Below are 56,609 nucleotides of genomic sequence, written 5' to 3'. Positions count from 1 at the left end.
CGACGTGGTGCGGTGGGCGCTCATCTGTGCGGTCGTCTTCGTCTGCATCCTGGAGATCATGGCGGCGTTCGGCGTGCCCATCAGCGGCCTCGTCGGACCCGGCGCGGTGCTCGGCGCCGCACTCGGTTTCGGTGCGCAACGCGTGGTGCAGGACATCCTGGCCGGATTCTTCATCGTCACCGAGAAGCAGTACGGGTACGGCGATGTGGTGCGGCTGTCGCTGACCAGCGCCATCGTCGCCGAGGGCACCGTCGAGGACGTGACGCTGCGCATCACCAAGGTCCGCACCAGCGACGGTGAGGTCGAATCGGTGCCCAACGGCCAGATCATCAAGGCGACCAACCTGTCCAAGGACTGGGCGCGCGCCGTGGTGGATGTGCCGATCCCGGCCGAGGCCGACATCGGCAGGGTCAACGAGATCCTGTCCGACGTGGGTGAGGAGTTCTTCGCCGAACCCGAGTTCCACGACCGTCTCCTCGACCCGCCCAGCCCCCTCGGCGTGATCGACCTGGAGCTCGACGCGATCACCGTCCGGGTGGTCGCCCGGACACTGCCCGGCATGCAGTTCGAGATCAGTCGGGCCCTGCGCATCCGGATCGTGGGTCGGCTCGCCGCCGAAGGCATCACCGTCGCACCGGGCCACGACGTGCAGGTTGCGTCGGCGCCGCCGGCGACCCTCGAGGACGGGCACTCGGACCGCGCGGTGGAGCGGGGACGTGATGGCTGACGACGACACCGGCCGGACCGAACCGAACGCGACAGGCACCGACACGACCGACACCGACACGGCCGCCCAACCGACCACCGGACGCCATCATCAGCAAAGCGGGAAGCGCCACTGGGGCCACATCTACGGCACCCGGATACGGACCACCACCGCGGCGATGATCGTGGTGTTCCTCGCTCTGCTCGCGCTGTACGGCTGGACCTCGCAGCACTACGGTGTGGTCGCCCCGGTCCAGCCGACCCCGGCCCCGAAGACCACCACGCCGGTGTACACGTACTCCACACCGACGTCGACTCCTCCGAGCCGTTCGTCGACCGAGTCGACGACGCCCAAGGCGGGGGAATCCGGCTCGGTCAGCGGTGAGGTGCCCGCACCCGCCCCGCCCGTGGATAGCACCGAGATCACGATCCCGGGTCTGCCCGGCATCACCCTGCCCCGGCTGGGTGGCCAGACGACGACGCCGGCCACCACCACGCAGCCGTGATCGCACGGGCCGGGTGCCGGTAGGCCGGTCGTGGGTCGGGGGCCAGGGTGCTCTCAGCCGTCGTCGCTACACTGGCTTGTCGTGATCAAGCTGGAGAACGTCACGATGAAGTACAAGGCTTCCAGCCGACCGGCCCTGTCGGACCTGAGTCTCGAGGTGGACAAGGGGGAATTCGCGTTCCTCATCGGCCCTTCGGGTTCGGGTAAATCGACCTTCTTCCGGGTGTTGCTCAAGGAGGACAAGCCCACGTCGGGCGAGGTCTACGTGGGCGACTTCCACGTCAACACCCTCAAGGGCCGGTTGGTGCCGAAGCTGCGGCAGTCGATCGGCTGTGTGTTCCAGGACTTCCGTCTGCTGCAGCAGAAGTCGGTGGCCGACAACGTCGCGTTCGCGCTGGAGGTGATCGGGAAACCGCCGGCGGTGACCCGCAAGATCGTCCCGGAGGTGCTCGACTACGTGGGGCTGTCGGGTAAATCCGACCGCATGCCCTACGAACTCTCCGGTGGCGAGATGCAGCGCGTGGCGATCGCGCGCGCGATCGCCAACCGGCCGCTGGTGCTGCTCGCCGACGAACCCACCGGCAACCTCGACCCGGAGACAAGCGAGGAGATCGTCGACGTCCTCGACCGCGTCAACCGTCGCGGCACCACCGTGGTGATGGCCACCCACGACCGCCACATCGTCGACGCGATGCGCCGCCGCGTGCTCGAGTTCGACAACGGCCGCCTCGTCCGCAACGATCCGCAGGGCGTCTACGGCATCGGCTGAGACGGTCGAGCCCACACCCTTCGATTTCCCCGAATTCGGTTAGGACAGCACCCACTACATGCGAGCGAACTTCATCCTCAGTGAGGTCCTCAACGGTTTCCGTCGCAACGTGACCATGACCATCGCGATGATCCTCACCACGGCGATCACGCTGGGCATGTTCGGCGGTGGTCTGTTGGTGATCCAGATGGCCAACAAGAGTCAGAAGATCTTCCTCGACCGGGTCGAGATGCAGTTCTATATGAACGACGCCGTCGCCGACGCCGACCCCAACTGTCAGAAGGCGCCCTGCTCGGTGCTGCGCACCGAGATCGAGAACGAACCGGGCGTCTCGTCGGTCACCTTCATCACCCGCCAGGAGGCCTACGAGCAGGCCAAACAGATCTTCAAGGACAACCCGGACATCGCCGACAACATCCAGGAGAACACCATCCCGGCGTCGCTGAAGGTCCGGATGTCCGACCCCGACCGCTTCGGCGCGGTGCTCGACGAGTTCAAGGACCGTAAGGACATGGGCGTCGACGGCGCGCTGGATCAACGCGAGCTGGTCAAACGTATCTTCAGTGTCCTCGACGGCGCCCGCAACGCGGCATTCGCCATCTCGATCGTCCTGGCCATCGCCGCGATCCTGCTCATCGTGAACACGGTGCAGATCGCTGCGTACACACGGCGCACCGAGGTGTCGATCATGCGTCTGGTCGGCGCCACCCGCTGGTATACGCAGCTGCCGTTCCTGCTCGAGGCCGTCATCGCGGCGCTGATCGGTGCGTTCCTCGCGATCGGCGGTCTGTTCATGGCGAAGGTGTTCTTCTTCGACAACGCCCTGCGCGATCTGTACGGTGTGAACATCCTTGCCCGCATCAGCGTTTCCGATGTGTTGTTCGTGTCACCGTGGCTGATCATCGCGGGAATTCTGTTGTCGGGCATCACGTCGTATGTCACGCTGCGGGTGTACGTGCGCGAATAGTGGCCCGGCGGTAGCCGAGTGAGAATCGACGAGCGCAGCGAGGAGGCTCGGAGCGAGAGCTGGCCGACGGGCAGAAGGAGAGGTGTGAGATGGCGAAAGAGAAGGGCCGCACGGTGATTGCGACCAACCGCAAGGCGCGGCACAACTACACCATCCTCGACACCTACGAGGCCGGCATCGCGCTGATGGGCACCGAGGTGAAGAGCCTGCGTGGGGGCAAGGCGTCGCTCGCCGATGCGTTCGCGACCGTCGACGACGGGGAGATCTGGCTGCGGGCAGTGCACATCCCGGAGTACGGCAGTGGGTCGTGGACCAACCATGCGCCGCGACGCAACCGGAAACTGTTGATGCACAGACGCGAGATCGACAACCTGATCGGCAAGATCCGTGACGGCAACCTCACCCTCGTGCCGCTGTCGATGTACTTCAGCGACGGCCGCGTCAAGGTCGAACTCGCCCTCGCCCGTGGCAAGCAGGCGCACGACAAGCGGCAGGATCTGGCCAAGCGCACCGCACGACGCGAGGTCGAACGCGAGATCGGCCGGCGCGTCAAGGGCATGTGAGCGGGTGCGGCGCATCGTCGTGCTGCTGATCCTGGCCGGAATCCTGGCCGGTTGCACCCCGGCGAAGCCGGCACGGATCGGCGGCGACGGGCCGGCGATCGAGGGTTTGCCGTCGACGCCGCCGCTGGGCTGGAACAGCTGGAACACCTTCGGCTGCGGGATCACCGAACAGCAGATCCGGGCCCAGGCCGACGCGATGGTCTCCTCGGGATTGCGCGACGCCGGCTACCGCTATGTCGTCGTCGACGACTGCTGGGCCGCGCCCGCCCGCGACGACCGGGGGCGATTGCAGGCGGACCCGCGGCGATTTCCGTCGGGGATGGCGGCATTGGGGTCGTATCTGCATGAGCGGGGGCTGAGGTTCGGGATCTACTCGGGCGCGAGCGAGCGCACCTGCACCCAGTTCCTCAACACCTATCCCGGCGCCACCGGCAGTCGCGGCCACGAATCCGTCGATGCCAAGACGTTCGCCGGGTGGGGCGTGGACTACCTCAAATACGATTGGTGCTCAGCCGATTCCGACCACGAACATCAGGTCGCGGCATTCACCGCGATGCGCGATGCGCTTCGCACGACGAAGCGGCCCATCGTCTACAGCATCAACCCCAACAGCGGCGTCAGTGGATCGGTCCCCGGTCAGGAATACGACTGGGGTGGTGTCGCGACGATGACGCGGGTGACCAACGACGGCGTGGCCGCGTGGTCGACGGGTGCAGGGCCGTCGGGGTCGCAGGGGATCACCGAGATCATCGACGCCGTCGGACCGCTGGCCTCGCGGGTGGCACCCGGCAGTTTCAACGACCCCGACATGCTCGTCGTCGGAGTGACCGGCACCCCGCCTCTGACCGTCGCGCAGCAGCGGACACAGATGTCGATGTGGGCGATGATGGCCGCGCCGCTCATCGCGGGAAACGATCTCACGGCGATGTCGCCGGAGACACGGGAACTGCTGGGCAATCGCTCGGTCCTCGCCATCGACCAGGACGAGCGGGTCAGTGCCGGTGCGCCGGTCGACGGCGATGCCGAGATCTGGTCACGGCCGATCGGGGACAAGGGTCTGGCGGTGTCGTTGACGAACCGATCGGGTCATCCGCGCACGATGTCGGTGTCGCTGGCCGCCCTCGGGCTGGCTGGGGACACCGTCGCCGGTGTGGACGCGTGGACCGGTCGTCGATACCAGGCCGCCGATGGCGAGCTCACCGTGCAGGTTGCCACCGACGACACGGTGGTGTTGGAGATCGTCTGAACGTCTCGCCCGCACGCACCGCCGCGCCGGCGGCTCAGCGGGTCGCCCGCAGCAACACGACCGCCAGGCCGACGATCCAGACCGACGGCCCGTAGAAGCTGACCCGTTCGATCACGCCGATCCACGGCGTCACACCGCCCTCGCCGATCTTCGGGGCCTGGGTGCCGGCGATGGCGCCGGCCAGGAGGATGGCCGCGGCGATCACACCGGAGAACACCCGGAATCCCGGGCCGCCCGCGCCCGATCCGGCGACGATGAACGCGACGATCGTGACCACCTGCACGACCGCGAACACGATGTGCATCACGTCGGTCGAGGCCATCTCGCTGCCGCGTTGCTGCATCGGGAAGAACGACCACACGAATCCGTTGACCGCGAACACGATCAGCAACACAGCGGTGACCCGCAACGCGGTCCGGTGCCCGGCGGCCCTCCACACACCCACGGCGAACGCACAGATGAGTGCCTCGAAGATCCAGCCGGTGACCAGCAGCAGGTCCCGGGTCGGTGCGCCGATCGCGCTCAGTTCGCTGACCGTCTGGTCGCGATAGCTGTAACCCGAGTACCGGGTGGCCGCGACGACGTCGGACACGATCTGGACCGCGGCGGCGGCAACACCGCAGGCGAGCAACGCGGTTTCGGCCCGCGTGCGCACCGTCGGGGTGTCCGTCACGAGCCCGCCAGTCATCTCGTTGCCCTTCCCGCGATCGCCCATGATCATGATCGACCCGGAGACCGCCCACCGCCAGGGTCGTTCGACCTTCCGGACAGGGGACGGGGATGATTTTGTCGCCGACCGTTGTTAGGATGTAGTGCTTGCTGAAATCCAGCGGGCACCACCTCGGGGCTGATCGGATTCGACTACGTGCGTCGAGGTAGGGGAAGCGTGTCGGTGCAGGCTAGAGACCACCGTTAAGCGTCGCAGCAACCAATTAAGCGCCGATAAGAATCAGCGCGACTACGCCCTCGCTGCCTGATCAGCGACGGCTAGTCTGTCGGTCCGGATGTGCTCCCAATCCGGTCACCGGCATCATCTTCGGGAGCTCACCGTCTCCGCCGGTCGCGGGTGGGGACGGGACAACCAACAGCGACTGGGATCGTCATCTCGGCTTGTTCGCGTGACCGAGAGATCCGAGTAGAGGCATAGCGAACTGCACACGGAGAAGCCCTACTGACACGACGGAGGACCCGGGTTCAATTCCCGGCAGCTCCACGCGAGGCGCCCCACCTGTTAGCGCAGGTGGGGCGTTTTCATCGGTTGTTCTCGGTGCGTCAGTAGCTTGCCCGTCCGCCGCTGATGTCATAGACGGCGCCGGTGGAGAAACTGACCGCCTCCGAGCAGAGCCACGCGACCAGCTCGGCGACCTCGTCGGCCCGGCCCATCCGGCCCATGGGGGTCAGCTGCTGCGAGCGGGCGAGGATCGCCGGATCGGTGGTGGCGTTCATCGGGGTCGAGACCGCTGCCGGTGCAACGGCATTCGCCAGCACCCCGGTGGTCGCGAGTTCCTTGCCCAGCGACTTGGTCAGCGCGATCACCGCGGCCTTCGACGCCGAGTAGGCGCTCTGTGTCGGGTTGCCATCCTTGGCCGCGATCGACGCCATGTTCACGATGCGCCCCCACCCTCGGGAGACCATGCCGGGCACGAACTCGCGGCACGTCAGGAACGTGCCGTCGACATTGATCCGGAACGTCCGCTGCCAGTCGTCGAGCGACACCTCGGTCAGCGACGCGGACGGTCCGACGACGCCGGCGCTGTTGACCAGGATGTCGACGGAGCCGATCCGCTCCCGGAGTGCGACCACGGTCTCCGGGTCGGTGACGTCGACATACTCGTCGCCGCCCGCGAGGTCGGCGGTGATCACCGTCACGCCGGCCTTGTCGAGCACGGTCGCGCAGGCGGCACCGATGCCACTCGCGCCGCCGGTGATCAGTGCGGTGGCGTTACGTGGGTAGGTGGCCGGCATGACGGGACTCCTCGAGGTGTTGAGATCGATTCGCACAGTGATTAAGTGCGATTTCAGCGTAATTACTGATACTTTGTGTGTGTTCGTGACTGTATGTGGAATGGTGTCGATGCGCCAGACCCGGCCGAGAAGGTGACGCATGGAGATCCGGTGGTTGCAGGCCTTCGTCACCGTCGCCGAGGAGTTGCACTTCGGCCGGGCCGCGGACCGGCTCCACATGGCGCAGTCGCCGCTGAGTCAGACCATCCGCAAGCTCGAGAAGGATGTCGGTGTCCCGCTGTTTGAACGCAACACCCGCAGCGTCGCGCTGACCGCTGCCGGTCACGCCCTGTTGCCGCACGCCTACCGCGTGCTCGACGGTGTCGACACCGCCCGGCACGCGATCCGCGCGTCGGAGGGCGGCGTCTACGGTCACCTGCGGATCGGCTTCACCGGCGTGCTCAATCACCAGGCGCTGCCGCCGCTGACCCGGGCCCTCCGCCAGCGGTATCCGGACATCGAACTCACGCTCGTCGGCCGCACGATGACCCGCGAGGCGGTGCTGCAGATCGACAGCGGTGCCATGGACCTCGCGTTCGTCGGCCTGCCCGTCGACACGTCACTCGTGAACGCGCGGCTGATCCGCCGGGAGCCCTACGGTGCCGTCCTGCCCGGGGACCATCCGCTGGCCGGGCGTGCGCGCGTCGACCTGCGCGAGCTCGCCGACGACGACTTCATCTCGACGCCGTCGAATGCCGGCTCGTCATTGCAGGAGATCGCCTTCCAGGCCTGCGTCGACGCCGGTTTCCGGCCGCGGGTGGTCCAGGAGATCACCGACCCCTACATGATGCTGATGCTGGTCGCGGCCGGTGTCGGGGTCGCCCTGATGCCCGAGACGATGGCGGGCCTGACCCCGCCCGGCGCGGTGCTCGTGCAGCTCAGCGGCGAGCCGGTCTTCATGAATCACGCCATCGCGTGGCCGAAGGGGGAGCCGAGCGCGGCACTGGCGGTGGCCCTTGACGTTGCCGAGGACGTCCTGCCGACCCCGATCTAGATGCAAATGGTCTTTATCTAAGACGGATTACGTGTTGGACCTTTCATAGTTGTCCGTGTCACTCTGAATCTCGTCAGATCAGAGTGTGAAGCCGATCACTGGTCTTATCTCGGCCAGTCGGCATCACAGGACTCACCTCCTGGTGAGGCGAAAGGACCTTTCATGACCTCCAGCACCGCACCGACCGAGGTGGGCTCGACCGCGAACGCGCGTCGCGCCGCCATCTCGGGTTTCGTCGGCAGCACCCTCGAGTACTACGACTTCTTCATCTACGGGTCGGCGGCCGCGCTGATCTTCCCGAAGGTCTTCTTCTCCGGCAGCACCGCGACGCTGCTGTCCATCGCGACCCTCGGTGTCGCCTACGTCGCCCGCCCACTGGGCGCGGTGATGTGGGGCCACCTCGGCGACCGGTACGGACGCAAGAACACCCTCATCGCCTGCCTGATGACCATGGGCATCTCCACCGTGCTGGTCGGCTGCCTGCCCACCTACGCCATGATCGGTGCCGCCGCGCCGATCATCCTCGTCGGCCTGCGACTCGTGCAGGGAATCTCGGCGGGTGGTGAGTCCCCCGGGTCCTCGGCGCTGACGCTCGAGCACGCACCGGAACACCGTCGCGCATTCTTCACGTCGTTCACCATGAGCGGCATCATGTTCGGCATCGTGATCTCCAGCTGTGTCTTCGTTCCCGTTGCCGCACTGCCTGATTCGGCTCTCTACAGCTGGGGCTGGCGCATCCCGTTCCTGCTGTCCATCGTCGTGATGGGTGTCGGACTCTGGCTGCGGCGCAAGCTCGAAGAGCCCGAGGTGTTCGAGGAGATCATGGAGCACGACGAGACCGCCGGCGTTCCGTTGGTGGCGATGGTGCGCTCGCACTGGCGCACCGTGATCCGGGTCAGCCTGAGTGCGACCTTCGCCATGATCAACACCATCGTCAACGTGTTCGCCCTCGCGTACGCCGTCGAGGTGGCGGGTGTGCACAAGTCCACGATGCTGTGGGCCATCGCCGCCGCGAACTTCGTCGCCGTCATCACCCAGCCGCTCTACGGCATGCTCGCCGACCGGATCGGCCGCAAGCCGGTGTTCGTCTTCGGTGCGATCGGTGCCGGCGCGATGATCTTCGCGTTCTTCCACGCCATCGGCACCGGCAACGTCCCGCTGATCTTCTTCACCGGAATCGTGCTCATCGGCCTGTTCTACGCGATGCCCAACGGCGTCTACCCGGCCTACTTCCCGGAGCAGTTCCCGGCCAAGGTGCGCTACACCGGCATGGCCGTCAGCCTGATGCTCGGTCTGCTGGCCGCCGGCTTCACTCCCGCCATCGCGCAAGCCCTGACCGACGGTGACACCGCCAACTGGACCCCGGTCGCGGTGATGTGCCTGGTCTTTGCCCTGATCTCGGCGCTTGCCGCCCTGACCGGACCGGAGACCTACCGGACACCGACCGCCGACCTCGGTAAGAAGCACCTCGGCACCAAGCGCAGCCGCAAGAACGCCGAGACCAACTCGCAGGTGAGCGCGTTCATCGAGCGCGTGTCCTGAGCCGGCTGTCCGTCGAGCACCCCCAACCATCTCTTCGAGGAGTCATCGTGAGCACGTCACCGAAGCTGCGGATCGGCCTCATCGGCGCCGACATCGCCACCTCGATGTCGCCGGCACTGCACACCGCCGAGGCCGACGCACTCGGCATCGCCGACTACCGCTACGAGCTCATCGACCTGCCGGCCGACGCCGACCCACAGGCCGCGATGCGCACCGCGGTCGCCGACGGCTTCACCGGATTCAACGTGACCCACCCGTTCAAACAGGTGATCATGGGGGCGCTCGACGGACTCAGCGACTCCGCACGCATCCTCGGCGCGGTCAACACGATCGTCGTGTGTGACGGAAAGCTGTTCGGCCACAACACCGATCACACCGGGTTCGGTACCGCACTGGCCACCGGCCTGCCGGGCGCGGTTCTCGATCGCGTCCTGCTCGTCGGGGCGGGCGGCGCCGGATCGGCGGTCGCCTTCGCCCTGGCCCACGCCGGTGTCGGCCACCTGACCATCGGCGACGTCGATCCCGCCCGCGCCGCGGATCTTGCTGTGCGGGTGGCCGAATCGGTGCCGACGACGGTGGCCACGGGGCGCGGCGTGGACGACCTGTCCGGCGTCATCGCCGATGCCGACGGTGTCGTCAACGCGACGCCGATCGGCATGGTCGGTCACCCCGGGACACCGATCCCGACCACGGCACTGCGCCCCGAACTCTGGGTCGCCGACATCATCTACCGGCCGCTGCGCACCGAATTGATCTCGGCCGCAGAGCGATCCGGTTGCCGGGTGCTCGACGGCGGGCAGATGCTGGTCGCGCAGGCGGCCGCCTCGTTCGATCTGTTCACCGGCCGCCACGCCGATCTCGGGCGGATGCGCGCCCATCTCGCGGACCTGCTGGCGCATCGCGTCGCCGCCTGAACCCCGCCATCTCGCCACGCCATCGCTCCACACCCTTCTCGCCACGCCATCACTCCACACCCATCTCGCCACCCAGTCACGGTCCAGCCCGAAAGGACATCATGCTCACGCCTGCGTTCGCCCAACCGCTCATGCTGGGAAACGTGCAGTTGCGCAACCGATTCGTCTCGGCCCCCATGGAACGCAACTACTGCGACGCCGATGGGATCCTGACCGACCACTACGTCGACTATCTCGAACGCCGTGCCGCCGGCGGCGCCGCCCTCGTGTTCACCGAGGCCAGCTACGTCCGCGCCGACGGCAAGGGCCGCATCCGGCAGATGGGGATCGACGACGACGCGCAGATCCCACAGCTCACCACGCTCGCACGGGCGATCCACCGGCACGGGTCACTGCTCGGCGTCGAACTCAACCACGGTGGACGCACCGCGCAGGGTGCGGTGAGCGGATTCACGCCCGTCGCACCGAGTCCCATCCCGTGCGAGGTCGTCGGCGGTGAGATGCCCACCGAACTCGACGACGACGACATCGAACACATCATCTCCTGCTTCGGTGACGCCGCCACCCGATGCGCGGCAGCCGGCGTCGACGTCCTCTCGCTGCACGGCGGACACGGCTATCTCATCCACCAATTCCTCTCGCCCGCATACAACAAGCGCACCGACGAATGGGCCGACCCGGTCCGCTTCGTCAACGCGGTCATCGACGACATCCGCACCAAGGCGCCGGATCTCGCTCTGGGCCTGCGGTTCTCGGCCTTCGAAGGCGTCGACGGCGGACTCGACGCGGCCACGACGCGGCAACGCATCGACGCCATCGACACCGACCGGCTCGACTTCCTGGACGTCTCGGCCGGCAACTACGAAGCCGGACAATGGATCATCCAGCCAGGGGAGTGGGATCGCGGACTGCTCGCACCGTATGCCGAACCGTATCGCCGCGACCTGGACCTCCCGATCGGCGTCGCCGGACGCATCTCCACCCCGGAGATCGCCGACGAGATCATCGCCTCGGGCCGTGCGGATTTCGTGAGTCTGGCCCGGACCCTGCACGCCGACCCGGACTTCCCACGGCGAGCCATCGCCGGCGAACGCTACCGGCCGTGCATCGCCTGCAACTACTGCATCGACAGCCTCGCCGCCGGCGCCGTGCCGTGTTCGGTCAACCCGTGGGTGGGTCGGGAGGCCGAACAGCCGTCGACGCCGGCGGAGAACATGATTCGAGTCGCGGTGGTGGGCGCCGGGCCCGGCGGGCTCGCCGTCGCACGTGAACTCGCCGTCGGCGGCCACACCGTGGAGATCTTCGACCGGCGTGAGTACCCGGGTGGGGACTTCGCGCTCGCCGCCGAACTGCACGAATACCCGGAGTACCGGCGCATCCTCGACTGGTACATCGCCGAACTCGCAGATCTCGACGTCCCGCTCCACCTCGGCGCCGACGTCACCGCCGACACGCTGCGCGGGCGCGGACACGACGCGATCGTGCTCGCCACCGGTGGGCGCGGGCCGGCGGTCGAACTGTCCGGCGCCGACACCCGTACGGTGCGGGACATCCGGGACTTCCTGCGCGACAAGTCCACACCACCGGCGGGCATCACCATCTTCGGCGCCGACCGGGAGGCCGCCGCGGTGGCCGACGACCTGGTGGTCAAGGGCACCCGCGTGGTGATGATCGCGCCCCAGGCGCAGATCGCGCAGGACGTGGGCCGGCGTGCCAAGATCGTCATGCTGCCGCGACTTTCCGCCAGCGTGGCGCTCACCGCTCACCTGTCGGCGACCGTCACCCGGGTGGCCGCCGACCGGGTCGAGATCCGCGACGACGCCGGCACCCGCTGGATCGACGCACCCGGCGAACTGCTGATCTCGCACGGCATCGAACCCGACACGCGGCTGCTCGCCGACATGCGTTCCCTCGCACCACGACTCGGCGTACACACCGTCGGCGATGCCAGCGGAGACGGCGGTTCCATCCAGGCGGCCGCCCTCACCGCGACGCATGTCGCCGAGGAGATCACCCAAGCCGCCACCCGGTCTGCTGTCGCCGCCAGCGCCTGAAACCACTTCGAAGGAGACACCTTTCATGCTGCGCATCGGAATCGTCGGCTGCGGCAAGATCGCCCGCAATCACGTCCACGCCTTCGGCGCCCTCGACGACGTGGACGTCGTCGCCTGCTGTGACACCGATCCCGCCCGTGCCCGAGACTTCGCCGACGCCAACGGGATCGAGCACGCATGTGCGTCGACCACCGAGATGTTCGCGCTCGATCTCGATGCGGTCACCGTCTGCACCCCGCATCCCACCCACGAGGCGGTCGTCGTCGAAGCGGCCGCACAGGGTCTGCATGTGTTGTGCGAGAAGCCGATCGCCGTCGACCCCGATGCCGCGGACCGGATGATCGCGGCCACCGAGCAGGCCGGCGTCACCTTCGGCGTCATGTTCCAGCGACGTCTCTGGCCGGCCGCGCAGCGGATCAAGGACGCGATCGCCGACGGCACCCTCGGCCGGCCGGTGCTCGGCGAGGTGTCGGTGCTGCTGCACCGACCGTCGAGCTACTACTCGGCCGACGCCTGGCGGGGCAGCTGGCAGACCGACGGCGGCGGTGTACTGATGACCCAGGCCATCCACCAGATCGATCTGCTGCAGTGGTTCCTGGGGCAACCCGTCTCGGTGACCGGCCACATTCGCACCCACTTCCACGGTGAGCACATCGAGACCGAGGACTCCGCATCCGCGGTGATCGCATTCTCCTCGGGTGCCACCGCCACCGTCACCGCGACCACCGGCGCCAATCACAACCTCGGCAACCGGGTCACCGTCATCGACGAGACCGGCGCGATCGCGAGTGTCCTCGAATTCCCCGAGGGCGCAGAAGGAGTCAACGAACTCTGGACGGTGCCCGGCGAGGTGTCGCTGGGGACACCGTATTCGGTGGACGTCGATGCCCGGCCCGACATCGCCGACATCAACGCCGGACTCGTCGACTTCCACACGCAGCAGGTGCAGGATTTCGCCGACGCCATCCGCACCGGCCGCGAACCGGTCGTCACCGGCCGCGACGCCCGCACCTCGCTGGTCATCGTCGCCGCCATCTACGAATCATCCCGCACCGGACGCCCCGTGGACGTCAGCTCCCTGAGCCCGTCGACCGGCGCCGCGCTTGAAGGAGCATCCGCATGACCACCGACACCCTCACCTACGACGTCGTCGTCATCGGCTCCGGCGCCGGCGGACTGTCGGCCGCCGTGACCGCCGCCCGCGGCGGGGCGTCGGTCCTCGTCGTCGAGAAGGCCGACACCTGTGGTGGTGCCACCGCGTGGTCCGGCGGTTGGATGTGGGCGCCGCGCAACCTCTTCGCCCTCGCCGACGGCGTCGTCGAGGACCGCAGCGAACCGCGCCGCTATCTGGAGAACCGTCTCGGCGAGAACTTCGACGCCGCCAAGGTCGATGCGCTGATCGACGGCGCACCGGAGATGGTCGAGTTCTTCGAGAACCACACCGCACTGCAGTTCGTGCCCGGCGCGGCCATCGCCGACATCCACGGCGACACCCCGGGCGCCGGCACCGGACACCGGTCGGTTGCGCCGAAACCCGTGAGTCTGCGCACACTCGGTCCCGACGTCGCCCGCCTGCTGCGACGCCAACTCTACGAAACCTCGTTCCTGGGCATGGGTATCATGGCCGGCCCGGACCTGCAGGCCTTCCTGCACAGCACCCGATCGGCGAAGGCGTTTCGCCACTGCGCCGTTCGTGTGTCCAAGCACATGGTCGACCTCGCGACGAAGCGCCGCGGCCAGCAACTCGTCAACGGCACCGCGCTCGTCGGCCGTCTGCTGCGCTCCGCGCTCGACGAGGGCGTGAAGATCCAGACCGGCACGGCCGCAACCGCACTCGTCACCGACTCGGGCGGTCGGGTGACCGGCGTCCGGCTGCAGGGGCCGGACAACGCCTACACGGTGGGCGCCCGCGCCGGAGTCGTCCTGGCCACCGGTGGCTTCACCCACGACCTCGACCGGCGCCGCGAACTCTTCCCGCGCCACCCCGGTGAGACCGAACACTGGACGCTCACCCCGCCGACCACCACCGGCGACGGCATCACCCTCGGCGAGTCGGTCGGCGGACGACTCGACACCGGCGTGGCGTCGCCGGTCGCCTATTGCCCGGTGTCCCTGGTGCACTACCGCAACGGCAGGACCGGCGTGTTCCCGCACATCCTCGACCGCGGAAAGCCCGGGGTCATCGGGGTTTTGGCGGACGGCCGGCGATTCGTCAACGAGGCGTTGGGGTATCACGACTACACCCTCGCCATGGTCGACAAGGTGCCCGACGGGCACGAGGTGTGCTCCTGGCTGATCGCCGATGCGCGCTATCTCCGCTATCTGCCGCTGGGCATGAGCAAACCGTTCCCGATCCCCACCTGGCCCTATCTGAGATCCGGCTACCTGAGCCGGGGCGCCACCCTGCGCGAGTTGGCCGCGGCCATCGGCGTCGACCCCGACGGTCTGGAGAAGACGGTCGCCGCGTTCAACGAAGGTGCCCGCGACGGCACCGACCCCGAATACGGTCGTGGGACAACACCGTTCACCAAGGGCTCCGGCGATCCCGACAACCCGTGGCCCAATCCCTCACTGGCCCCGATCGAACACGGACCCTTCTACGCGGTCAAGGTGGTGCCCGGCAGCTTCGGCACCTTCGCCGGGCTCGTCACCGACGCCGAATCCCGGGTGCTCGACGCCGCGGACCGGCCCATCGCGGGCCTGACCGCCGTCGGCGTGGATCAGTCCAGCGTCATGGGCGGGCACTATCCGTCCGGCGGCATCAACCTCGGGCCCGCGATGACCTTCGGTCACCTCGCCGGCCGTCGACTCGCACAGGAGGCGAAAGAACTGTGACCGCAACACGATTGGGACTTGCCGCACTCACCGTCCTGGACACCGCGCCGATGGCGCAGGTCGCCCTGGCCGAACGGCACGGCTTCGACACCATCGGCATCCGGCTGCTGCCCGCCGCTCCCGGAACCACCGCCTACCCGGTGCATCGGGACCCGACGGCGCTGACCGAGCTGCGGCACCGCCTCGACGACTCGTCGGTGGACCTGTTCGACATCGAGATCATCCGGCTCGGAGCCGACTTCGAGGTCGCCGACTACGAAGCCGTCCTCGCGGCCGGAGCCGAACTCGGCGCGAAAGCGGTCCTCGTCGGCGGTGACGATCACGATCGGGTCCGGCTCGCCGACTCGTATGCGCAGCTCGCGCAGGCATGTGCCGCCTACGGACTCGTCGCCAGCCTCGAGTTCATGCCGTGGACGGCGGTGCCCGACGCCCGTGCCGCGGTTGAGATCGTCGCGGCGGCAGACGGTCCCGGACGCAGTGTGCTGATCGATGCGTTGCACGTGGACCGGTCCGCGACCACCCTCGACGACCTCGCCGCCATCCCGCGCGACTGGCTGCACTACGCGCAGCTCTGCGACGGGCGGATGCCGCGCCCGACCGACGACGCGGAGATGATCCGGCAGGCCCGGGAAGAGCGGCTGCCGGCCGGCGAGGGCGGCATCGATCTCGCCGGTATCTGGGCGACGCTGCCCGCCGGACTGCCGGTCAGCATCGAACTGCCCAACGAACCGCGCCGACGTGCCGTCGGCACCGAGGCCTGGCTCGACCATCTCGTCGCGACCGCCGCGGACCTGGTCGCGATGGAGGCGGTCAGCGGGACCTGACCCGACGAATCCCGCTGTCGGCCAGGGTGTTGCCGACGAAATCCAGCACCGACGACTGCCACAGGCCGATGTGATCGAGCATCGCGTGGTTGCCGTCCGGGACGGGAACGAACACGGCGTCGACGCCGCGACCCGCGAGTTCGACGATGCCCTTCGCGGTGCGCGGCGCCAGCGTTCGTTCGTCGGCGGTGCCGTGCATGGCCACGACCCGAACACCGGGATGGATGAACCGCCAGTCGGCGTACTGCCACCACGGTGCCAGGGCCAGCAGCCCGACGACCCGCGGATCGTCGGCGAGTTGTGCCCCGACACGACCACCCATCGAATGTCCGATCGCCACCACCGGCACCCCGGGATACTCCCGCGTGAGGTCGTCGAGCGCTTTGCGGGCATACGGCATCGGACTGGCCTGTCCGCCATTCCAGCCGTACACCCGGTAGCGGACCTGCCGTACCCGAACCCGGCGGCGGTAGCGGGCCCGGATCGACCAGGTGAACGGATACATCCGCAACGCCGCGGGCTGGGTCGGGCGGAAACGTGCATAACTGCGGTCGGTGCCGCCCGGCAGCACCAGGACGAGGAGCTCGGGCTCGGCCGGTTCACGTCTGCGCACAAGGCTCACGGTAACTGTTCGTTCGTAGTGCCCCATCGGATCGGGGTTGCGGTGGCAGAATTGCGCCCATGGCACATCCACGAGCTGGAACACCCGCGCTTCCCGAGGATCTGATCGATGTGGCCGCCGTCGAGCAGGCCTACTACGACAAGGTGCCCGACCCGGAGGACCCGATGCAGCAGGTGCTGTTCGGGACATCCGGCCATCGAGGTTCGAGCCTGGACACCGCCTTCAACGAGGCCCACATCCTGGCGACGACCCAGGCCATCGCCGAATACCGGATGAGCGTCGGCATCACCGGGCCGTTGTTCATCGGCTTCGACACCCACCTGCTGTCCATCCCCGCGTGGCGCAGCGCGCTCGAGGTGCTCGTCGCCAACGAGGTCACCACCTACATCGCCGAGAACGAAAAGTTCACTCCCACACCGGCAGTCAGTCACGCCATCCTGAAGTTCAACCGGGAGAATTCGGGCGTCCTCGCCGACGGCATCGTCGTGACGCCGTCGCACAACCCGCCACGCGACGGCGGCTTCAAATACAACCCGCCCAACGGCGGTCCCGCCGACACGTCGATCACCGGGTCGATCCAGCGGCGGGCGAACGAACTACTCGCCAACAAACTCGACGGTGTCAAACGCATCCCGTTCGAGCAGGCCCGCCGCAGCGAGTACATCCACGACTACCCGTACACCGCCATCTACGTCGACCACCTGAAGGACGTCATCGACATGACCGCCATCAGGGAGGCCGGGGTGCACATCGGCGCCGACCCGCTCGGCGGCGCGTCGGTGGGGTACTGGGCGGAGATCGGCGACCGGTACAACCTGCCGAACCTGACCGTGGTCAACCCGACCGTCGACCCGACCTTCCGATTCATGACGCTCGACACCGACGGCAAGGTTCGCATGGACTGCTCGTCACCCAACGCGATGGCGTCGCTCATCTCCGCGCGCGACAAGTACGACATCGCCACTGGCAATGACGCCGACTCCGATCGCCACGGCATCGTCACGCCGGACGGCGGACTGATGAACCCGAACCACTATCTGGCCGTGGCCATCGAGTACCTGTTCACCCACCGCTCCGGGTGGAGCCCGGAGGCCGCCGTCGGCAAGACGCTGGTGTCGTCGTCGCTGATCGACCGGGTGGTCGCCGGTATGGGACGGCGCCTCTACGAGGTGCCGGTCGGATTCAAGTGGTTCGTCGACGGACTGCTCGACGGCAGCATCGCGTTCGGCGGTGAGGAGAGCGCCGGCGCGTCGTTCCTGACCTTCGACGCCAAGCCGTGGACCACCGACAAGGACGGCATCATCCTGGCCCTGCTGGCCTCGGAGATCCTGGCCAAGACCGGCGAGTCGCCGTCGCAGCGGTATCGGACGCTGGCCGACAAGTACGGCGAGAGCGCGTATGCGCGTGTCGACGCGCCGGCCACCCGGGCGCAGAAGGCGCTGCTCGGCAAGCTGTCGGCCGATCAGGTCAGGGCCACCGAACTCGCCGGTGAACCGATCACCGCGATCCTCACCGAGGCGCCCGGGAACGGGGCGCCGATCGGCGGTCTGAAGGTGACCACCGAGAACGCATGGTTCGCGGCACGGCCGTCGGGGACCGAGGACGTCTACAAGATCTACGGCGAGTCGTTCAAGGGAGCCGACCACCTCCGCGAGGTGCAGTCGGAGGCGCAGGAGTTGGTGGACTCGGTCCTGGTCTAGTGCGCTCGCTAGTCTGTTTCTCGTGCCGAGCAACACGTCGAAGTATCAGCCACGAGCCACCTCGAGCCGCGCCACCTACATCCTCGCAGGTGCGGCCGTTCTGATCATCGCCGCGCTGGTGATCGGCGGGGTGGTGTGGAACAGCCAGCGCGACAAGGGAACCGTGGACGAGGCGGTGCTCAACGACAACGCGGCACTGATCATCGGCGCGGCGTCGGCACCGCAGACCATCGATGTCTTCGAGGACTTCATGTGCCCCTACTGCCGTGAGTTCGAGCAGCAGTCGGGGGCGGCGATGAGCAAGGCCGTCGACGACGGCAAGCTGCGGGTGCGCTATCACATGCTGACGTTCCTGAACAAGATGTCCGCATCGGGCGACTATTCGTCGCGGGCGGCCGGTGCCGCGCAGTGCGTCGGCGAAGCGGAGAGCAAGGACATATTCCTCAAGTTCCACGCGGCGCTCTTCGAGAACCAGCCCAAGGAGAACGGCGACAGCGATCTGAGCAACGCCGAGATGGCCACGATCGCCGCCCAGCAGGGTGCCTCTGCGGCGACACAGAAATGCATCACCGACGGGTCGATGGTCGAACAGGCCAACGTCGCGGCGGCGCAATCGCAGAATCAGCTGTCCAAGGCGCTCGGCGGCCAGGCGTCGACGCCGACCGTGCTGTCCGCGGGCGAGCCGGTGCCCGACATCATGAACGGCACCGCCTGGCTCGACAAGCTGTTGTCGGACAAGAACTGACGGCAGCGTGCGGACGCGCAAAGCACATCTGCGGCCGCTCGGCCCGATGGTTGTGGCGAGCGTGATCCTGCTCGGGGTGAGCGGCTGCGGCGGTGAGCAGGGCAGCGGCGGGACGGGTCTGCCCGGCGCGGGTCAGGTGTCCTCGGCCACGGGTGCACCGACGAGACCGCCATCCGGGGCCGCGGATGGTCTTCCGCTGGTCCCGGTCGAACTCACCGTCGCCACCGGTGCATCCCCGGGCAGGGCCGCCGGCCGCTCGCTCAACGTGCCGAACGGCTGGCGCGCCGAGGTGTGGGCCGACGTACCGGGGGCCCGGCTGGCGGCCTGGGCACCCGACGGACGGCTGATCGTCTCGACCGGACGGCGGGGTGTCCTGGCCGTGCTGACCCCCACCTCGGACGGTCGGGCACCGACGGTGACGACCATGCTCGACGGCCTCGACGGCCCGCAGGGTGTCGCGTTCACGAAGCGCGACGGCCGCGACGTTCTCGTCGTCGGCGAGGAAACCCGGATCGTCACATGGGACTATGCCGGTGGTGCGCTGTCGAATCGTCGGGTGCTGATCGACGGGTTGCCGTCCTCCGGCCACGGCGGCAAGGCCGTCGTCGTCCGCGACGGAGTTGTCTACTACAGCCTCGGTTCGAGCTCGAACCGCGATCCGGGGGACCGGACATCGAGTCCGCAGCGTGCCGTCGTCGCCCGCATCGGCCTCGACGCGTCCGACAACCGGGTTGTCGCGCGCGGTGTCCGCAACGGTTTCGGGCTCGCCGTCGCGCCGGACGGCACCCTGTTCGTCGCCGTCAACCAGGCCGACAACCAGCCCTACCCGTTCCGGGACGGCACCGACCGGTACGGACAGACGGTGCGCGAGTACATCAACGAGAATCCGGTCGAGCAGGTCACCCGCATCACCGACGGCGCCGACCTGGGCTGGCCCTACTGCATTCCCGACACCCGCAACAGCCCCGACAATCGTGATCTGCCGTTCGTCCCCGACCCGGTCAACAACCCCGACGGCCGGGCGTTGGACTGCGACTCGCTGCCGCGCACGATGCTCGGCCTGCCCGCGCACAGCGCGCCGCTGGGACTCGCATTCACCACCGGCACCCCGGTGGCGGCGGTGCTCGGTACCGGAGCTTTGATCACCGCTCACGGTTCCTGGAACCGGCAGCCACCCCGCCCGCCGTACGTCGCCTACAGCCGGTGGGATCCGGCCACCGAGACACTCGGCGCCGCAACCGAACTCGTCACCGGCTTCCAGAACGGTGACGGGACCCGATGGGGTCGGGCGGTGACCGCGATCCCCGGGCCCGACGGCGCCGTCTACGTCACCGACGACTCGGCGGGGCTCGTCTATCGGATCACGCCGCAGTGACGTCCTGCATCACTGCTCGGCGACGTGACCGTCCACGACGCGCCACTCCCGGTTCGTCCGCACCGTGGCCAGCATCCGCCGATCGTGCGTGACCAGCAACAGCACCCCGTCGAAGGACTCCAGCGCCGATTCGAGTTGCTCGATGGCAGGCAGGTCGAGGTGGTTGGTCGGTTCGTCGAGCACCAGGACGTTGGTTCCGCGGGCCTGCAACAGCGCCAGGGCCGCACGCGTGCGCTCACCCGGCGACAGGTCGGCGACCGGGCGTCCGACGTGGTCGGCGCGCAGACCGAACTTCGCCAACAGCGTGCGGACCTCGGCGGGCGTGAAATCGGGGACCAGGTCGCCGAATCGCTCGGCCAGCGGTCGAGTGCCCGCGAATTGCTCACGTGCCTGGTCGATTTCGCCGATGGCGACGTTGGCACCGAGTTGCGCGGTCCCGTCGTCGGGCTCGATCCGGCCGAGCAGCGCCTTGAGCAACGTCGACTTCCCGGCCCCGTTCGGGCCGGTGATGCTGATCCGGTCACCCGAGTTCACCTGCAGTGACAGCGGTCCGAGGGTGAAATCTCCCTGCCGCACAACAGCATTGTTGAGGGTCGCGACAACCGAACTAGGTCGTGGCGCGGACCCGATGGTGAACTCGAGGACCCACTCCTTGCGGGGTTCGGCGACCTCCTCGAGACGGGCGATCCGACTCTCCATCTGGCGGACCTTCTGCGCCTGCTTCTCGCTCGATTCGGTTGCCGCGCGGCGTCGGATCTTGTCATTGTCCGGCGCCTTGCGGATCGCGTTGCGCACACCCTGACTCGACCACTCGCGCTGCGTCCGGGCACGCGCCACCAGATCCGCCTTCTTCTCGGCGAACTCCTCGTACTCTTCGCGCCGGTGCCGGCGCGCCACCTCACGCTCTTCGAGATAGCTCTCGTATCCGCCGCCGAACACGGTGTTGGTGTGTTGCGCCAGATCCAGTTCGACGACGCGGGTCACGCTGCGCGCCAGGAACTCCCGGTCGTGGCTGACCAACACCACTCCGCCGCGCAGGCCGCGGATCAGGCCCTCGAGACGGCGCAGACCGTCGAGGTCGAGGTCGTTGGTCGGTTCGTCGAGCAACACGATGTCGAACCGCGAACACAGCAGCGCGGCCAGGCCGACACGGGCGGCCTGACCGCCGGACAGTCCGGTCATCAACGCCGACTCGGGCGCCACGGCCCCGGCATCGAGGCCCAGATCCGCGAGCACTCCCGGCAGCCGATCCTCGAGGTCGGCGGCACCGGTCGCCATCCAGTGGTCGAGGGCGGCGGCATAGACGTCGGCGGGGTCGTCGGCACCCGGGCGAGCAGGCGGATCGGCGAGCGCAGCGGCCGCCGCGTCCATCGCCGCGGTCGCCGCGGCGCATCCGGTGCGACGTGCGACGTACTGCCCGACGGTCTCGCCGACGATCCGTTCATGTTCCTGCGGTAACCAGCCGACGAACGCATCCGCTGGAGACCGGGTCACCGAACCGTCCAGCGGAGCGAGGTCGCCGGCGAGGATGCGGAGCAGCGTCGACTTTCCGGCACCGTTGGCGCCCACGACACCGACCACGTCGCCGGGGGCGACCGTCAGGTCGAGATGGTCGAACAGCACGCGGTGCGTGTAGCCGCCGGCGACGTCCTTGGCGACCAGAGTGGCGGTCATGGTGTCCATCGTCGCACTCGTGCGTGCACCGGCATCACCGGTAGGTCACCACGAGCGGCGCATGATCGGACAGACGTTCGCCGGGCGTCGGCTCCTTGTCCACGACGACGTCGACAGCGCGGCGGGCCAGGCCGGGTGTCGCGAGTTGGTGATCGACCCGCCAGCCCACGTCCTTGGTGAACGACTGTCCCGCCCAGCTCCACCAGGTGAGTGGACCCGGACGGTCACCGTGGACCTGTCGGACCACGTCGACGAGCCGGCGGGTGCCGAGAATCGTGCCGAACCACTCGCGGTCGGTCGGCAGGAACCCGTCCATGGTGCGCGCGGCGCGCCAGTTGGTCACGTCGTGCGGGGTGTGCGCGATGTTCAGATCACCGACGAGGAGGAAGTCGCGGCCCTCGCGCAGCGCCGCGAGGCGGTTGCGGTTCACCTCGCGGGCGAACGCCGCGAGGAACCGCTGCTTGCGTTCGTACTTCACCCCGCCGTCCGGCTGTTCCCGCATCGATCCGGGGCGTTGGAGGTGCGCAGGCAGTCCGCCCTTCGGGAGATACAGGCATGCCACCGTCACGGGGCGGTCGGCCAGGTCGACCTCGATGTATCGGCCCTGCGCGGCGAACTCGCCGAGTCCGCGTGCCCGGGGCGGGTGGCTCACCCACGTCCGCACCGCGGCGGCCGGCCCTCGTGTCAGCACGGCCACGCCGTTGCGGCCGGCCACCGACCCGATGTCGGTCGTCACCGAGTAGCCGGGGAAGACTCCCACTTCGGATGCGGGACAACGGAGTTCCTGCAGCGCGAGCACATCGGGCGAGCGCGCTGCCAGCCAGCGGTCGAAGCCGCGACGACGCGCCGCCCGGATTCCGTTCACATTGAAGGTGGCGACCGTGAAGGAATCAGCGACGGGCGGGGCCATGGGCAACACTGTGCCGGAGTCGCCGGATCGGCGTCGCATGTGGGCTCGCTTCGGTTCGGCGACGTCGGCCGATGTCGCATTCCCGAGATGAGGTGGCGACGTCGCTGAAACGACGAAACCCGCTCCGAGCAGGTCGGAACGGGTGTCGATTGTGGAGCTAAGGGGACTCGAACCCCTGACCCCCACACTGCCAGTGTGGTGCGCTACCAGCTGCGCCATAGCCCCGTATTCGGTTGTCGCTCGTTTCGAGCGCAAAGGCGAAACTACACCATGGCTGTGTGGGCAGCCAAATCCCCTGGCTGTCACCCGGCATTCACCGAGTTGCCACGCGAGTTGCGCCGCCTCGCGGGCGTCGTGTTCGGCGAGTTCCATGCCGAGGCCTGCGGAACAACCGCAGTGCTTCCCACTGACGAGCGACGTGAATCGGTAAAAGTACCGATGTCCGCTGTGAGGTTCGCGTCCATTCTTTCCGTACCCGATCGACGGGTCCACCCATTCCGACGCGGCAAGGAACACACCATGACTTCACGAACCGGATACATCTGGAACACCCTGTACGGCTGGGCCGACACCGGCAGCGGCGGTTTGTTCCCGGCCAGCGTCGACACATTGACGCAGCCGATCAGCCATCACGTGGCGCACCCCGATACCAAGCGTCGGCTGCACGAGCTGATCTCCGCATCGGGGCTGATCAAGTCGCTCACCCAACTCGAACCCGCACCGGCCGGCAAGGACGATGTGCTCCGCGTCCACGACGAGGCCCATTACGACCGGATTCTGGCCGAGAGCGCACTCCCGAAGGGTGGGGACGCGGGTGACGGGGTGTCCCCGTTCGGCCAGGGTGGGCACCACATCGCCCTCCTCGCCGCCGGTGGGGCCATCGAGGCCGTGCGCGCTGTTGCCGACGGCACCGTCGACAACGCCTACGCCCTGATCAACCCTCCCGGCCACCACGCCGAGCGCGCCACCGGGCGCGGCTTCTGCACGTTCAACAACGGTGCGATCGCCGCGGCGTATGCGCGTGAGGTCCTCGGCATGACTCGCGTCGCGATCGTCGATTGGGACGTCCACCACGGCAACGGTGCACAGGACATCTTCTGGGAGACGTCGAACGTTCTCAACATCTCGGTCCATCAGAATCGGTGTTTTCCGTCGAACTCCGGTTTCCGCGACGAGCGCGGTGCAGGCGACGGGTTCGGGTACACCCTGAACATTCCGTTGCCCCCGGGCGGCGGCAGCGGGGTCTACGAGTACGCGTTCGACACGGTGGTGCTCCCGGCGCTGCGCGCCTATCGACCCGAGTTGATCATCGTCGCGAGCGGCTTCGACGCCTCGATGATGGACCCGCTCTCGCGGATGATGTTGCGCAGCGAGGGATTCCGCGACCTGGCCCGCAAGATGCTCGACGTCGCGGCCGAAGTCGCCGACGGCAAGCTGGTGTGCCTGCAAGAGGGTGGCTACAGCCCCCACTACGTTCCGTTCTGTGGTCTCGCGGTCATCGAGGAACTCGCGGGCGTGTCAACCGGCACCTCCGACGCGCTGCACCCGATCCTGGCCGACATGGGCGGCGAAGAACTCCTGCCTCACGAGCGCGCCGCCGTCGACGCTGCCCGCGAACTTCTGTCCGACATCAGCTGACGTCGATCCTCACAGCGATGCCCCGCCTCGGTAGATGCGGGCGAGCTGCTCCACGGGCGCTGTCGCGGCGCCGGGGATGCAGATGCCGGAGGCCGTCGCCATCGCGGCGGCCTCCGTCCTGCGGCTCGCCCCCATCTTGGAGCGGATGCTCGACATGTGGGCGTGCACTGTCCGGACGCTCAGATCGAGCGCAGTGGCGATCTCGGCATCGGAGCGGCCGATGACCAGTCCACTCAACACCCGCACCTCCTGAAGCGTCAGATTCCAGAGGTCCGCGGCGGGCACCACTGACGCCGATATCTCGACGTCGGCGAACCCGCTGCGGCGCGCGAGGCTCACCCGCGACCACGTGCCCCGGTGGTGCCAGAGGTGGCGTAACCGGTCGGCCGGGCTGTTGACGAAGGACTCCAGGATGGCCCGAAACGCCGGGTCGCCGAGAAAGCTCAGCGCCCCCGAGTTCTGGGCATACCCATCATTCGGGTTCCACCGGAGATGAACGGACGACAGCTCCGGGCTCCCGAGCACATCGGGCTCGGCACGCAGCGCGAGCGCGAACAACCCCGACATCCCCTGTGCGAGCGCCCGCCGGTCGGTGGTGAAGACGCGGGGTTCACGCGACGAGAAATGCATGACGCCGAGATACTCGCCGCTGTCGAACAACTCGAGTGACATTCCGTCGCGATACCCGTCGGCGCCCAGATAGTCGCGGAACAGCACACTGTTGGTGAACCGATCGCTGACGTCGCCGCCGGCGTCGCTGATCGACAGCGGTAGTCGGTCAGCGGGGTTGAGTCGCGCCGTGAAACCGACTTCGTAGTCGCGGGGGAACACGTTCTGCAACGCCCAGGCCGCCGAGGCGCCGTAGCCCACGCACGACACGACGTGAGACCTCGGGCCGCGGGGTTGACGCAGGACGAGTGCGGCGTCGAACTTCATCTGGCTGCGCAATTGGACCAGGGCATTGGTGAGCCCGACGTTCGATGCACCATGTTCCAACGGGTACATGGAGTCAGCTTAGGTGGCGCGCGTCACGCTTGCCAACGCGGTTCTCACGATCCGGCCGCAACGCGGATCGTCCGGTTCCATGAGGTCTCGCCATCCCGACGGCGCTGATCACAGCGCCTGGCACAACGCCCCGGCGACCTCTGCGGGGTGGGCGAGGGCGGCCAGATGCCCACCGGGGATCAGCCGGGGCTCGACCCCGAGACGCTCGACACCGAGGCGCCGCTGAAAGTCGAGCGGGAAGAAACGGTCGTCGCGGCCGGTCACGACCGTCACCGGCGCCGGCCACTCGTCGAACGGTGTGCCGCACCCCATGATGAATTCGGACTGCTGCGGCTCGCCCTGGGAAAGTGCCTCGGCGACAACGTCATCGGGCACGTCGTGGAAGAAGTCGGCCATCACGTCGATGCCGTCGGGAAGAGTTCGCCCCTGTCGAGCCGCCAAGATCGCGCGGGCCTCAGCGGCGCCGCTGGTCGCGAACCAATGTCCCGGCGTCTCGTGGGGCAGCGGGATCATGGCGTTCAGCAGCACGATCCGACCGGCACCGAGCCGCTGCGCGAGCACCGGCGCGGTGAATCCGCCCAAGGACTGACCCACCACTACGAGATCGTCGTCGATGCCGACGGCGGCGAGTTGCTCGACGCACGCATCGACGTAGGCCGGGAAGTCGGCGGTGTCATCGTCGGCGGGCAACGACAGCGAGACGGCGCGATGCCCGAGACCGATCAACTCGGGCACCACCCGGTGCCAGTACCACGCGCTGCCACCGGCGCCGGGGATCAGCGCGAAGAGCGCCATGCCCTCGCCGCCACGACCGGGGTCACCGCAGCCGGAGTCACTGCAGCGGGAGTCACCGAGGTGATCAGTGGGCGGCCTCGAACGCCTCGATCACGCTCAGCGGGATGCGACCGCGCTCACTGACGTCGTGGCCGTTGTTGATCGCCCATTCGCGAATGGCCTTGGTCTGTTCCTTGCTGCGGGTGCCGTTGGTCGCGACGACACGCTTCACACCGCGCGACGACGTGACTCGCGAAACGTCCATATATTTCGCCAGGGAATCGCGGAACTGTGCGGCGTGCTTCGCCGAGGTGTCGAATTCGTAGGTCTTGCCGTCGAGTGACCAACGCACGGTTTCGTAATCGTCGAGAACCTTGCCGTCGATGTCGTCAATGACCTGAACGATTTCCTTCTTCGCCATGGTGAACTCCTTGTTCTGTCGAGAGAATCGGTTTCCGACGGGTATGGATCACGCTTATGGGTTGCGTGGATCAACTTTTCCGGACTTTAGTCGTTGGCACATGATAGCCGGAAAATTGTGAGCAGTTGCTGAGAGGGTGACCATTCCACAAGGTATGTTGATTTCGTAAGTTATGTGAACAATGAATAGCCGTGGATATTTCCGCGATCAGGAAGTCGGTCGTGTGGTGGTCGGCGTTTCCGGTGGGCCGTCGATTGTTGGCGTTATCGAATCGGTGGTTTCGGTTTCCGATATCCCCACCAATGACGCCGGAGCCCGGTCCGTGGCATTGATCGTGCGGTAAACCGTTGCGGTGACTGCGAATCCGGTGTTGGAGTGGGAATCGAGGCAGAACAATCCCGAGGTGTCGGCGAGGCAGGAAAACCGCGATATCGAAATGGTGTGCCCGTAGTCGAGGATTGAACTGCGGAACAGAACGGGATGAAGATCGGCGCATGCGCCGTGCCGGGGACCCTCGGTGCTCAGGGTCACAAGATTGGCCGCCCACGTACACGCCGTCGGCGTGTCGGATGGTCGCCGTCCGGCAGGTGATTGGGTGTTCAGGCGGCAGGCGAGGCTCCGAGAGCCATTTGTGCCGACCGAACAGTTGATCGCGCGGTCGGCTGTGGAGAAGTGATAGCCGGATACGTTCTGGAGTCGGGAATTCGGTGTGACCGATCCTTGGCGATAGCGCGAATTGTCGACGCGCGGGGCCAACGCGATCACTCGTCCGATTGTCCAATCCGGCAAGTCCGGCGCCACGCCGGTGTCGGAAATGTCGTCGGGAGTCGAAGTCGTGGTCTCCGGGGCGGATTCTGTCGAGAGCACATCGGTGGGTGGCAGGACGATTTGTGACGGCCGGGTATCCGTCGACAGGGAGCACGCCGTGGCCATCGCGGCGACGATGACGGTCAGCATCGCAGCGGCACCGATGCGCGCCGACCGGCCGCGGACGTGTCCGTACCCTTGCACTGTGTCGACCCCCAAGATCGTGTTGTTCTACGTGTTCACACCCCTGCCCGACCCCGACGCCATCCGGCTGTGGCAGCAGGCCCTGTGTGAACAGCACGACCTGACGGGCCGGATCATCGTGTCACCCCACGGGATCAACGCGACGGTCGGTGGCGACATCACCCGGGTGAAACGCTACGTCAAGGCCACCCGCGGGTATCCCGCGTTCAAGAATGCGGACATCAAATGGTCGGACGGGACCGGGCACGATTTCCCCCGGTTGTCCGTGCGCGTCCGCCCCGAGATCGTCACGTTCGGCGTGCCGGACGAAGTGCGGGTGACCGCCGACGGCGTCGTCGGCGGAGGCGATCACCTCACGCCGGCCCAGGTACACGACCTCGTCGATCGTCGCGGGGACGACGTCGTGTTCCTCGACGGCCGCAACAACATCGAGGCGCAGCTCGGCCGGTTCGCCGGGGCGGTGGTGACCGAGGCGCAGAGCACCCGCGACTTCGTGCCGATCCTCGACAGTGGCGCGCTCGATCACCTCAAGGATCGTCCCGTCGTGACCTATTGCACCGGCGGTGTGCGGTGCGAGGTGCTGAGCAGTCTCATGCGTGCCCGCGGGTTCGGCGAGGTCTACCAGATCGACGGCGGCATCGTCCGGTACGGCGAGGAGTTCGGTGACGACGGGCTGTGGGAGGGGTCGCTCTACGTCTTCGACGAGCGGATGACCGTCGACTTCTCCGATCATGCGAAGGTCGTCGGGACGTGCGCGAGATGTGGTGCGGCCACCAACGGCGTCGCGAACTTTCCGGATGCCCTCGGCCGCGAACTCGCCGTCCTGTGCCCCGACTGTCAGACGGCAGTCGCGCGATGACGGGTCGCGACCCGGTCCCGGTGGTGCTGGTCGCCGGTTTCCTCGGCGCCGGTAAGACGACGCTGCTCAACCATCTCCTGCGCACCGCATCGGGGACGCGAATCGGTGTGCTGGTCAACGACTTCGGCTCGATCAACATCGACGCCATGCTGATCGCCGGGCAGGCCGACGGCACCGTCAGCCTGGCGAACGGGTGCATGTGCTGCACGGTCGACAGCGACGGCGTGCAGGCGGCGCTCGATCGCCTCGTGCGGCCCTCGGCGGGAATCGACGCCATCGTCATCGAGGCGAGCGGGATCGCCGAACCACGGGCACTCATCCGCATGATCACCTCGATCGCCGACTCCCGGATGCGCTACGGCGGGCTGGTGTACGTCGTCGACGCGGCCGGATTCACCGCCGTGCGTGACTCGCATCCCGAGATCGATCGGCATGTCGGGCTCGCCGACCTAGTGGTCCTCAACAAGGCCGATCGCGTCGACGGGACACGTCTCGAGGCGATCCGGACGCTCATCGGCGAGCTGAACGACACGGCGCCGGTGGCGGCGACCACCGAATCGGCCGTCGACCCCGAGTTGTTGTTCGACCGGATCGACCGGGCGCCCCGGATCGCGCGGTCCGGCCAACTGACCCTCGACGACCTGTTCGCCGAGTGCGCCGGGGACGACCACCGGCCCGGCGAGGGGCACGGGCACGCTCATCTGCACGACGCCTATCGGTCTGTCGAGTTCGTCACCGACCGCCCCATGGACCCGCGGCGGCTCGCCGGATTCCTGGAACGGCCACCGATCGGGTGCTACCGGATCAAGGGAGTCGTCGCCTTCGACGTACCCGGCCACCGGCAGAAGTTCATCGTGCACGCGGTCGGGGGTTTCGTCCGTGTCAAGCGCCGTCCTTGGGGGTCGCAACCCCGCGGGACCAGCATCGTCGCGATCGGCGTGGGTCTCGACGAGGACGCTGTCACACAGTGCCTCGAGGCCGCCGTCGACGTGGGTCGTGACGACGAACACGGCATCCTGAGCATCACCCGTCACGTGATCACAGCTCCCTAACGGTTTGCTCCGCCGCAGGTCGCGAATTTTCCAAAACCCCACCGGCCTGTTTCACTTGTTACAAAAGTGACTTATGTGACCAGTGTTGCATCTTGGAAGGGGGTGCGGCGTCGCACGCACCGCGAGGTGATCGATGCCCGACAGGCGATGACCCAGACTCTGATGAGCCGGCGGAAACGTGTGACCGTTGCCATGATCTCCGCGTTGACCGTGGTGACCGGAACGATGGCGGCCACCACCGTCACCGCGCCGACGGCCGCGGCCGCGCCGACACCGGCCGGCACACTGCTCGTCGGCAAGACCGTCTTCCTCGACCCCGGACACCAGGGCAGTGCCGCAGGCCATGCGCTCAACGCACAGGTGCCCGACGGGCGCGGCGGCAAGAAGGACTGCCAGACCACCGGAGCGACCGCCGTCAACGGCGTGCCCGAGCACACCATCGCCTGGCAGATCAGCCAACTCGTGAAGGCGGGCCTCGAGAGCCAGGGGGCGCGGGTGCTGCTGAGCCGGCCCGACGACACCGGATGGGGCGGGTGCGTCGACCAGCGTGCCGCGGCGGCCAGCAAGTCGGGAGCCGTGGTGTCGGTCAGTATTCACGCCGATTCGACAGCAGTCGGCGCGGATGCGGGCAAAAAGGGCTTCCACATGATCGTGCCCAGCCTGCCGATCCCCAACGCAACAGCCAACCGGGTGCAGGCCGGCGACGGGCGCAAGGCGTCGTCGTTGATGCGCGACGCCTTCGTCAAGGCGGGGTTCCCGCCGGCGAACTACGCCGGGGTGAACAACGGGATGCAGACGCGCAGCGACATCGCCGCGGTGAATCTCACCACAGTGCCTGCGGTGTTCATCGAGATGGGGAACCTGTCCAACCCGGCCGAGGCGGCCACGCTCACGGGCAAGGACGGTCAGCTCAAGTACGCGATGGCGATCACCAACGGGATCCTGAACTTCGCCCGCGGCGCCGCCGCGCCCGCCCCGGCACCCGCACCTTCCGCGCCCAACGCGGCGACACCGCAGGCCACGACCCCGCAGTCGACCACGCCGGACGACCCCGACGCGGGCCTGTCGGCGGTCATCCCGTTTGTCCAGAAGCTGCTGGGGACCGAGGACCCGGCCGCGATCGCGCAGCTGCTGCTCGGTGAGGGACAGGATGTGTCCGCGCAGGTGCTCAAGGCGATGCTGCCGATCATCTATGCACTGTTCGGTGGCAAACTGCCGTTCTGAGCTCGCCGACCTCGCCGATCCGGCGGAGATGTCTAGGGTGGTGTCATGCGTATGAAGGTGATCAGGGACCTGTTCGTCATGGACACGCCCGTACCGAGCCTCCGGTCGCGCACGGTGTTGATCACCGGCGCGGCCAGTGGCATGGGTCGCGCCACCGCACTGGCGGCCGCCGCGGAGGGGGCCGATCTGGTGCTCACCGATTTGCGGGCGGCGCCGCTCGACGCCGTCGTCGAGGAGATCACCGCGTCCGGCGGCAACGTCGTCTACCACCAGGCCGGGGACATCTCCGACTACGACTGGGTGCGTTCGTTCGCCAATCAGGTCGACCTCGAAGTCGGTGTGATGGACGTGGTGATGAACATCGCCGGGGTGTCGGTGTGGGGCACCGTCGACAATCTCGAGCACCGTCACTGGCGCTCGATGGTCGACGTCAATCTCATGGGGCCGATCCACGTCATCGAGTGCTTCGTCCCGCAGATGATCCACCGGGGACGCGGCGGGCACCTGGTCAACGTGTCGTCGGCCGCGGGGCTCCTCGCGTTCCCATGGCACGCGGCCTACAGCGCCAGCAAGTACGGTCTGCGCGGGGTGTCCGACGTCTTGCGGTTCGACCTGCGCCAGCACGACATCGGCGTCTCGCTCGTGTGCCCGGGTGCGGTGAATACGCCGTTGGTGGACACCGTCGACATCGTCGGCGTCAACCGTGCGGATCCGCACGTGACAGCGCAGGTCAAGCGGTTCCACAGCATCGCGGTGAGCCCCGAGAAGGCCGCCGCGGCCATCCTCAAGGGTGTCCGGAAGAACCGGTACATGGTCTACACCTCGTTCGACGTGCGTTTCGGCTACTGGTGGGCGCGAAAGTTCGCGCTGCCCTACGAGATCGTGATGCGCCTGCTCAACGTGGAGTTCGCCCATCTGGCCCGCGTTGCCAACAGCAAGTCGAAAGAGGAGTCGGACCGCACGCGCGTCGACGGCTGAGATCCGGTGCCGGATGCCGTGTACCGGAAACATCGGCGGGAGGTGCCGACGGACTTCTTCCGGGCCGAGGCGGCAGGCTTGCGGTGGCTGGCCGACGCGGGCGGCCCGGTCGTCACGGTGATCGACGTCGGTGACCACCACATCGATCTGCAACGCCTCACCACCGCGCCGCCCGACCCGATGGCGGCGCGGGCGTTCGGTGCAGACCTGGCCCGGATGCACGACGCCGGTGCACCTGCGTTCGGCAGCCCGCCCGACGGATACCGGGGCCGGCAATACATCGGGGACCGACCGCTGAGCTCGATCGCCCACGAGCGGTGGGGCGAGTTCTACGCGGCCGACCGGGTGACGCCCTACCTCGCGCCCGCGATCGACGCGGGATTCCTCGGACCCGACGACGCGGCGGCGACCAGGCAGGCATGCGCGGTGATCGCCGACGGGGTGTTCGACGACGGTGACCCGCCGGCCCGCATCCACGGCGACCTCTGGACCGGCAACGTGCAGTGGACGCACGACGGCGTGGTGATGATCGATCCCGCCGCCCACGGCGGGCACCGGGAAACCGACCTGGCGATGCTCGCGCTGTTCGGGTGTCCACATCTGGGTGAGGTCATCGCCGGCTATCAGAGCGCACATCCGTTGCGCGCCGGGTGGCAGGAACGGGTGCCGCTGCATCAACTGCACCCGCTGGCGGTGCATGCCGCCGGCCACGGTCCGTCCTACGGCACGGCACTGGGCCGGGCGGCGCGGGTGACCCTCGCGCTCGCCGACGGGTATCGATAGAGTCCCGCAGCGTGACACCCGACCGTTCGACCCTGATCGTTGCCGCCACTCGGGCCGAGGCCAGGTACGTGCCACCCGATGCGCGGCTGCTGGTGACCGGGATCGGCAAGGTACGTGCCGCGATCGCCCTCACCCGCACGCTGGCAGGGGCCGCGGACGACCCGATCACCGAGGTCATCAACATCGGCACGGCCGGGGCGCTCCACGATCACCACGCGGGACTGTTCCTCCCGTCGGTGGTCATCGAGCACGACATCAGCAGCACCGAACTCCGGTCGATGGGATATCCGGTCGTCGACCGCTGGGAGTACTCCGGCGGCGACGGGACGGTGCTCGCGTCGGGGGACACCTTTGTCGCCGACCCGGGGCTACGCGCGCAGCTCGCCCGGCGAGCCGACCTCGTCGACATGGAGGGCTGCGCGGTGGCACAGGTGAGCGCCGATTTCGGCATCCCGTGTCGATTCGTGAAGGTCGTCAGCGACGGTGCCGACGAGGGTGCGATGGACTGGCCGTCGTTGGTCGACGCCGCCGCTCGCGACCTGGGGGAGTGGTTGACGGGCGAGGCCGGATGAGCGGTCAGCCGCGGCTGCGCGCCCGGGTCGAGTTGTATCCGTTCACCGCGCCCGGACGCGCCGCGGACTGATACTCCGGGCGGTCGGCGGTCGGTCGCCGACGCGGCGGTGGCGGCGGGGCCACGTCGATGGCCTGGATCTGCTCGCCCGCTTCGGCACGCAGCACGGCTCCCGCGGTGGCCCGTTTCTTGGCCGGTTTCGGCGTCGTCACGGGTGGGGTATCGACGGCGACCCCGGTGTCGACGGCGTCGGCCTGCGGGGGACGCGCCGGGCGCTGGCCGGCGGCGGGTGGCTTCCGCTTGCGTGGGCGTTCGGGAACCTGGGCGGTGTCCGTCTTGGCCGGAGCCTTCGTGGTGGCCGCCTTCGCGCCGTTCGTCCTCGTCGTCGACCGGGTGGCGTCGGCGGGACGTTTACCGGTACCGCGCGGGGCCGCCGCCTGGGGGCCGGCCTTCCGCGCGGCGGGGGTGGCTGCTTTCGCATCGGTCGTCGACGGTCGTTTGGGTTCTGGTGCGGTCCGGTCCCGGGTGAGGTACCACCGTGCGAGCACGAGTCCCAGGGTGACCAGGAAGGTCAGGGCCATCCACGGGAAGCTGTTGGCGATCGGCAGCAAGACCTTGAAGATCAGGCTCTTGAGGCCCGACGATGCCGCATCGCTGTTGAGTCCGTAGAGGGTGATCACCCCGACCAGGAAGGCGATCAGCGGTGGCTGTGCCGCGGCGGTGAACAGCGCGCGGCGCCGGACCGCGAGGGCGGCGACGACGCAACCGAGCAGATAGCAGAACTTGAACACCGCACCGAGGCCGTCGCTGGTGTTCGCGTCGATCGCCGCGCCGATACCGGTGATGACCGTGGCCACCAGGACTGCCCCCCACCAGGGAAGACCTCGGACCGTGGGCAGCACAGATTGCTCGTCCACGGGGACGGCAGAACGCTGTCTGGGGGCTGAAGGCACATCTAGACGTTACCGGGTCTCTTGCAGAAAACCCTTAACCATCGGGTGATGTTGCCCATTGGTCTGTCCCGGCCCGGCGCGCGACGATGTCGATCGGGGTGAGCGTCACATGCTCGGGCTCGCCGTGCAGTGCGTCGAGTTCGGCGAGCTTGCGTGCGGTCACCCCCACCCGCGCGTCGACGACACCCACGGTCGAGTTGAACGACTCGACCGCGCGCCGCAACGAGCCGCCCAGACGATCGAGGTGGCCGAGCACACTGCCGAGCCGGTGATGCAGTTCGGTGCCGAGCTGATGGATCGTCGCGGCGTCGCGGGCCATCGCGTCGTGTCGCCACCCGAGGGCGACCGTGCGCAGCAGCGCCACCAGGGTGGACGGCGTCGTGAGGACGACGTTCTTGGTGAATCCGAGTTCGATGAGGTCGGCGTCGCTGCGGACCGCGGCCTCCAGCACGGGGTCGCTCGGCAGGAACAGCACCACCATCTCCGGCGTGTTCTCGAACGCCGACCAATACGCCTTCGACGACAGATGGGTGATGTGGGTCCGGACCGCCCGGGCGTGGTCGGCGAAGAGCCGGTCGGCGGTGGCCGGGTCGTCGGCGTCGATCGCGGACAGATAGGACTGCAGCGGCACCTTGGCGTCGACGACGATGCAGCGCCCGCCTGCCAACCGGATCACCATGTCGGGCCGGATCGCGGCGGTGTCGGTCTGCGCGGACACCTGGGTGGCGAAATCGCAATGCCGGGTCATGCCCGCCAGTTCGACGACGCGCTCGAGCTGCAGCTCCCCCCATCGACCGCGCACCTGCGGGGTGTGCAGTGCGTTGCTCAACGCGCGTGTCTGCTCGGTGAGTGCCGTCGATACGGCGTGCATGCCTCGAACCTGCTCGGTCAGGCCGGCGTAGGCGCTGACCCGGTGGTGCTCGGTGCGGCGCAGTTCGTCGGAGAGCTGTCCGAGCACCGTGCGCAGCGGGTCCACGATGTGCGCGACCTGGGCGCCGATGGCCGTGGACTGTCGCCGGGCGGCATCCTCGCTGGCCGTCGACAACGATCGGGCGGTCAGGTCCCGGGCGGCATGCAGGGCGTCGAGTTCGGCGCGGGCCGCGGCGAGGCCGGCCGCCGACCGCGACGCGTGCGCCAGCCATCCGATGAGGACGCCGACGGCGACCCCGACGAGCACCGCGACCATGACTGAGATGTCCATGGCCGACATGGTGCTCGACGGGTCCGACAGGATTACTCCGCGGCGCCGTCGGCCGGCGGTGCCTCACGGGCCAGCAGGGACTGCTTGATCGGCAGTCCGTAGCGGAATCCGCCCAGTGACCCGTCGGTGCGCAGGACCCGATGGCACGGAACGAACAGCGCGGCCGCATTGCGCGCACATGCCGAGGCGGCGCCGCGGATGGCGCGCGGCGCTCCGGCCAACTCGGCGAGCGTGCGATAGCTGACCGGGGCGCCGGGCGTGACCGTGCGCAGGACCGTCCACGCATGTTCGAGGAACGGGCCCGAGTGCTGCACCACCTCGATCTTGTCCAGCGCCCGGAACTCGCCGTCGTAGTACGCCGTCACGGCGTCGCGCACGCAGGCGAGGTCGTCGGTGGGTGAGAGGGTGTCGGGTCGGATCGAATGGTGGATCAACGCCGTGAGGTAGGTCGGGTCGTCGGTCCAGCCGGAGGCGAGGACTCGCTGCGCGGAGTCGGCGACGACGGTGAACGGGCCGTCGGGTGTGGCGAGGGTGGTCCACGCCGCGGTGGTGTCCTCGGGCGAAGTGGTGGCAGACATGAGTGACCTTTCGTCGGCGCCGGAAGGGATTCCGGCGGATGGTGACCTGTCGAGAAGTGGGCCCGCGTGTCTCATCGCGTCATCGTCGGAGCACCCGTCGTCGCTGTGGGTCCCAGGATGCCCTCGACCACCGACAGTCGGTGTCGCCACAGGTGCATCGAGGCGTACGACCGCCACGGCGCCCAGTGGGTCGCCCGCGATCGGAGATCGATGCCGAGATCGTCCGCGGACCGGGACACCACGAGATCGGTGTCGAGCAGGATGTCGGGATCTCCGGTGATGCGCATCGCGACGTAGTCGGCGGTCCATCGACCGACGCCCGGCAGGGCGAGCAGGGTGGTCCGCAGGTCGTCGGCCGTGCATCCGGCGTGCAGGTCGATTCGGTGGTTCGCCAACGCTTCTGCGACGGTGATGACCGCAAGCACGCGACGTCGGGGACCGGTCAGGACCTCGTGCCCACGTTCGGCGATGGTCCCCATGTCGGGGAAGAGTCGCCAGCCGCCGGGCGGCGGATCGTCGTCGGGCCAGTCCACCGGGTCGCCGAGCGCCGTCGTCAGACGCGCCAGGTGGTGACGGGCGGCCTTCACACTGATCTGCTGGCCGATCATCGTGCGGATCAGGGTCTCACCGGCATCCGTCGAGCCGGGTACGCGAAGGCCGGGTGCGATGTCGACGAGCGGTGCGAGCAGCGGGTCGGCCGCGAGTGCCGCATCGGCGCTCTCGGCATCCGCGTCGAGGTCGAGGAGCCGGCGGACACGGTTGACCGCGGTCCCGAGGTCACGCATGTCCAGATGGGCGAGCTCGGCGACGATGTGACCGTCGGCGGGGCGCAGCGTCACCAGGGCCGGGGCGTGCGGGAGCCGCATCGTGCGGCGACAACGCCACCGCCCGTCGCCGAGGTCGTCGACGAGTTCCGTGCCGGCGACCGCGTGACCGGCCAAGAACCAGCGCAGCCAACGAGTGTCCAGGGGCGGGCGGTAGGCCAGCCGCAGCGACACCCCGCCGGCCGGTCCGGGCACGCGTGTGGTGGCCGACGGCAGGCGGCGCAGTTGGGTGGGGGTGAGGGCGAAGACGTCGCGGACGGTGTCGTTGAACTGGCGTACGCTGCTGAATCCGGCGGCGAAGGCGATGTCGGACATGGGCATCGACGTGCACTGGATGAGGATGCGCGCGGTGGACGTCCGGTGCGCGCGGGCCAGCGCGAGCGGTCCGGCGCCCAGTTGGGCGGTGAGCACCCGGTTGAGGTGTCGGGGGGTGTAGCCGAGGTGTGCGGCCAGGCCGTCCACTCCGGAGCGATCGACCACGCCGTCGGCGATCAACCTCATCGCCCGCGACGACAGGTCGGCGCCGGCATTCCAGCGTGGCGACCCCGGTACCGCGTCGGGCGCGCAGCGCCGGCACGCGCGGTAGCCCTGCTGCTGGGCCGTGGCCGCGCTGACCACGAACGCGACGTTCTCCCGTCTCGGCGTCTGTGCCGGACACGATGGGCGGCAATAGATACCGGTGGTGCGCACCGCCACGAAGAACTGGCCGTCGAACCGGGTGTCCCGCGAAGAGAGCGCGCGGTAGCAACGGTCGAAGTCGAGGACCTCGCTGGTTGACGTCATCGTGTTCACCCCACCACACTGACATCCTTCCGGCCGGCGTTCTGGCGGAAATCGGACGTCGCTGCGGCACGTCGTTCGTCTTGACGATTTTCCGTGACGGAGGTAACAGTCCCTGGCACCATGGGGGCATGGATACACCGTTTGGTGACCGACAATGGCGTCGGAACCACCAACTTCCCCTGTCGGAATTCCCGGCGTGGGGGTTGGAGATCATGATGGGCCTGTACGGACCGGAAACGGTCAAGTCGATTCGCGCGGAGGAGGAAACCGGCGCGGCCGTACCCGACGCGGCCCCCGAGGCCCACCGGCCGCGGCTGACCGACGGTGCCTGGCACCAGCGACTCGACAGTTACACCTGGGCGTCGGACCCGACTCGCGGCAATGTGACCTCCACGCGCCGTCATCCGACCGCGCCGCGGCATGTCGAACCGATGACCCCGATCTCGATTCAGATCGAGGCGGTCAACCAGTTGGTGCACTACCTCGAACGCAAGTTCAAGCGGCACTGACCGGCGCGAACGGGCGCTTGCCGCGTGACATGTCGGCCGAGTGTGTGACGATCTCTGCGTGACAAACGAATCGGGTGAATCCGGTGGCGCGCACACCGAAGCCGGGCACTTTCCGAGCCGTGTGCAGGTGGTCCTGTCCGGACTGAGATCGACATCGGTCGTCAGTCTGCAGTTCGTGCTGGTGATCGCCGCTTTCTGGGTGCTCGTCTGGGTGCTGGGCAAGCTGTGGGTGATCCTGCTCCCGGTGCTGTTCGCGATCATCGTGTGCACCGTGCTGTGGCCGCCCGTGCGGTGGATGCGCGGCCGAAGTGTGCCGGCGGCGGCTGCGTCCCTGGTGATGATGCTCGTGGCGATCGGTGTTCTCGCGGGCGTCATCAGCATCATCGTGCCCTCGATCGTGCGACAGGCACCCGAACTCGCCTCCCGCGCCACCGACGGCATCCGCCGCCTTCAGGACTGGGTCCAGGGGCCGCCGCTGAACATCAAGGACGAGCAACTCGACAACATCGCGAACACGGTGACCGACAAGCTCCAGTCCAGTGCGTCGACCATCGCATCGGGTGTGTTCAGCGGGGTCGGCACCGCGACGTCGTTGCTGGTCACCCTTTTCACCGCGTTGATCCTGGTGTTCTTCTTCCTCAAGGACGGTCCGAAGTTCGTCCCGTGGCTCGACCGGACACTCGGCAAGCCGTCCGGCACGCACGTCGGTGAGGTTCTGCTGCGGATGTGGACCACCCTCGGTGGTTTCATCCGCACGCAGGCACTCGTCAGCCTCGTCGACGCGTCGTTCATCGGGCTCGGCCTGTTCATCCTGCAGGTGCCGCTCGCCGGGGTGCTCGTCGTCATCACGTTCCTCGGCGGGTTCATCCCGATCGTCGGTGCGTTCGTCGCCGGAGCGCTCGCGGTGCTGATCGCGCTGGTGTCCAACGGTCTGACGACGGCCTTGATCGTGCTCGGCATCATTCTGGCGGTGCAGCAACTCGAGGGGAACGTGCTGCAGCCGTGGCTGCAGTCGAAGTCGATGGATCTGCACGCGGTGATCGTGCTGTTGTCGGTCACCCTGGGCGGCACGCTGTTCGGCATCACCGGGGCGTTCCTCGCCGTGCCGGCGGCCGCCTCGCTCGCGGTGGTGTTGCGCTACCTGAACGAGCAGGTCGCCGAGCGGGCCGGGGAGACACTGCCGCCGGCGGGCACACCGGTCTCCGCGCACGTGGGTGTCCCCGACGACGATGCGCCGGCCGATGCACCGGCCGACGACCCCGGCACATCGACCGATTCCTGACCGCGCCGACGGTGCCCGCCACCCGGTGATCACCGGCCGATAGACTGGCCACCCGTGAGTCTCACCCTCGGAATCGTCGGCCTGCCCAACGTCGGGAAGTCGACCCTGTTCAACGCGCTGACCCGTAACGACGTGCTGGCGGCCAACTACCCGTTCGCGACCATCGAGCCGAACATCGGTGTCGTCGAACTGCCCGATGCCCGCCTCGTGCGGCTGTCGGAGATCTTCGGCAGCGAACGCATCCTGCCGGCCACCGTGTCGTTCGTCGACATCGCCGGCATCGTCAAGGGCGCGTCCGAAGGGGAGGGGATGGGCAACCAGTTCCTCGCCAACATCCGTGAGGCCGACGCCATCTGCCAGGTGGTGCGCGTCTTCGCCGACGACGACGTCGTGCATGTCGACGGCCGCGTGGACCCGCTCGCCGACATCGAGGTGATCGAGACCGAGCTGATCCTCGCCGACATGCAAACGCTCGAGAAGGCCATCCCGCGTCTGGAGAAGGACGCGCGCAAGAACAAGGATCTCGCCGAGACACTGGCTGCCGCCAAACAGGCCCAAGAGATCCTCGACAGCGGGAAAACCCTTTTCTCGCAAAAGGATTCGTTCGACCTTTCGTCGGTGCGTGAGCTGCATCTGATGACCGCGAAGCCGTTCCTGTACGTGTTCAACGCCGACGAGGGGGTGCTCACCGACGACGCCCGCAAACAGCAGCTGCGTGATGCCATCGCACCGGCCGACGCGGTGTTCCTAGACGCCAAGGTGGAGAGCGAGCTCCTCGAACTCGACGAAGAGGACGCGCAGGAACTGCTCGACTCGATCGGGCAGGACGAGCCCGGTCTGCGCTCGCTGGCCCGGGCCGGGTTCCACACCCTCGGGCTGCAGACGTATCTGACCGCGGGGCCGAAGGAGTCGCGCGCCTGGACCATCCACCGGGGGGACACCGCACCCAAGGCGGCCGGTGTCATCCACACCGACTTCGAGAAGGGCTTCATCAAGGCCGAGATCGTGTCCTTCGAGGACCTCGACACCGCCGGCTCCATGGCCGCTGCCAAGGCCGCGGGCAAGGTGCGGATGGAGGGCAAGGACTACGTGATGGCCGACGGGGACGTGGTGGAGTTCCGGTTCAACGTGTAGATGAGTGAGGGCTGACGTCGCCCCACTGCCCGCAGGGCACCTCACGATCATGGCCCTCCACGAGGGTCTAGCCGTCGGCCCCGATCCGATGCATCATGAACTGCATTGTGATGCCCGGAGTTACCTGACGAGAGCGGCGAAGGTATGCACACGCGGTTCGAGTTCGATCTCCACACGGCGGCGACGCCCGATCAGGTCGTCGAGATTCTGACGGACTTCTCACCGAATCGGCCCAAGCGATGGCCCGCGCTGTCGGAGAAGCTGTACCGAGTGCATCGTGTCGGCCAGACCGACGCGGATGTGCAGGAGGGACAGGACTTTCCGAAGTTCTACGCCACCTGGCACTACGACTGGTCGACGCCGGGGACGGTCATAATGACCGTGACCGACAGCGAGTACGCCGCCCCAGGGGGCATGCACACCGTCAGGGCGGCGGCCCGCCCGGCCGGCGGTTCCGATGTGCACGGGATCTGGGAGATCACGGCCAGGAACTTCTCGGCCAACATCGGGGTGGTCGTGATGCGCGTTGTGGGCGCACGCTTCTTCGCGGCGTACTACCGGCGCGTGTTCGACGGCGTCGCTGCCGGAGAGCGGTGAACCTGGCGGTCGGACTCGTGCTCAGGGGCCCTCGCCCATGCTCGTCGACCCGGGTGCCTCACTCAACACTCGACGAGTGACGAACCGCCGCGGCATCCCCGACAGCGGATCGGTGAATTCCAGTTCCCGCGCGAGCAATTGGAGCGGGAGCGAAGGATCGTCGGGTGCCTCGGGTTGCAGTTCCGGATACCACCGGTCGCCGAGGATCCCGACACCGAGCGCCGCCAGATGCACTCGCAACTGATGCATCCGACCGGTCCGCGGGCGCAGGGTTGTGTGCAGCACGGCGCGTCCGGAGGCGCTCACCCCGGAGCCCAGCACCTCGATCACCGTCTCGGAGTTCGGTTCGCGCGTGTCGTCGACGACGACCCGTAACTCGCCGCGCCGCGCCTCGATGTGGTTGCGGTACATGACCGGAACGCTGCGGCCGGCCAGCGACGGTGCGTCTGGATTCCATTCAGGTGGTTGCGGCGAGACCGCCTCGTAGACCTTGGTCACCAGGCGTTGCTCGAACAGCGACTGGTATGCGCCGCGCGTGGAGGGACGGACCGAGAACATCACCAGGCCGGCGGTCGGGCGATCGAGTCGGTGGATCGGCGTGAGGTCGGGGTTGTCGAGGCGGCGCCGGAGTCGGACGAGCGCGGACTCCTGCAGGTACCGTCCGCCGGGGGTGGTCGGGAGGAAGTGTGGCTTGTCGATGACGACGAGGTCGTCGTCGAGGTGCAGGATCTCCTCGTGGTACGGGACCGGGTCCTCGGTCGGCAGATCGCGGTAGTACCAGACGAACCGGTGGGCGCCGAGGGCCGTGTCGCGACCGATCGGGGTGCCGTCGATGCCCACGATCTCGTCCGCGTCGAACCGGCAGTACAGGTCATCGGGGTTCAGGTGGTCGAACCTCGCGACCACGTACTCGGCGATCGTCGCCCACGGTCCGGACAGCGGTACGCGCAGTCGCGTCGGTCCGACCCCGTCCTTGACGGGCAGCGGGGCGGGCATCGGCATGGGTGTCATGATCGCATCGGACACGGCGCTAGCGTTTACCGTATGGCCATCAGACTCGAGAACGTCGGCATCGCCGTGGAGGACCTCGAAGCGGCGATCGCCTTCTTCGTCGATCTTGGCCTCACCCTGATCGGACGTGACGAGGTCAGCGGCGAATGGACCGACACCGCCGTCGGCCTCGACGGCAACCATGCGAACATCGCCATGCTCGAGACGCCCGACGGCCAGGGCCGCATCGAGCTGTTCGAGTACATTCACCCCGCGGCGATCGAGACGGCCCCGACGCTGCCCAACGAGATCGGTATGCACCGGGTCGCCTTCTCCGTCGACGACATCGACGCGGCTCTGGACGTCGCCGCCCGCCATGGATGCCGCCCGCTACGCGGCGTCGCCAACTATCGCGACGTCTACAAACTCACCTACCTCCGGGGTCCCAGCGGGATCCTCGTCATGCTCGCCGAGGACCTGACCAAGAGCTGATCGACAAAGGGTCGTACACCCGCGACGGAGATGCGGGCGCCGCTCTGGAGAACCATGGTCCGAGCGGTCGGCCACGTGTCGTCGTAAGTCAAAAGTGTGTCCTGCGGTGTCAAGACTCCGGGCCGGAAAGGCAGCATCCTGAGATGCGACTCACACCGGCTTTCGGGGGAACCGGTGTGAGTTGCGATCCCACTCCATCGACCCGACCAAGTCCCTGAAAGCGAAACTTCGCGATGCGCGCACTCACCAGCCTCGACACCTTCTTCCTTGCCGGGGAGGACGGCCGAACCGTCACTAACGTCTCGAGCCTGGCGATTCTGGACAAGTACGGGCCCGACGGGGAGCAGCTGACCCGAAAGAAACTGCAAGACCTCATCGGCGAGCGCCTGCACCTGCTTCCGCCGCTGCGGTGGCGGCTCGCGCAGGTGCCGTTCAACGTGGGCCACCCCTATTGGATCGACGGCGAAGTCGACCTGGATTTCCATGTACGCGAGCTCGCACTCGTCGCGCCGGGGGATCTCCGGGCACTCGAGACCCAGGTCGCGCGCCTTTCCGAACACCCGATGGATCGATCACATCCGTTGTGGGAGGTCTACCTGATCCACGGTCTCCAGGGCGATCGGGTGGCGGTCCTGACCAAGCTGCACCATGCCGCGGTCGACGGGATGTCCGGCGCCGAGGTGATGAACATCCTGCTCGACGGGTCACCCGAAGGGCGCGAGATCGCACCGGCTCCCCGTTACCGCCCTGAGCAGCAACCCGGGCAGCTGGGCATGCTCGCTCGCGGGCTCGCCGCGCTCCCGGGTCAGCAGCTCAACCTGGCCGGCGCGGCCGGTCGCACCCTGACCAATCTCGACCACGTCGCGGTTTTGCGGTCGATTCCCGGTATCCGGCCGGTTGGGCGCGCAGTCCGCGGCGCCACCCGCTTCTACCGGGGAGGCGGCAACGCACCTGACGCACCCTCGGCGACCGCCCCGCGGCTGCGTATCAACGGCCGGATCAGTCCGCACCGCCAGCTCGCGCTCGTCAGCCTGCCGCTCGACGACGTGAAGGCACTCAAGGAGCATTTCCACACCACGGTGAACGACGTCGTGGTCGCGCTGTGCGCCGGCGCTCTGCGCCGGTGGCTGATCGATCTCGGCGAGCTCCCCGACGAGCCGTTGGTGGGCATGGTCCCCATCTCGGTGCGCACCAAGAAGGAATTCGGCACCTTCGGGAACAAGGTGTCCTCGATGGTTGCCGAACTGCCCACCGATGAGCCGAATCCAATTGTGCGCCTTCGTCGTTGCCGTGAATCACTGCGCGATGCCAAGGGCTCGATGGACGCCGTTCCCGCGTCGCTGATGCGGGACGCCAACGATCTCGTCCCGCCGATCCTGTTCGGCCGGGCCATGAGCATGGTCACGGCCCTCGCGTCCAGCGAGGCGCTCGCGCCCGCGGCAAATCTGGTCATCTCCAACGTGCCCGGTTCCCGGTTGCCGCTGTACTGCGCGGGTCACATGGTGCGCGAGCACTATCCCGTTTCGGCGATCAGCGACAGCCTCGCCCTGAACGTCACCGTCTTCAGCTACCGCGACCGTCTGGAGATCGGTCTGGTCGGCGATCGCATGCTCGTCGAGAACCTGCAGGGCCTCGCGGCCGCGTTCCCCGACGAACTGAAGCTGCTGAACGAAGCACAAGCCACCACATCCATCGAAGGAGTCGTCCGATGAGGCGTTTGAGCAGCGTCGACGCGCAGTTTCTGGCCGCGGAAGACGGTCGCACCCATGCCCATGTCTGCCAGTTGACCATTCTCGAAGGCACAACCGCAGACGGAAGCACACTCGACGGCGCACGCATCCGCGACCTGATCGGCGAACGGATCGATCTGATGCCTCCATTCCGCTGGCGTGTCACCGAGGTTCCGTTCGGGCTGGATTACCCGGTATTCGTCGAGGACGACAGTTTCGACCTGGACTCCCACATCTGGGAGACCGCGCTCCCCGAACCTGGCACCGACGTCCAGCTCGGGGAAGCGGTCGGCCAGATCGCGTCGAGGCCGCTCGATCGCGCACGTCCGCTCTGGGAACTGCACGTGATCCACGGGCTGGAGAGTGGGCGCGTCGCGCTGTTGACGAAAGTGCACCACAGTGCCATCGACGGGGTGTCGGGGATGGAGTTGCTCGGTGCACTCCTCGATCCCACGCCCGACTTCGCACCGGAGAAGCCGGCCCATCCGGCACCGGTCCACGCGGTGGGCAAGAACCCGAGCGACACGGAGCTGTTCCTGCGTGGGATCGCGTCGTTGCCGTTGCAACCGGTTCGCATGGTGCGCGCGCTGCCCGCCACGCTGCGGCACCTCGACCAGCTGCCGACCATGCGAAACCTGCCGGCGACCGCACTGATCTCCGGTGCCGCCGACCGTGCCGCGCGCATCGCGACCCGCAACAAGGACGGCCGGACCCTCGAACGCCCGCGCGCCGAGGCGCCGAAGGTGTCGTTCGGTGGCCGGATCTCGCCGAACCGGCGCTTCGCATACGGGTCGCTGCCCCTGGCCCCGATCAAGGCGATCAAGGCGGCCACGCCCGGCGCCACGGTCAACGACATCGTGGTGGCCCTGTGCGCGGGAACGCTCCGGCGGCGAATGATGGCCCGCGGTGACAGTCTCGACACGCCGCTCGTGGCGGTCGTCCCGGTCTCGGTGCGTACCAAGGAAGAACAGTACGGAAACCAGATCTCCTCGATGATCGTCGCCATCCCGACCGACGAGGCCGACGCCGTACCCGAGTCGTGCGCGCACACGCCGTCATGCGCTCGGTCAAGGAACGCCACAAGGCCATTCCCGCCAAACTGTTGCGGGACGCCAACCACACCGTCCCGCCGGCACTGTTCACCCGGACGGCGCGAATGATCTCGGCGACCACCGCGGCCGGCTGGATCAACCCGCCGTTCAACGTGACGATCTCCAACATTCCGGGCTCACCGGCGCCGCTCTACCTCGGCGGCGCCGAGGTGGTGTCGCAACACCCGGTCAACGTCCTGCTCGACGGCGTCGGCCTCAGCCTGACGCTGCTCAGCTATCAGGATCGGCTCGACTTCGGATTCACCGCGGACCGGGAGCTCATGCCCGACGTGTGGCAGCTCGTTCCCGAGATGAAGGCCGAACTGGAAGCACTGGCAAAGGAGTTCGATGTCACGACGGACTGACCGCAACGGCATGGGGGATTCCACGATGACCGACGCGTGGACACCCCACCGGCGTCGTACCGCTCGAGAGGTGTTGGCGCTCACCGGTGCGGTGCGCACCGTCGGGCGTGCGGTTCCGCAGCCACCGGCGAGTACTCGAACCGCGGTGCTGCTGATTCCGGGCTTTCTCGCCGGGGACTGGTCGCTGCGCGGCATGAGCCGGCAGCTGCGCTACCGAGGTCACCGCACGTTCGATTCGGGAATCCGCAGCAACGTCGGCTGCACGTCGGCGACCGTGGAACAGCTCGAGCGTCGTCTGGAAACCATTGCCGCGCATACCGGCCCGGTCGCGATCGTCGGCCACAGTCGCGGCGGCACGCTGGGGCGCCTGCTCACCACGCGCCGCCCGGACCTGGTCCGCGGGATCGTGACCCTGGGCAGCCCACTGACCACACAGTTCGCGGCCAGCACCAGTGTGTTGCGGATCGCCGACGAGATCGCCCGGCGCAACCGCACCGACCGCCCGACGGTACTGAGCGACGACTGCCTGCGCGGATCGTGTGCAGAGCAGACGGCGACCGCGTTGGCCGAGCCGATGCCGGCCGGGATGGCGTTCACGTCGATCTATTCGCGGACCGACGGGGTCGTCCGGTGGCACGCCTGCCTCGATCCGTCGGCCGAGGCGTTCGAGGTGCGCAGCACTCACAACGGCATGGCGGTCAACCGCTCGGTGATCCGTCTGGTGGAGCGCAGGCTCGCGCTGCTCTGACCCGATCTCACGCTCGCCGGACGTGCGGGCAATCGGGGTCGGCGCCGAGATGATCGGGCCGGGACCCGTCAGTCCGGCGAGGCGGGCCGGTCCCGCATGGCGGCGGCGGCCGCCGCCCGGGACCGCACGCCCAGCTTCGATCGGGCGTTCGCCACGTGACGATGCACGGTGTGCGGACTCAGTGCGAGACGTCGGGCGATCTCCGCATCGGTCAATCCCTCGGCGACGAGGTGCAGCACCTCGCGCTCACGATCGGTGACCGCCGTGCGGCCGATGTCGTCGAGTCGCCGGGCCACCGGATGGCCGAGGCCGGACACGGTTGCGTCGGCGACCGCCTGGGCATCACCGCGCCACGGGAAATGGTCCTCGCCGGGGAGTTCGACCATGACCGATCGACGGACCCGGCGCGCGACGTCGAGCCCGAGCGCGAGAGGGATTGCGCGGTCGCTGCGGCGGTGGATCACCGTCGTCGGAACCGTCAGCGCGGCAAGGTGTTCCGTGGCATCGAGGGCATAGCTGGCGGCAAGCGACGAAGCCGCCTGATCCGCCGTCGCCGACTGCCGCTGGAAGTGTGCGAACCGATCACGTTCGCCACTGCTCGCGCCCGGGAGGAAGACATCGGCCAGCAATCGCGACCCGAGACCCCAATGCGCCGCGACGACCTCCACCATCGCCCGGCGGGCGCTTTCCGGTGCGATGTCGGCGCCCCGGGCATAAGACCCGTAGAGCACGAGATGGTGCACGCGCCGCGGCATCCGGGCGGCCAGCCCGGCAGCGGCGGCAGCGCCCGACGAACCGCCGAGCAGGGCGAAACGGTCGATCTCCAGTGCGTCGACGAGTTCGGACATCAACGCGATCTCGCCGTCGAGATCGAGCGGTTCCCGCTCGCCACCGGATGCACCGCGACCGGGCAGGTCATACCGGACCACCGTGAAATACTCGGCCAACCGATCGATGTACCGCCGGAACAGCGGATCCGCCCAGTTGAGAGCCAGGTGGCTGCACCACCATCCGCCGAGCAACAGCGGCGGGCCGTTCCCGATCTCGGAGTACGCGATGTCACCGGCGGAGGTCGTCAGGCGCCGGATGAGTTGGTCCTCGACTCTGCGCATCAGCGATCCTTGCCGTCGGATGGGCGATCCGGGCCATTCGCGGATGGCCCGAAACGGCCATGCCCAGGTCGTGTGGGTCGGGCGATGCTGATCCACATGACCACAGACACGCTCGATCAACGCATCTTCGCAAAATGGTATCCCCTCTTCATGCGCCGCGTGGAGAGCTCGGGCCAGTCGGACATCCGGACCGACAATCTCGCCCGAGCGCACGGACGGACACTCGAGATCGGTGCCGGCACGGGGTTTTCCGTGTCGCACTATCCCGACGGGCTCGACGAGCTCGTGCTCCTGGAACCGAATGAGACCATGCGCGCACAGCTGGCCGCGCGCACCGACCTGCCCCAGGTGCCGGTCACCATCCGTGACGGCGACGCGCACTGCCTGGACTATCCGGACGCCTCGTTCGACACCGTGACGGCATCGCTCGTGTTCTGTTCGGTGACCGACCCGGCGCGGGTACTCGCCGAAGTGCATCGCGTGTTGCGCGTCGGCGGCCTGTTCCTGTTTCACGAACACGTCCGCGGCAGCGGCGTCCGCGGTGTGATGCAGGATGTGCTCAACCCCCTCCAGCAGCGGCTCGCGGACGGTTGCCACGCCAACCGGGACTTCGAGGGCGAACTGCGGGCGAGCGCGCTGAAGGTCGAGGAGATCCGGCATCTGCGGATGCCCACGTTCATGCCCACGATCGTCCCGCTGGTGGTGGGAAGTGCGCGGCGCGTCTGAGGTCGAACCGCGCTGATCGGCCGTCGAACTCGGTGCACCTTCGGCCGAAGTCGTGCACGGTGGCTCCGTCGTCGTTGATACTGCACCGGTGATGTTCACCAAGCGAATGATCTTGACCGCCGTCTCGACGGTGCTGCTGACCGTTGCGGGGTTGCTGGTCTCCGTCCCGGCGAACAGCGACGCCGCGCCGTCGTCGGGCTGGCGCTACACGATGGTGGGGTTCAGCAACGCCACCGACCGCGACATGGATGTGTACCAGTCGAGCGACGGCACCACATTCCGGCTCCTCAAGAGGTCGGCGTATCGGCCGCCGACGGGATTTGTGCGCGACCCCAGCATCTTCCGCAATGCGGACGGCTGGTACTACCTGACCTACACGACGGCCGACGGGGCCAACATCGGCTTCGCCCGGAGCCGCGATCGCCTCTCCTGGACATCCATGGGGAATTGGCCCGTCCCGTTCTGCTGCGCACTGCTGCCCGGTACCGGTGACGGCAAGGGCCTGTTCGGTTCCTCGGGTTCGTCGGGTTCCGCCGGGGCCTTGGGTTCCTCGGGCTCGGCCGGCTCCTCGGACGGTCCCTCGCTGTCGCCGTTCACCACCAAGGCCTGGGCTCCCGAATGGTTCGTCGACGGCGGACGCGTCAACGTCATCTTGTCGATGTCGACTGGTGGCGGCTTCATCCCGTATGTGATGACGGCGCTGACGCCCGACCTCAGGGTGTGGAGCCCGCCGATTCCGCTCGTCGGGATCGGTGCGGACCACATCGACACCACCGTGGTCAAGGTGGGCTCGACCTATCACGCGTTCACCAAGAACGAGACGAGGACGAAGAAGATCATCGAGCACGCAGTCGCGCCGTCGTTGGCCGGACCCTATCGCTTTGTGCCGACGGGCAATTGGGGCTCGTACGTGGAAGGCCCGGCCGTCGTCCAACTGCCGAACGGCGTCTGGCGGATCTACCTCGACGCCTATCGGGCGGGCAGATACCTCTATTCCGACAGCCGGGATGGTCTCAGAACGTGGTCGCCGACGAAGGTGCTTCCCGGTCTGTCCGGGACGGTGCGGCATGCCGGCGTGATGCGCGAGCCCGCCTGAGGGGTGCGCGGGTCAGCGAATGGCGGTGGCGCGCACCAGTCCGCCGTCGCGAGGAATCATCGTCACGTTCCGGTGCCGAGGTCGTTCGGCAGGGCGGTCCGACGCAGCGAGATCCACACGCCGCAGGATCTCGGTGATGACGATCGTGAGTTCGGCCATGGCGAGCGACGCGCCGAGACAGCGCCGATCGCCTCCCCCGAACGGCATCAGGGTGTGCGGTGCCGGTCGCACACCGAGGAACCGCTCCGGGTCGAAATCGAACGGTCGCGCGTATACGTCATCGCGGTGGTGAAGCAGCAGGATGCTGATCAGGGCGATGGTGCCCGGCTCGACACCATGCGCACCGAACTCCCACGGTCGCAACAGTTCTCGCGCGACCAACGGGACGACCGGCCGTGATCGCATGGCTTCGTTGAGCAGCGCGTCGACGTATTCGCCGTCGCCTGCCCGCGCCGCATCGCGCGCGTCGCGGTAGGCCTTCGGTGAGCGGGTCAGACGCTCGAAGGTCCAGGCCACCGTATTGGCGGTGGTCTCGTGCCCGGCGAGCAGCAGGGTGAGCAACTCGTCGCGGATCTCGCTGTCCGGCAGGGGCAGACCGTCTTCCGTGCACGCGGAGACGAGGAGTGCGGTGATGTCTGTGCGCTCGACGGATGCCGGTTGGGCCCGCCGCTCGGCGAGGAGGGCGGCGATCGCCGTGTCGACCGGCCGCAGCATGAGTTTCGTGATGCCGACCGGGTTCTCGTTGAAGCTGTTCGCCAGCTGTGCGACCGTCGCCAGCGGGTGCGTGGACAGCCGCAGCAGGCGCCGGATCGAAGTCTGAAGTGCACGTTCGGCATTGGTGGTCGCAGCACCGTCGGGTAAGCCGAATACCGCGGACATGATGACGTCGAGCGTGAGTTGCTGTGCCAGGTCGGCGAGTCGGATCTGCTGCCCGACGGGCCAGCGATCGATCCGAGCGGCGGTGGCGCGTTCGATGCTGTCGCGGTAGGCCGCAACGGATTTGCCGTGGAAGCGGGGGATGAGCAGCGCGCGCTGGCGCCGGTGTCGGGGTCCGATCGAGGTGAGGACCGAGTTCGGTCCGACGATGGGCCGCAACGGGGACTGCCGGGTGGCCGACGGCGCGATCTCGGGGCCGGCCGTCATGACCGATTTGATGTGTGCCGGATTACACAACACCACAAGTGAATCCGGGCCTCCGGGGAACTCGTAGCGCAGCACGTCACCGTGTTCGGGGGCGTCGGCGAAGAACATGTCGCCCTGTCGGAGGGCGATCTGCAGCGAGGTCCGCAGGGTTCTCGGGCGCACGCGCGTCGGCGGTGTGACCGGGCCGGTGCCGAGGGTGATCGGACCCGCATGCTCGTCGGTGCCGGCGATGCCGGCGATGCCGGACGCGGCGTCGCCGGACGCGAGGTGCCACCGCTGCGGCACCACGACACTCGGCAGACCCGGTCGGAAGTCGAACGTGGTCATGAGGTCGCCTCCGCCCGCGTGTCGTCGTGCCCGGTCCGGGCGGTGCTGACGATCACCCACACGATCGATCTCCTCTCCGCAGGAACAGCGAACCGCTGCGCTCCACGGTAGGCGAGTCATCCGCGCTGGTCAGTGGCCTGCAGATGGATTGCCGTGTCCGACCACGGGTGGAGCCCGCATCCGTCCGTGGGTGGTTGCCCGGCAAGGGCGGCGGCGCGCGCAGCCCCGCACCTGCGACCTTCGACTAGCGTGGGCGCATGGGTGCGCGAGCGGGCATGACGGTGACCATGTGACCGACCGTCGGCGGTTCGGGCGGCGGACACTGCTCCGCGCTGCCGGAGTCGTCGGCACGATGTCGGCAATGCCCGCTTCTGCGCGGGCCGCGCCGTACGAGCCGCCGCTCGACCACGAGCAGCCGACGGTCCCCGGCATCCCCTTCTTCACCTATCGCTCACCCGAATTGGTTCCGTTTGTCGACGACCTGCCGCGCCTCCCGGTCATCGCGCCGCCGCAGCGGCTCGACGCCGCGACGGCCAGCCATCGATTCCATCGCGATCTCGACCCGTCGCCGAGTCTCGGCTTCGGCGGTCTCACCCATCACGGCCCGACGATCGAATCCGGGGCGGGCGACGAACCGGTCATCACGTTCACCAATCGGATGGGCCGTCATCCGATGGCGGTCGACATCGACACCACACTCCACGGGGCGTCCGAGATGGATCGGCAGCGGCCGCCCTTGGTCATTCATCTGCACGGTGCACCGAATCGTCCGGCCGACGACGGTTATCCGACGTCTCCGTTCCGGCCGGGGCGATCGAACACCTACCGGTTCGGCAATCCGCCACAGGCCGCGCCACTGTGGTACCACGACCATTCGATGGGCACGACACGGCTGAGCATGTACGCCGGGCTGGCGGCCCACTACCACGTCCGCGACGAGTGGGACACCGGCCGGCCGAGCAACCCGCTCGGTCTGCCCGCCGACGAGTACGAGGTCGCATTGATCATGTGCGACAAGCTCTTCTACCCGGATGGCCGGCTCCGCTACGGCAACACGCCGACCGTCGCACCCGGCCACTGGACCGGTGGAATGGTCGGGGACACGATGGTCGTCAACGGCACCGTATGGCCGCGTATGGCGGTCGACCGTGGGCTCTACCGATTCCGCATCGTGAGCGCGAGTCAACTGAACGACTACCGGCTGGCACTGTCGGACGGATCACCCTTCTGGGTGATCGGCAGCGACGGCGGACTGCTGGACGCACCCGTTCTCGTTCGCGCGCTGGACATCTCGGCCGCCGAACGGTACGACATCCTGATCGACTTCGGCGATCGGCAGGCCGGTGAGACGGTGCAGTTGATCAACACGATGCAGATCTCCTGGGTGGGACAAGTCAACGGCGCCACAATGACTCGTCCGGTCATGCGGTTCGACGTCGGATCGGGGCGCGCTGCGGTCCGGTCGGTCCCCACCCGCCTGCGCGGCGCCCGTCGCGGTCCGTCGTCGTTACCGCCAGTACGGGTCGACCCCGCGCTACCGGCCCGGGTCGCCACGCTCAACGTCACCCTGAACCCGCAGAACCTCTCCTGGGCCGGTGTGCTGGCGATGAACCTCAACAACCTCCCGTTCGACACGGAGGATTTCGAGCACCCGCGGCAGGGCACGATCGAATGCTGGGATCTGGTCAACGCCGACGCGATCATGCAACCGCACTCGGTCCATCTGCACCTGGTCCGATTCCGCGTCGTCGGCCGCTGGGATTTCGACAAGGTCCGATACCTCGCCGAGAACCCGCCACCGGTGTTCGGGATCCGGTGGACGCCACCGGTGAACCCGTATCTCACGAGCGGCCGGTTGGCGCCGGCGCCATACGAGCGGGGATGGAAGGACACCGTCCGCTGTCCACCCAATCAGGTGACCCGGATTCTGGTGCGCTGGCCGACCGCGGACGAACTCGGCTTCGATCCGGACACCGTCTTCCATGGTGTGAATGGCGAACGCCTGCAAGGGTATGTCTGGCACTGCCATCTCACCGACCACGAGGACAACGAGATGATGCAGCGACTGCGGGTGGTCGCCGGTCCTCCGAAGGGGCCGACTCGGCTACCGTGATCGCATGGGCAACGATTGGCGCGAAGCCGAGGTCGAGAACGTACGGTCGCTGATCACCGGCGCCGACCCGGATATCGTCGAAGAGATCAAGTGGCGTAAGGCGTCCAACCCCGACGGTGTGCCCACCTTCTCCGCCGACGGCCTGGTCTGCACACTCGAGACCTACAAGGACAAGATCAAGGTGACCTTCGCCAAGGGCGCGTCGCTACCGGACCCGACGAACCTGTTCAACGCCAGCCTCGGGGCCGGCGTGCGGCGTGCGATCGACGTCAAGGAGGACGACACCCTGGACGCCGACGCGTTCGTGGCTCTGGTGCAGGCTGCGGTCGCGCTCAATCGGGGATAGGTCAGCGGGGGCGAACCGTCACAGGTCGCTCTGCCACTGACACAGGGAGTCGGATTCGGTGGGCCGCCGTGCGCGACGTTTGGCACCATGGGCACATGGACCGTTCGGCCGTCATCGCCGCCGAGGCACAGCGTTTCGCCGACGTGCTCGCGACCACCGACCCGCAACGTCGGTGCCCCACGTGTCCCGACTGGACCGCCGCGGATCTGCTGTGGCATCTGACCAGCGTGCATTTCTTCTGGGCCGAGATCCTCGGGCGGCATCTACTCGGCGCCGACGGCTTGCCCGCGGTCGAGGCGGCCAAGCCAGAGCGGCCCCGCGAGATCGCCGACATGCTCGACCTGCGGGCTCGCGCCACCGACGCCTTGCTCGAGCAGCTCGCGCGCCGCGGTGACGACGAACCGTGCTGGTCGTGGTGGCCCGCCGATCAGACGGTGGGCTTCACCCGGAGGATGCAGACCTACGAGGCGACGATGCACCGGATCGACGCCGAACTGACGGCCGAGGTGCCTCCCTCCCCGATACCCGGCGACGTCGCCGCGGGCGCGGTCGACCACGCCGTCGACATCATGTGGGGATGGCTGCCCGACGGGACCGAGTACCGTGCGGCCGGGGTCGTCGAGTTCCGCGCCGACGATATCGGGCAGTCGTGGCTCGTCGAGGTGGGAGGTTGCACCGGTCAAGCACGACAAGACGATTCGTTGATCAGCTATCCGCGGGCAACCCGGTCGGTCGGCGGTGTCGCGGCCGCGTCCGTCGCCGCGCCGGTGACGGATCTCGCGCTGTGGGCCTGGACTCGGGGCGGGTCGGTGGAGATGACCGGGGACCCGGTGGTGCTTGCGGCGCTCGATGCGGTGGTGTCGAAAGGAATGGTGTAGCCGCTGGGGTCACAGCCGCGGCGCCCGGCCGCGGGCCACGTCGACGAGCGATCCGACGCGGACGTCGCGGGCCTTGCGTTTCTCGGCGATGGCCCGGTTTCCCGCCGGAACCAGCAGATGCAACCCCTTGGGGTGGCTGCGGAAGCGCAGCGGTGTCGTCATCTCCAGGGCCTCGCCGTCGATTCCGGCGAAGGCCTTGCCGGACCGGGATCTGATCTCGAAGGTCTCCCCGTTGAACTCATGCCAGAAGGGGCTTGATTTGCGCAGCCCGACCGCCGACCGTGCCATGAGGCCGATGGCCTCGGCGGCCGTCGACGTGGACACGGCGACGACCCCCAGTGTGCCGGTGTCCATGCGTCGGCGGGTCGCCGCATCCAGCGATGCGGTGCCCGCATACGGGTTGTTGGACACCAAGATCATGTACGCGCCCTTGACCTCGGTGCCGGTCGGTGTCGTGAACTGGAGGTCGAACGGTTTGGCATCACGGCCGAGGAGCTTGGGCAGCATCATCGCCGCCGTCTGAACCTTTCCCGCTCGGTAGGACTCCTCCTGCACGATCGTGGCGTAGATGCCCAGCGACACATTGTTGACGAACAGCCGGTCGTTGACCGTCGCATAGTCGACGTGCCGAGCAACGGCGTCGCGGAAGGCGAGCAGGTTCTGTCGGGGGTCCTCGCGATCGAGACCGAGATCGAGTGCGAAATGGTTCCGGGTCCCGGCACTCACGCACACGAACGGTAGATCGTGTTCGACGGCCACGGCCGCGACGAGCGCTTGTGACCCGTCACCGCCGGCCATTCCGAGGCAGTCCGCACCCCGGGCCACGGCGTCCCGAGCGAGCTGTTCGAGGTCGTCGCCGGGGCCGAGCATCACCGTCTCGACGCCCAGTTCGGCTGCTGCCGAACGTAACCCGAACCTCTCGACCTTGCCGCCGCCGGACTTGGGGTTGCAGATCAGCACCGGCTTGGTCGGCCGCGTCGAGATCCGCTTGCGGTCGAGCGCGTGAAGATCGGACACCAGTGCGAAGCGCGCGCAGGCGGTGGAGACGCCGAGCACCACGACCAGAAGGAGGATGGTGACAACCGCGCCGGAGGTAGTGGTGAGCGCGCGGACGGCGGTCGCCGTGATGATCGCCAATCCGACGACGATCGCGCCGATCCCGGCGACCCGACGGAGGGCCTGCTCGGTGATCGTCCACCACGCACCCGCGATCACGATGGCCAGTCCCACGATGCCGACCAATACATGGACGGCGCTGTTGACCAGGATGTAGACCACGATCACCGTCAGCAGCACGATGCCGGCCAATGCGAGGATCGCGCTGACCCGCCGAACCGTACTCGGCGTCTGCGCAGGGTCCGTCACGCGAGTTAGGGTACACGGCGGATCCGACGGTCCCCCGACAACGACACCCCAACAACGACACCCGGCGGTGCCGAGCTGTTCCGGTGGACACCCCACCCCACCGCGGTCATGGTGAAAGGACCAGTTCGCACAACCCAGGAGAACTCGATGACCGTGCCCATCATGCCCAAGTCCGATGCCGCCGAGCTGATCATCGCGGCGCGTATCCGACAGGGACTGTCCTGGTCCGACATCGCCGAACGCATCGATGCGCCTCTGGTGTGGACGGTGGCCGCGCTCCTCGGCCAGCACCCGGTGCCCGCAGACAAGGCGATGACCGTCTGCGAACTCCTGGGTCTGGGCGATGGGGTGATCGAATCACTTGTGCGGCAACCCACCCGCGTGGCCGACGAGGCCGCGGCCACCGATCCGACCATCTACCGCTTCCACGAGGCACTGGCCGTGTACGGGCCGGCGCTCAAGGAACTGATCCATGAGGAATTCGGTGACGGCATCATGAGCGCCATCAACTTCAAGATCGATTTCGCCCGCCGCGCGGATCCCGAGGGCGATCGGGTGGTGGTCACGTTCGACGGGAAGTTCCTCGACTACCGGTGGTAGCGGGTCAGATTATGGCTTCCCGACGCTGTCGGAGGGAGTCGATAGACTGAGGGATTTGGGGCGTCCGTGTCGGTGAATATGGTTGTGCTGCAACATAATAGGGAGTGTAAGAGACTTGACTCGAATGTGTGTTCGAGTATAATGGGGGCATGCCAGACACAACATCCCTGCTCTCTGCCGCCCGCGACCTCACCATCACCGACCTGACCTCCGGTCGCGACGCGTTTGATACGACGACAGGCCTGATCTGCGTGTCCAACACCGTCTCCCACCGCCTGGCGGTGGCGATCGCGGAGATGGACCGGTTGGGCGTGGCCGCCGCCACCGGCGGCAAAACCCGGAAACTGTTGATCACCATGGGG

55 protein-coding genes, 1 tRNA gene, 1 other RNA gene and 1 pseudogene (1 of these 58 running past the window's edge) are annotated in these 56,609 nt (G+C 67.8%); 40 read left to right on the top strand and 18 right to left on the bottom strand.

Translation table 11 applies throughout. The annotated features are described in order from the left end of the window. The 6 genes from ACWDTI_RS13670 to ACWDTI_RS13645 form a co-directional block, all read left to right on the top strand. Positions 1-727, top strand: the 3' portion of a protein-coding gene (locus ACWDTI_RS13670; protein WP_449738633.1) for a mechanosensitive ion channel family protein. Its footprint begins 236 nt before the window's first position; 727 of the gene's 963 nt are visible here — the last part of the coding sequence; its start codon lies off the left edge, out of view; the stop codon is at positions 725-727. Then, the gene (locus ACWDTI_RS13665; protein ID WP_449738632.1) at positions 720-1,211 is read left to right on the top strand and encodes a hypothetical protein; all 492 of its coding nucleotides are present in this window, start codon (positions 720-722) and stop codon (positions 1,209-1,211) included. Before ACWDTI_RS13670 ends, ACWDTI_RS13665 begins: the two co-directional genes overlap by 8 nt. An 81-nt stretch (positions 1,212-1,292) precedes the next feature. Further along, entirely contained in the window at positions 1,293-1,979 is a 687-nt protein-coding gene (gene ftsE, locus ACWDTI_RS13660) for a cell division ATP-binding protein FtsE (protein WP_449738631.1), read from the top strand. Between the two features lie 58 nt (positions 1,980-2,037). Beyond that, positions 2,038-2,946, top strand: coding sequence for a permease-like cell division protein FtsX (ftsX, locus tag ACWDTI_RS13655; protein WP_449738630.1), 909 nt, complete (start codon positions 2,038-2,040; stop codon positions 2,944-2,946). 89 nt (positions 2,947-3,035) lie between these two features. After that, positions 3,036-3,509, top strand: coding sequence for an SsrA-binding protein SmpB (gene smpB / locus ACWDTI_RS13650; RefSeq protein WP_449738629.1), 474 nt, complete (start codon positions 3,036-3,038; stop codon positions 3,507-3,509). Positions 3,510-3,513: 4 nt separating this feature from the next. Beyond that, on the top strand, positions 3,514-4,755 hold the full coding sequence (locus ACWDTI_RS13645; protein ID WP_449738628.1) for a glycoside hydrolase family 27 protein: 1,242 nt from the start codon (positions 3,514-3,516) through the stop codon (positions 4,753-4,755). A gap of 34 nt (positions 4,756-4,789) precedes the next feature. Here the strand turns inward: ACWDTI_RS13645 and ACWDTI_RS13640 are convergent, their stop codons facing one another. Further along, a complete protein-coding gene (locus ACWDTI_RS13640) occupies positions 4,790-5,443 on the bottom strand; it encodes a DUF998 domain-containing protein (protein ID WP_449738627.1) in 654 nt (217 codons plus the stop codon). Between the two features lie 155 nt (positions 5,444-5,598). Between ACWDTI_RS13640 and ssrA the strand changes: the two genes are divergently transcribed. Then, positions 5,599-5,971: a transfer-messenger RNA gene (gene ssrA, locus ACWDTI_RS13635) on the top strand. Positions 5,972-6,027: 56 nt separating this feature from the next. Here the strand turns inward: ssrA and ACWDTI_RS13630 are convergent. Beyond that, positions 6,028-6,720: an SDR family NAD(P)-dependent oxidoreductase gene (locus ACWDTI_RS13630; protein WP_449738626.1), complete on the bottom strand. Its 693-nt coding sequence runs from the start codon at positions 6,718-6,720 to the stop codon at positions 6,028-6,030. Positions 6,721-6,859: 139 nt separating this feature from the next. On the opposite strand from ACWDTI_RS13630, the gene ACWDTI_RS13625 reads away from it, so the two are divergent. The 7 genes from ACWDTI_RS13625 to ACWDTI_RS13595 all read left to right on the top strand — a co-directional run bounded on the left by ACWDTI_RS13625 (position 6,860) and on the right by ACWDTI_RS13595 (position 15,922). Further along, positions 6,860-7,753: a LysR family transcriptional regulator gene (locus ACWDTI_RS13625; RefSeq protein WP_449738625.1), complete on the top strand. Its 894-nt coding sequence runs from the start codon at positions 6,860-6,862 to the stop codon at positions 7,751-7,753. 162 nt (positions 7,754-7,915) lie between these two features. Next, a complete protein-coding gene (locus tag ACWDTI_RS13620) occupies positions 7,916-9,295 on the top strand; it encodes an MFS transporter (protein ID WP_449738624.1) in 1,380 nt (459 codons plus the stop codon). A gap of 44 nt (positions 9,296-9,339) precedes the next feature. Further along, complete coding sequence (locus tag ACWDTI_RS13615; RefSeq protein ID WP_449738817.1) at positions 9,340-10,209, top strand: shikimate dehydrogenase; 870 nt, start codon at positions 9,340-9,342, stop codon at positions 10,207-10,209. Positions 10,210-10,310: 101 nt separating this feature from the next. Then, entirely contained in the window at positions 10,311-12,263 is a 1,953-nt protein-coding gene (locus tag ACWDTI_RS13610) for an oxidoreductase (protein WP_449738623.1), read from the top strand. A gap of 25 nt (positions 12,264-12,288) precedes the next feature. After that, positions 12,289-13,386 carry a Gfo/Idh/MocA family protein gene (locus ACWDTI_RS13605; RefSeq protein ID WP_449738622.1) on the top strand — a complete coding sequence of 366 codons (1,098 nt, stop codon included), beginning with the start codon at positions 12,289-12,291 and terminating at the stop codon, positions 13,384-13,386. Beyond that, positions 13,383-15,098, top strand: a complete 1,716-nt coding sequence (locus ACWDTI_RS13600; RefSeq protein WP_449738621.1) for an FAD-dependent oxidoreductase — start codon at positions 13,383-13,385, stop codon at positions 15,096-15,098. The genes ACWDTI_RS13605 and ACWDTI_RS13600 overlap by 4 nt, the downstream gene beginning before the upstream one ends. Positions 15,099-15,148: 50 nt before the next feature. Beyond that, positions 15,149-15,922, top strand: a complete 774-nt coding sequence (locus tag ACWDTI_RS13595; RefSeq protein ID WP_449738816.1) for a sugar phosphate isomerase/epimerase family protein — start codon at positions 15,149-15,151, stop codon at positions 15,920-15,922. Here the strand turns inward: ACWDTI_RS13595 and ACWDTI_RS13590 are convergent. Next, on the bottom strand, positions 15,909-16,571 hold the full coding sequence (locus tag ACWDTI_RS13590) for an alpha/beta fold hydrolase (protein ID WP_449738815.1): 663 nt from the start codon (positions 16,569-16,571) through the stop codon (positions 15,909-15,911). The genes ACWDTI_RS13595 and ACWDTI_RS13590 overlap by 14 nt on opposite strands. Positions 16,572-16,603: 32 nt before the next feature. Here ACWDTI_RS13590 and pgm point away from each other — a divergent pair, with 32 nt between their 5' ends. From pgm to ACWDTI_RS13575, 3 genes are read left to right on the top strand one after another with little or no spacing between them, the layout of a single operon-like run. Continuing rightward, positions 16,604-18,244 (top strand): phosphoglucomutase (alpha-D-glucose-1,6-bisphosphate-dependent), encoded by a 1,641-nt coding sequence (gene pgm / locus ACWDTI_RS13585; protein ID WP_449738620.1) that lies wholly within the window; start codon positions 16,604-16,606, stop codon positions 18,242-18,244. 22 nt (positions 18,245-18,266) lie between these two features. Further along, entirely contained in the window at positions 18,267-18,989 is a 723-nt protein-coding gene (locus ACWDTI_RS13580) for a DsbA family protein (RefSeq protein ID WP_449738619.1), read from the top strand. Positions 18,990-18,996: 7 nt separating this feature from the next. After that, positions 18,997-20,364, top strand: a complete 1,368-nt coding sequence (locus tag ACWDTI_RS13575; RefSeq protein ID WP_449738618.1) for a PQQ-dependent sugar dehydrogenase — start codon at positions 18,997-18,999, stop codon at positions 20,362-20,364. A 9-nt stretch (positions 20,365-20,373) separates the two neighbouring features. Here the strand turns inward: ACWDTI_RS13575 and ACWDTI_RS13570 are convergent, their stop codons facing one another. The 3 genes from ACWDTI_RS13570 to ACWDTI_RS13560 form a co-directional block, all read right to left on the bottom strand. Further along, positions 20,374-22,038 carry an ABC-F family ATP-binding cassette domain-containing protein gene (locus ACWDTI_RS13570; RefSeq protein WP_449738617.1) on the bottom strand — a complete coding sequence of 555 codons (1,665 nt, stop codon included), beginning with the start codon at positions 22,036-22,038 and terminating at the stop codon, positions 20,374-20,376. A 34-nt stretch (positions 22,039-22,072) separates the two neighbouring features. Next, the gene (locus ACWDTI_RS13565) at positions 22,073-22,948 is read right to left on the bottom strand and encodes an exodeoxyribonuclease III (protein ID WP_449738616.1); all 876 of its coding nucleotides are present in this window, start codon (positions 22,946-22,948) and stop codon (positions 22,073-22,075) included. Positions 22,949-23,100: 152 nt separating this feature from the next. After that, positions 23,101-23,173: transfer RNA gene (locus ACWDTI_RS13560), tRNA-Ala, on the bottom strand. A 294-nt stretch (positions 23,174-23,467) separates the two neighbouring features. Here ACWDTI_RS13560 and ACWDTI_RS13555 point away from each other — a divergent pair. Further along, positions 23,468-24,586 (top strand): class II histone deacetylase, encoded by a 1,119-nt coding sequence (locus tag ACWDTI_RS13555; protein WP_449738615.1) that lies wholly within the window; start codon positions 23,468-23,470, stop codon positions 24,584-24,586. Positions 24,587-24,595: 9 nt separating this feature from the next. On the opposite strand, the gene ACWDTI_RS13550 is transcribed toward ACWDTI_RS13555, so the two are convergent. The 4 genes from ACWDTI_RS13550 to ACWDTI_RS13535 all read right to left on the bottom strand — a co-directional run bounded on the left by ACWDTI_RS13550 (position 24,596) and on the right by ACWDTI_RS13535 (position 27,743). Continuing rightward, positions 24,596-25,591, bottom strand: coding sequence for a LuxR C-terminal-related transcriptional regulator (locus tag ACWDTI_RS13550; RefSeq protein WP_449738614.1), 996 nt, complete (start codon positions 25,589-25,591; stop codon positions 24,596-24,598). Positions 25,592-25,699: 108 nt separating this feature from the next. Continuing rightward, positions 25,700-26,386 carry an alpha/beta fold hydrolase gene (locus tag ACWDTI_RS13545; protein ID WP_449738613.1) on the bottom strand — a complete coding sequence of 229 codons (687 nt, stop codon included), beginning with the start codon at positions 26,384-26,386 and terminating at the stop codon, positions 25,700-25,702. 64 nt (positions 26,387-26,450) lie between these two features. After that, positions 26,451-26,786, bottom strand: coding sequence for a histone-like nucleoid-structuring protein Lsr2 (locus ACWDTI_RS13540; protein WP_449738612.1), 336 nt, complete (start codon positions 26,784-26,786; stop codon positions 26,451-26,453). Positions 26,787-26,993: 207 nt separating this feature from the next. Then, positions 26,994-27,743 (bottom strand): hypothetical protein, encoded by a 750-nt coding sequence (locus ACWDTI_RS13535; protein WP_449738611.1) that lies wholly within the window; start codon positions 27,741-27,743, stop codon positions 26,994-26,996. A gap of 55 nt (positions 27,744-27,798) precedes the next feature. Between ACWDTI_RS13535 and trhO the strand changes: the two genes are divergently transcribed. From trhO to ACWDTI_RS13505, 6 genes are all read left to right on the top strand, one after another. Continuing rightward, positions 27,799-28,656: an oxygen-dependent tRNA uridine(34) hydroxylase TrhO gene (gene trhO, locus ACWDTI_RS13530; protein ID WP_449738610.1), complete on the top strand. Its 858-nt coding sequence runs from the start codon at positions 27,799-27,801 to the stop codon at positions 28,654-28,656. After that, the gene (locus tag ACWDTI_RS13525) at positions 28,653-29,708 is read left to right on the top strand and encodes a CobW family GTP-binding protein (RefSeq protein WP_449738609.1); all 1,056 of its coding nucleotides are present in this window, start codon (positions 28,653-28,655) and stop codon (positions 29,706-29,708) included. The genes trhO and ACWDTI_RS13525 overlap by 4 nt, the downstream gene beginning before the upstream one ends. Positions 29,709-29,855: 147 nt before the next feature. Then, complete coding sequence (locus tag ACWDTI_RS13520) at positions 29,856-30,932, top strand: N-acetylmuramoyl-L-alanine amidase (RefSeq protein WP_449738608.1); 1,077 nt, start codon at positions 29,856-29,858, stop codon at positions 30,930-30,932. Positions 30,933-30,977: 45 nt separating this feature from the next. Beyond that, positions 30,978-31,910: an SDR family oxidoreductase gene (locus tag ACWDTI_RS13515; RefSeq protein ID WP_449738607.1), complete on the top strand. Its 933-nt coding sequence runs from the start codon at positions 30,978-30,980 to the stop codon at positions 31,908-31,910. A 6-nt stretch (positions 31,911-31,916) separates the two neighbouring features. Continuing rightward, the gene (locus ACWDTI_RS13510; RefSeq protein ID WP_449738606.1) at positions 31,917-32,693 is read left to right on the top strand and encodes a fructosamine kinase family protein; all 777 of its coding nucleotides are present in this window, start codon (positions 31,917-31,919) and stop codon (positions 32,691-32,693) included. A gap of 11 nt (positions 32,694-32,704) precedes the next feature. Continuing rightward, positions 32,705-33,265 (top strand): nucleosidase, encoded by a 561-nt coding sequence (locus tag ACWDTI_RS13505; protein WP_449738605.1) that lies wholly within the window; start codon positions 32,705-32,707, stop codon positions 33,263-33,265. A 4-nt stretch (positions 33,266-33,269) separates the two neighbouring features. Here the strand turns inward: ACWDTI_RS13505 and ACWDTI_RS13500 are convergent, their stop codons facing one another. The 4 genes from ACWDTI_RS13500 to ACWDTI_RS13485 all read right to left on the bottom strand — a co-directional run bounded on the left by ACWDTI_RS13500 (position 33,270) and on the right by ACWDTI_RS13485 (position 37,603). Then, complete coding sequence (locus tag ACWDTI_RS13500; protein ID WP_449738604.1) at positions 33,270-34,181, bottom strand: DUF6542 domain-containing protein; 912 nt, start codon at positions 34,179-34,181, stop codon at positions 33,270-33,272. 70 nt (positions 34,182-34,251) lie between these two features. Continuing rightward, positions 34,252-35,427: a DNA recombination protein RmuC gene (locus tag ACWDTI_RS13495; protein ID WP_449738603.1), complete on the bottom strand. Its 1,176-nt coding sequence runs from the start codon at positions 35,425-35,427 to the stop codon at positions 34,252-34,254. A gap of 23 nt (positions 35,428-35,450) precedes the next feature. Beyond that, positions 35,451-35,996, bottom strand: a complete 546-nt coding sequence (locus ACWDTI_RS13490; protein WP_449738602.1) for a methylated-DNA--[protein]-cysteine S-methyltransferase — start codon at positions 35,994-35,996, stop codon at positions 35,451-35,453. Between the two features lie 71 nt (positions 35,997-36,067). After that, entirely contained in the window at positions 36,068-37,603 is a 1,536-nt protein-coding gene (locus ACWDTI_RS13485; RefSeq protein WP_449738601.1) for a DNA-3-methyladenine glycosylase 2 family protein, read from the bottom strand. Positions 37,604-37,731: 128 nt separating this feature from the next. Between ACWDTI_RS13485 and ACWDTI_RS13480 the strand changes: the two genes are divergently transcribed. The 4 genes from ACWDTI_RS13480 (at position 37,732) to ACWDTI_RS13465 (ending at position 41,125) form a co-directional block, all read left to right on the top strand. Continuing rightward, positions 37,732-38,112, top strand: a complete 381-nt coding sequence (locus ACWDTI_RS13480) for a hypothetical protein (protein ID WP_449738600.1) — start codon at positions 37,732-37,734, stop codon at positions 38,110-38,112. 58 nt (positions 38,113-38,170) lie between these two features. Beyond that, positions 38,171-39,394 carry an AI-2E family transporter gene (locus tag ACWDTI_RS13475; protein ID WP_449738599.1) on the top strand — a complete coding sequence of 408 codons (1,224 nt, stop codon included), beginning with the start codon at positions 38,171-38,173 and terminating at the stop codon, positions 39,392-39,394. A gap of 54 nt (positions 39,395-39,448) precedes the next feature. Beyond that, positions 39,449-40,528 (top strand): redox-regulated ATPase YchF, encoded by a 1,080-nt coding sequence (gene ychF, locus ACWDTI_RS13470; protein ID WP_449738598.1) that lies wholly within the window; start codon positions 39,449-39,451, stop codon positions 40,526-40,528. Between the two features lie 144 nt (positions 40,529-40,672). Then, positions 40,673-41,125 carry a hypothetical protein gene (locus ACWDTI_RS13465; RefSeq protein WP_449738597.1) on the top strand — a complete coding sequence of 151 codons (453 nt, stop codon included), beginning with the start codon at positions 40,673-40,675 and terminating at the stop codon, positions 41,123-41,125. 21 nt (positions 41,126-41,146) lie between these two features. Here the strand turns inward: ACWDTI_RS13465 and ACWDTI_RS13460 are convergent, their stop codons facing one another. Then, a complete protein-coding gene (locus ACWDTI_RS13460) occupies positions 41,147-42,136 on the bottom strand; it encodes a pseudouridine synthase (RefSeq protein ID WP_449738814.1) in 990 nt (329 codons plus the stop codon). Between the two features lie 33 nt (positions 42,137-42,169). On the opposite strand from ACWDTI_RS13460, the gene ACWDTI_RS13455 reads away from it, so the two are divergent. From ACWDTI_RS13455 to ACWDTI_RS13435, 5 genes are all read left to right on the top strand, one after another. Further along, entirely contained in the window at positions 42,170-42,607 is a 438-nt protein-coding gene (locus ACWDTI_RS13455; protein WP_449738596.1) for a VOC family protein, read from the top strand. Positions 42,608-42,840: 233 nt separating this feature from the next. Beyond that, complete coding sequence (locus tag ACWDTI_RS13450; RefSeq protein WP_449738595.1) at positions 42,841-44,319, top strand: WS/DGAT/MGAT family O-acyltransferase; 1,479 nt, start codon at positions 42,841-42,843, stop codon at positions 44,317-44,319. Next, on the top strand, positions 44,316-45,497 hold the full coding sequence (locus ACWDTI_RS13445) for a wax ester/triacylglycerol synthase domain-containing protein (protein WP_449738594.1): 1,182 nt from the start codon (positions 44,316-44,318) through the stop codon (positions 45,495-45,497). The genes ACWDTI_RS13450 and ACWDTI_RS13445 overlap by 4 nt, the downstream gene beginning before the upstream one ends. Continuing rightward, on the top strand, positions 45,395-45,793 hold the full coding sequence (locus ACWDTI_RS13440; RefSeq protein ID WP_449738593.1) for a WS/DGAT domain-containing protein: 399 nt from the start codon (positions 45,395-45,397) through the stop codon (positions 45,791-45,793). Before ACWDTI_RS13445 ends, ACWDTI_RS13440 begins: the two co-directional genes overlap by 103 nt. Continuing rightward, entirely contained in the window at positions 45,777-46,541 is a 765-nt protein-coding gene (locus ACWDTI_RS13435) for an esterase/lipase family protein (RefSeq protein WP_449738592.1), read from the top strand. The genes ACWDTI_RS13440 and ACWDTI_RS13435 overlap by 17 nt, the downstream gene beginning before the upstream one ends. 68 nt (positions 46,542-46,609) lie before the next feature. Here the strand turns inward: ACWDTI_RS13435 and ACWDTI_RS13430 are convergent, their stop codons facing one another. Next, entirely contained in the window at positions 46,610-47,653 is a 1,044-nt protein-coding gene (locus tag ACWDTI_RS13430) for an alpha/beta fold hydrolase (protein WP_449738591.1), read from the bottom strand. Positions 47,654-47,749: 96 nt separating this feature from the next. Between ACWDTI_RS13430 and ACWDTI_RS13425 the strand changes: the two genes are divergently transcribed. Both ACWDTI_RS13425 and ACWDTI_RS13420 read left to right on the top strand, forming a co-directional pair. Further along, positions 47,750-48,379, top strand: coding sequence for a class I SAM-dependent methyltransferase (locus ACWDTI_RS13425; protein WP_449738590.1), 630 nt, complete (start codon positions 47,750-47,752; stop codon positions 48,377-48,379). Between the two features lie 91 nt (positions 48,380-48,470). After that, the gene (locus tag ACWDTI_RS13420; protein ID WP_449738813.1) at positions 48,471-49,475 is read left to right on the top strand and encodes an arabinofuranosidase; all 1,005 of its coding nucleotides are present in this window, start codon (positions 48,471-48,473) and stop codon (positions 49,473-49,475) included. Positions 49,476-49,487: 12 nt separating this feature from the next. On the opposite strand, the gene ACWDTI_RS13415 is transcribed toward ACWDTI_RS13420, so the two are convergent. Then, complete coding sequence (locus ACWDTI_RS13415) at positions 49,488-50,945, bottom strand: cytochrome P450 (RefSeq protein WP_449738589.1); 1,458 nt, start codon at positions 50,943-50,945, stop codon at positions 49,488-49,490. A gap of 361 nt (positions 50,946-51,306) precedes the next feature. On the opposite strand from ACWDTI_RS13415, the gene ACWDTI_RS13410 reads away from it, so the two are divergent. From ACWDTI_RS13410 to ACWDTI_RS13400, 3 genes are all read left to right on the top strand, one after another. Beyond that, complete coding sequence (locus ACWDTI_RS13410) at positions 51,307-53,058, top strand: multicopper oxidase family protein (RefSeq protein WP_449738588.1); 1,752 nt, start codon at positions 51,307-51,309, stop codon at positions 53,056-53,058. Positions 53,059-53,062: 4 nt separating this feature from the next. Then, positions 53,063-53,404 carry a DUF1801 domain-containing protein gene (locus tag ACWDTI_RS13405; RefSeq protein ID WP_449738587.1) on the top strand — a complete coding sequence of 114 codons (342 nt, stop codon included), beginning with the start codon at positions 53,063-53,065 and terminating at the stop codon, positions 53,402-53,404. Positions 53,405-53,499: 95 nt separating this feature from the next. Next, positions 53,500-54,282, top strand: a complete 783-nt coding sequence (locus ACWDTI_RS13400; protein ID WP_449738586.1) for a maleylpyruvate isomerase family mycothiol-dependent enzyme — start codon at positions 53,500-53,502, stop codon at positions 54,280-54,282. A gap of 9 nt (positions 54,283-54,291) precedes the next feature. Here the strand turns inward: ACWDTI_RS13400 and ACWDTI_RS13395 are convergent, their stop codons facing one another. Next, positions 54,292-55,647 (bottom strand): diacylglycerol/lipid kinase family protein, encoded by a 1,356-nt coding sequence (locus tag ACWDTI_RS13395; protein ID WP_449738585.1) that lies wholly within the window; start codon positions 55,645-55,647, stop codon positions 54,292-54,294. 147 nt (positions 55,648-55,794) lie between these two features. Between ACWDTI_RS13395 and cynS the strand changes: the two genes are divergently transcribed. Both cynS and ACWDTI_RS13385 read left to right on the top strand, forming a co-directional pair. Beyond that, complete coding sequence (cynS, locus tag ACWDTI_RS13390) at positions 55,795-56,247, top strand: cyanase (RefSeq protein ID WP_449738584.1); 453 nt, start codon at positions 55,795-55,797, stop codon at positions 56,245-56,247. Between the two features lie 149 nt (positions 56,248-56,396). Further along, positions 56,397-56,609, top strand: a pseudogene (locus ACWDTI_RS13385) (HNH endonuclease); the annotation flags it as partial.

It is taken from the genome of Gordonia sp. NPDC003424, from assembly GCF_053588655.1.
Note: the sequence above shows the minus strand (reverse complement) of the source record. Positions and strands in the feature narration are given on the sequence as shown.

Coding starts and splice junctions, on each gene's coding strand:
- ACWDTI_RS13485 (WP_449738601.1), bottom strand. CDS start 37,603: ATGACGTCAACCAGCGAGGTCCTCGACTTCGACCGTTGCTACCGCGCG.
- ACWDTI_RS13495 (WP_449738603.1), bottom strand. CDS start 35,427: ATGTCGGCCATGGACATCTCAGTCATGGTCGCGGTGCTCGTCGGGGTC.
- ACWDTI_RS13620 (WP_449738624.1), top strand. CDS start 7,916: ATGACCTCCAGCACCGCACCGACCGAGGTGGGCTCGACCGCGAACGCG.
- ACWDTI_RS13535 (WP_449738611.1), bottom strand. CDS start 27,743: ATGCTGACCGTCATCGTCGCCGCGATGGCCACGGCGTGCTCCCTGTCG.
- ACWDTI_RS13405 (WP_449738587.1), top strand. CDS start 53,063: ATGGGCAACGATTGGCGCGAAGCCGAGGTCGAGAACGTACGGTCGCTG.
- ACWDTI_RS13525 (WP_449738609.1), top strand. CDS start 28,653: ATGACGGGTCGCGACCCGGTCCCGGTGGTGCTGGTCGCCGGTTTCCTC.
- ACWDTI_RS13455 (WP_449738596.1), top strand. CDS start 42,170: ATGGCCATCAGACTCGAGAACGTCGGCATCGCCGTGGAGGACCTCGAA.
- ACWDTI_RS13565 (WP_449738616.1), bottom strand. CDS start 22,948: ATGGCCCCGCCCGTCGCTGATTCCTTCACGGTCGCCACCTTCAATGTG.
- ACWDTI_RS13570 (WP_449738617.1), bottom strand. CDS start 22,038: ATGACCGCCACTCTGGTCGCCAAGGACGTCGCCGGCGGCTACACGCAC.
- ACWDTI_RS13445 (WP_449738594.1), top strand. CDS start 44,316: ATGAGGCGTTTGAGCAGCGTCGACGCGCAGTTTCTGGCCGCGGAAGAC.
- ACWDTI_RS13480 (WP_449738600.1), top strand. CDS start 37,732: ATGGATACACCGTTTGGTGACCGACAATGGCGTCGGAACCACCAACTT.
- ACWDTI_RS13425 (WP_449738590.1), top strand. CDS start 47,750: ATGACCACAGACACGCTCGATCAACGCATCTTCGCAAAATGGTATCCC.
- ACWDTI_RS13665 (WP_449738632.1), top strand. CDS start 720: ATGGCTGACGACGACACCGGCCGGACCGAACCGAACGCGACAGGCACC.
- ACWDTI_RS13590 (WP_449738815.1), bottom strand. CDS start 16,571: ATGGGGCACTACGAACGAACAGTTACCGTGAGCCTTGTGCGCAGACGT.
- ACWDTI_RS13600 (WP_449738621.1), top strand. CDS start 13,383: ATGACCACCGACACCCTCACCTACGACGTCGTCGTCATCGGCTCCGGC.
- ACWDTI_RS13415 (WP_449738589.1), bottom strand. CDS start 50,945: ATGACCACGTTCGACTTCCGACCGGGTCTGCCGAGTGTCGTGGTGCCG.
- ACWDTI_RS13465 (WP_449738597.1), top strand. CDS start 40,673: ATGCACACGCGGTTCGAGTTCGATCTCCACACGGCGGCGACGCCCGAT.
- ACWDTI_RS13595 (WP_449738816.1), top strand. CDS start 15,149: ATGGCGCAGGTCGCCCTGGCCGAACGGCACGGCTTCGACACCATCGGC.
- ACWDTI_RS13440 (WP_449738593.1), top strand. CDS start 45,395: ATGCGCTCGGTCAAGGAACGCCACAAGGCCATTCCCGCCAAACTGTTG.
- ACWDTI_RS13550 (WP_449738614.1), bottom strand. CDS start 25,591: ATGTACCCGTTGGAACATGGTGCATCGAACGTCGGGCTCACCAATGCC.
- ACWDTI_RS13520 (WP_449738608.1), top strand. CDS start 29,856: ATGACCCAGACTCTGATGAGCCGGCGGAAACGTGTGACCGTTGCCATG.
- ACWDTI_RS13555 (WP_449738615.1), top strand. CDS start 23,468: ATGACTTCACGAACCGGATACATCTGGAACACCCTGTACGGCTGGGCC.
- cynS (WP_449738584.1), top strand. CDS start 55,795: ATGACCGTGCCCATCATGCCCAAGTCCGATGCCGCCGAGCTGATCATC.
- ACWDTI_RS13625 (WP_449738625.1), top strand. CDS start 6,860: ATGGAGATCCGGTGGTTGCAGGCCTTCGTCACCGTCGCCGAGGAGTTG.
- pgm (WP_449738620.1), top strand. CDS start 16,604: ATGGCACATCCACGAGCTGGAACACCCGCGCTTCCCGAGGATCTGATC.
- ACWDTI_RS13640 (WP_449738627.1), bottom strand. CDS start 5,443: ATGACTGGCGGGCTCGTGACGGACACCCCGACGGTGCGCACGCGGGCC.
- ACWDTI_RS13430 (WP_449738591.1), bottom strand. CDS start 47,653: ATGCGCAGAGTCGAGGACCAACTCATCCGGCGCCTGACGACCTCCGCC.
- smpB (WP_449738629.1), top strand. CDS start 3,036: ATGGCGAAAGAGAAGGGCCGCACGGTGATTGCGACCAACCGCAAGGCG.
- ACWDTI_RS13610 (WP_449738623.1), top strand. CDS start 10,311: ATGCTCACGCCTGCGTTCGCCCAACCGCTCATGCTGGGAAACGTGCAG.
- ACWDTI_RS13490 (WP_449738602.1), bottom strand. CDS start 35,996: ATGTCTGCCACCACTTCGCCCGAGGACACCACCGCGGCGTGGACCACC.
- ACWDTI_RS13420 (WP_449738813.1), top strand. CDS start 48,471: ATGTTCACCAAGCGAATGATCTTGACCGCCGTCTCGACGGTGCTGCTG.
- ACWDTI_RS13410 (WP_449738588.1), top strand. CDS start 51,307: ATGCCCGCTTCTGCGCGGGCCGCGCCGTACGAGCCGCCGCTCGACCAC.
- ACWDTI_RS13400 (WP_449738586.1), top strand. CDS start 53,500: ATGGACCGTTCGGCCGTCATCGCCGCCGAGGCACAGCGTTTCGCCGAC.
- ACWDTI_RS13435 (WP_449738592.1), top strand. CDS start 45,777: ATGTCACGACGGACTGACCGCAACGGCATGGGGGATTCCACGATGACC.
- ACWDTI_RS13545 (WP_449738613.1), bottom strand. CDS start 26,386: ATGGCGCTCTTCGCGCTGATCCCCGGCGCCGGTGGCAGCGCGTGGTAC.
- ACWDTI_RS13630 (WP_449738626.1), bottom strand. CDS start 6,720: ATGCCGGCCACCTACCCACGTAACGCCACCGCACTGATCACCGGCGGC.
- ACWDTI_RS13515 (WP_449738607.1), top strand. CDS start 30,978: ATGCGTATGAAGGTGATCAGGGACCTGTTCGTCATGGACACGCCCGTA.
- ACWDTI_RS13605 (WP_449738622.1), top strand. CDS start 12,289: ATGCTGCGCATCGGAATCGTCGGCTGCGGCAAGATCGCCCGCAATCAC.
- ACWDTI_RS13460 (WP_449738814.1), bottom strand. CDS start 42,136: ATGACACCCATGCCGATGCCCGCCCCGCTGCCCGTCAAGGACGGGGTC.
- ACWDTI_RS13450 (WP_449738595.1), top strand. CDS start 42,841: ATGCGCGCACTCACCAGCCTCGACACCTTCTTCCTTGCCGGGGAGGAC.
- ACWDTI_RS13540 (WP_449738612.1), bottom strand. CDS start 26,786: ATGGCGAAGAAGGAAATCGTTCAGGTCATTGACGACATCGACGGCAAG.
- ftsX (WP_449738630.1), top strand. CDS start 2,038: ATGCGAGCGAACTTCATCCTCAGTGAGGTCCTCAACGGTTTCCGTCGC.